Source organism: Ancylobacter amanitiformis (assembly GCF_030814815.1).
GTDB lineage: Bacteria > Pseudomonadota > Alphaproteobacteria > Rhizobiales > Xanthobacteraceae > Ancylobacter > Ancylobacter amanitiformis.
Genome location: NZ_JAUSVR010000023.1, coordinates 1 through 45,704 on the forward strand (window position 1 = coordinate 1; position 45,704 = coordinate 45,704).

The 45,704-nt window shown below is 63.0% G+C and carries 51 protein-coding genes and 2 pseudogenes; 20 read left to right on the plus strand and 33 right to left on the minus strand.

Translation table 11 applies throughout. The annotated features are described in order from the left end of the window. Positions 1–56 precede the first annotated feature (56 nt). Both QOZ99_RS20165 and QOZ99_RS20170 read right to left on the minus strand, forming a co-directional pair. Positions 57–752, minus strand: a complete 696-nt coding sequence (locus tag QOZ99_RS20165; protein ID WP_306891790.1) for a LysR family transcriptional regulator — start codon at positions 750–752, stop codon at positions 57–59. Further along, on the minus strand, positions 749–1,576 hold the full coding sequence (locus QOZ99_RS20170) for a hypothetical protein (protein WP_306891791.1): 828 nt from the start codon (positions 1,574–1,576) through the stop codon (positions 749–751). Before QOZ99_RS20170 ends, QOZ99_RS20165 begins: the two co-directional genes overlap by 4 nt. Before the next feature lie 209 nt (positions 1,577–1,785). Here QOZ99_RS20170 and QOZ99_RS20175 point away from each other — a divergent pair, with 209 nt between their 5' ends. The 9 genes from QOZ99_RS20175 (at position 1,786) to QOZ99_RS20215 (ending at position 9,132) form a co-directional block, all read left to right on the plus strand. Then, positions 1,786–2,469, plus strand: coding sequence for a GntR family transcriptional regulator (locus QOZ99_RS20175; protein ID WP_026221112.1), 684 nt, complete (start codon positions 1,786–1,788; stop codon positions 2,467–2,469). Between the two features lie 8 nt (positions 2,470–2,477). Next, on the plus strand, positions 2,478–3,599 hold the full coding sequence (locus tag QOZ99_RS20180; protein WP_306891792.1) for an ABC transporter ATP-binding protein: 1,122 nt from the start codon (positions 2,478–2,480) through the stop codon (positions 3,597–3,599). Between the two features lie 31 nt (positions 3,600–3,630). Next, on the plus strand, positions 3,631–4,704 hold the full coding sequence (locus QOZ99_RS20185; protein WP_306891793.1) for an ABC transporter substrate-binding protein: 1,074 nt from the start codon (positions 3,631–3,633) through the stop codon (positions 4,702–4,704). Beyond that, the gene (locus QOZ99_RS20190) at positions 4,701–5,873 is read left to right on the plus strand and encodes an ABC transporter permease (protein ID WP_306891794.1); all 1,173 of its coding nucleotides are present in this window, start codon (positions 4,701–4,703) and stop codon (positions 5,871–5,873) included. Before QOZ99_RS20185 ends, QOZ99_RS20190 begins: the two co-directional genes overlap by 4 nt. Then, on the plus strand, positions 5,870–6,688 hold the full coding sequence (locus QOZ99_RS20195; protein WP_306891795.1) for an ABC transporter permease: 819 nt from the start codon (positions 5,870–5,872) through the stop codon (positions 6,686–6,688). Before QOZ99_RS20190 ends, QOZ99_RS20195 begins: the two co-directional genes overlap by 4 nt. Next, entirely contained in the window at positions 6,685–6,909 is a 225-nt protein-coding gene (locus tag QOZ99_RS20200; RefSeq protein WP_306891796.1) for a hypothetical protein, read from the plus strand. The genes QOZ99_RS20195 and QOZ99_RS20200 overlap by 4 nt, the downstream gene beginning before the upstream one ends. Further along, a complete protein-coding gene (locus QOZ99_RS20205; RefSeq protein WP_306891797.1) occupies positions 6,906–8,348 on the plus strand; it encodes an amidase in 1,443 nt (480 codons plus the stop codon). Before QOZ99_RS20200 ends, QOZ99_RS20205 begins: the two co-directional genes overlap by 4 nt. Positions 8,349–8,461: 113 nt before the next feature. Beyond that, positions 8,462–8,758: a type II toxin-antitoxin system HigB family toxin gene (locus QOZ99_RS20210; protein ID WP_306891798.1), complete on the plus strand. Its 297-nt coding sequence runs from the start codon at positions 8,462–8,464 to the stop codon at positions 8,756–8,758. Continuing rightward, on the plus strand, positions 8,755–9,132 hold the full coding sequence (locus QOZ99_RS20215) for a helix-turn-helix domain-containing protein (RefSeq protein WP_306891799.1): 378 nt from the start codon (positions 8,755–8,757) through the stop codon (positions 9,130–9,132). The genes QOZ99_RS20210 and QOZ99_RS20215 overlap by 4 nt, the downstream gene beginning before the upstream one ends. A 153-nt stretch (positions 9,133–9,285) precedes the next feature. On the opposite strand, the gene QOZ99_RS20220 is transcribed toward QOZ99_RS20215, so the two are convergent. Together QOZ99_RS20220 and QOZ99_RS20225 are read right to left on the minus strand one after the other, a co-directional pair. Further along, the gene (locus QOZ99_RS20220; protein WP_306891800.1) at positions 9,286–9,993 is read right to left on the minus strand and encodes a GntR family transcriptional regulator; all 708 of its coding nucleotides are present in this window, start codon (positions 9,991–9,993) and stop codon (positions 9,286–9,288) included. A 22-nt stretch (positions 9,994–10,015) separates the two neighbouring features. Continuing rightward, positions 10,016–11,167, minus strand: a complete 1,152-nt coding sequence (locus QOZ99_RS20225; protein WP_306891801.1) for a M24 family metallopeptidase — start codon at positions 11,165–11,167, stop codon at positions 10,016–10,018. 129 nt (positions 11,168–11,296) lie between these two features. Here QOZ99_RS20225 and QOZ99_RS20230 point away from each other — a divergent pair, with 129 nt between their 5' ends. The 3 genes from QOZ99_RS20230 to QOZ99_RS20240 all read left to right on the plus strand — a co-directional run bounded on the left by QOZ99_RS20230 (position 11,297) and on the right by QOZ99_RS20240 (position 13,043). Beyond that, complete coding sequence (locus QOZ99_RS20230) at positions 11,297–12,034, plus strand: maleate cis-trans isomerase family protein (protein WP_306891802.1); 738 nt, start codon at positions 11,297–11,299, stop codon at positions 12,032–12,034. Further along, a complete protein-coding gene (locus QOZ99_RS20235; RefSeq protein ID WP_306891803.1) occupies positions 12,035–12,721 on the plus strand; it encodes a GntR family transcriptional regulator in 687 nt (228 codons plus the stop codon). Positions 12,722–12,824: 103 nt separating this feature from the next. Next, positions 12,825–13,043 carry a helix-turn-helix domain-containing protein gene (locus QOZ99_RS20240; protein ID WP_306891804.1) on the plus strand — a complete coding sequence of 73 codons (219 nt, stop codon included), beginning with the start codon at positions 12,825–12,827 and terminating at the stop codon, positions 13,041–13,043. 55 nt (positions 13,044–13,098) lie between these two features. Here QOZ99_RS20240 and QOZ99_RS20245 read toward each other — a convergent pair whose 3' ends face one another. The 12 genes from QOZ99_RS20245 to QOZ99_RS20300 all read right to left on the minus strand — a co-directional run bounded on the left by QOZ99_RS20245 (position 13,099) and on the right by QOZ99_RS20300 (position 23,943). Continuing rightward, a complete protein-coding gene (locus QOZ99_RS20245; RefSeq protein WP_306891805.1) occupies positions 13,099–13,425 on the minus strand; it encodes a DUF736 domain-containing protein in 327 nt (108 codons plus the stop codon). Between the two features lie 629 nt (positions 13,426–14,054). After that, a complete protein-coding gene (locus QOZ99_RS20250; protein WP_306891806.1) occupies positions 14,055–14,492 on the minus strand; it encodes a hypothetical protein in 438 nt (145 codons plus the stop codon). A gap of 123 nt (positions 14,493–14,615) precedes the next feature. Continuing rightward, complete coding sequence (locus QOZ99_RS20255) at positions 14,616–14,783, minus strand: hypothetical protein (protein WP_018387548.1); 168 nt, start codon at positions 14,781–14,783, stop codon at positions 14,616–14,618. A gap of 276 nt (positions 14,784–15,059) precedes the next feature. Next, positions 15,060–15,482: a type II toxin-antitoxin system VapC family toxin gene (locus QOZ99_RS20260; RefSeq protein WP_306891808.1), complete on the minus strand. Its 423-nt coding sequence runs from the start codon at positions 15,480–15,482 to the stop codon at positions 15,060–15,062. After that, complete coding sequence (locus QOZ99_RS20265) at positions 15,479–15,733, minus strand: FitA-like ribbon-helix-helix domain-containing protein (RefSeq protein WP_306891809.1); 255 nt, start codon at positions 15,731–15,733, stop codon at positions 15,479–15,481. Before QOZ99_RS20265 ends, QOZ99_RS20260 begins: the two co-directional genes overlap by 4 nt. A gap of 86 nt (positions 15,734–15,819) precedes the next feature. Next, positions 15,820–16,746 carry a DUF2493 domain-containing protein gene (locus tag QOZ99_RS20270; RefSeq protein WP_306891810.1) on the minus strand — a complete coding sequence of 309 codons (927 nt, stop codon included), beginning with the start codon at positions 16,744–16,746 and terminating at the stop codon, positions 15,820–15,822. A gap of 315 nt (positions 16,747–17,061) precedes the next feature. Further along, positions 17,062–18,096 carry a DUF7146 domain-containing protein gene (locus tag QOZ99_RS20275; protein WP_306891811.1) on the minus strand — a complete coding sequence of 345 codons (1,035 nt, stop codon included), beginning with the start codon at positions 18,094–18,096 and terminating at the stop codon, positions 17,062–17,064. A 69-nt stretch (positions 18,097–18,165) separates the two neighbouring features. Then, positions 18,166–20,229 (minus strand): ParB/RepB/Spo0J family partition protein, encoded by a 2,064-nt coding sequence (locus tag QOZ99_RS20280; RefSeq protein WP_306891812.1) that lies wholly within the window; start codon positions 20,227–20,229, stop codon positions 18,166–18,168. 166 nt (positions 20,230–20,395) lie between these two features. Beyond that, the gene (locus tag QOZ99_RS20285; protein WP_306891813.1) at positions 20,396–21,589 is read right to left on the minus strand and encodes a DUF932 domain-containing protein; all 1,194 of its coding nucleotides are present in this window, start codon (positions 21,587–21,589) and stop codon (positions 20,396–20,398) included. A gap of 144 nt (positions 21,590–21,733) precedes the next feature. Next, on the minus strand, positions 21,734–22,378 hold the full coding sequence (locus QOZ99_RS20290) for an NADPH-dependent F420 reductase (RefSeq protein ID WP_306891814.1): 645 nt from the start codon (positions 22,376–22,378) through the stop codon (positions 21,734–21,736). Between the two features lie 149 nt (positions 22,379–22,527). Next, positions 22,528–22,974, minus strand: coding sequence for an Rrf2 family transcriptional regulator (locus tag QOZ99_RS20295; protein ID WP_306891815.1), 447 nt, complete (start codon positions 22,972–22,974; stop codon positions 22,528–22,530). A gap of 39 nt (positions 22,975–23,013) precedes the next feature. Then, a complete protein-coding gene (locus QOZ99_RS20300) occupies positions 23,014–23,943 on the minus strand; it encodes a LysR family transcriptional regulator (protein ID WP_306891816.1) in 930 nt (309 codons plus the stop codon). A 203-nt stretch (positions 23,944–24,146) separates the two neighbouring features. Here QOZ99_RS20300 and QOZ99_RS20305 point away from each other — a divergent pair, with 203 nt between their 5' ends. Genes QOZ99_RS20305 through QOZ99_RS20315 form a run of 3 tightly spaced genes read left to right on the plus strand, consistent with a single transcriptional unit; the run spans position 24,147 to position 26,280 of the window. Beyond that, positions 24,147–24,758: an FMN-dependent NADH-azoreductase gene (locus QOZ99_RS20305; protein WP_306891817.1), complete on the plus strand. Its 612-nt coding sequence runs from the start codon at positions 24,147–24,149 to the stop codon at positions 24,756–24,758. A 48-nt stretch (positions 24,759–24,806) separates the two neighbouring features. Beyond that, a complete protein-coding gene (locus QOZ99_RS20310; RefSeq protein ID WP_306891818.1) occupies positions 24,807–25,202 on the plus strand; it encodes a DoxX family protein in 396 nt (131 codons plus the stop codon). 34 nt (positions 25,203–25,236) lie between these two features. After that, a complete protein-coding gene (locus QOZ99_RS20315; RefSeq protein ID WP_306891838.1) occupies positions 25,237–26,280 on the plus strand; it encodes an LLM class flavin-dependent oxidoreductase in 1,044 nt (347 codons plus the stop codon). Positions 26,281–26,392: 112 nt separating this feature from the next. Here the strand turns inward: QOZ99_RS20315 and QOZ99_RS20320 are convergent, their stop codons facing one another. The 3 genes from QOZ99_RS20320 to QOZ99_RS20330 form a co-directional block, all read right to left on the minus strand. Continuing rightward, positions 26,393–26,791 (minus strand): nuclear transport factor 2 family protein, encoded by a 399-nt coding sequence (locus tag QOZ99_RS20320; RefSeq protein WP_306891819.1) that lies wholly within the window; start codon positions 26,789–26,791, stop codon positions 26,393–26,395. 1 nt (position 26,792) lies between these two features. Continuing rightward, the gene (locus QOZ99_RS20325) at positions 26,793–27,695 is read right to left on the minus strand and encodes an MBL fold metallo-hydrolase (protein ID WP_306891820.1); all 903 of its coding nucleotides are present in this window, start codon (positions 27,693–27,695) and stop codon (positions 26,793–26,795) included. An 82-nt stretch (positions 27,696–27,777) separates the two neighbouring features. Beyond that, the gene (locus QOZ99_RS20330) at positions 27,778–28,422 is read right to left on the minus strand and encodes a DsbA family protein (RefSeq protein ID WP_306891821.1); all 645 of its coding nucleotides are present in this window, start codon (positions 28,420–28,422) and stop codon (positions 27,778–27,780) included. Between the two features lie 113 nt (positions 28,423–28,535). Between QOZ99_RS20330 and QOZ99_RS20335 the strand changes: the two genes are divergently transcribed. Then, positions 28,536–29,438 (plus strand): LysR family transcriptional regulator, encoded by a 903-nt coding sequence (locus QOZ99_RS20335; RefSeq protein WP_306891822.1) that lies wholly within the window; start codon positions 28,536–28,538, stop codon positions 29,436–29,438. 116 nt (positions 29,439–29,554) lie between these two features. Here QOZ99_RS20335 and QOZ99_RS20340 read toward each other — a convergent pair whose 3' ends face one another. Further along, positions 29,555–29,776: a hypothetical protein gene (locus QOZ99_RS20340; protein WP_306891823.1), complete on the minus strand. Its 222-nt coding sequence runs from the start codon at positions 29,774–29,776 to the stop codon at positions 29,555–29,557. Positions 29,777–30,728: 952 nt separating this feature from the next. On the opposite strand from QOZ99_RS20340, the gene QOZ99_RS20345 reads away from it, so the two are divergent. After that, on the plus strand, positions 30,729–31,391 hold the full coding sequence (locus QOZ99_RS20345; RefSeq protein ID WP_306891824.1) for a Crp/Fnr family transcriptional regulator: 663 nt from the start codon (positions 30,729–30,731) through the stop codon (positions 31,389–31,391). 356 nt (positions 31,392–31,747) lie between these two features. Here QOZ99_RS20345 and QOZ99_RS20350 read toward each other — a convergent pair whose 3' ends face one another. The 8 genes from QOZ99_RS20350 to QOZ99_RS20385 form a co-directional block, all read right to left on the minus strand. Further along, a complete protein-coding gene (locus QOZ99_RS20350; RefSeq protein ID WP_306891825.1) occupies positions 31,748–32,032 on the minus strand; it encodes a copper-binding protein in 285 nt (94 codons plus the stop codon). Between the two features lie 24 nt (positions 32,033–32,056). After that, a complete protein-coding gene (locus tag QOZ99_RS20355; protein WP_306891826.1) occupies positions 32,057–32,539 on the minus strand; it encodes a cupredoxin domain-containing protein in 483 nt (160 codons plus the stop codon). Between the two features lie 24 nt (positions 32,540–32,563). After that, the gene (locus QOZ99_RS20360) at positions 32,564–33,967 is read right to left on the minus strand and encodes a multicopper oxidase family protein (RefSeq protein ID WP_306891827.1); all 1,404 of its coding nucleotides are present in this window, start codon (positions 33,965–33,967) and stop codon (positions 32,564–32,566) included. A gap of 18 nt (positions 33,968–33,985) precedes the next feature. Further along, complete coding sequence (locus tag QOZ99_RS20365) at positions 33,986–35,443, minus strand: TolC family protein (protein WP_306891839.1); 1,458 nt, start codon at positions 35,441–35,443, stop codon at positions 33,986–33,988. After that, positions 35,443–35,661 carry a hypothetical protein gene (locus QOZ99_RS20370; RefSeq protein WP_306891828.1) on the minus strand — a complete coding sequence of 73 codons (219 nt, stop codon included), beginning with the start codon at positions 35,659–35,661 and terminating at the stop codon, positions 35,443–35,445. The genes QOZ99_RS20365 and QOZ99_RS20370 overlap by 1 nt, the downstream gene beginning before the upstream one ends. 178 nt (positions 35,662–35,839) lie before the next feature. Further along, positions 35,840–36,229, minus strand: a complete 390-nt coding sequence (locus QOZ99_RS20375) for a hypothetical protein (RefSeq protein WP_306891829.1) — start codon at positions 36,227–36,229, stop codon at positions 35,840–35,842. A gap of 433 nt (positions 36,230–36,662) precedes the next feature. Further along, positions 36,663–37,976: a site-specific integrase gene (locus QOZ99_RS20380; protein ID WP_306891830.1), complete on the minus strand. Its 1,314-nt coding sequence runs from the start codon at positions 37,974–37,976 to the stop codon at positions 36,663–36,665. Between the two features lie 543 nt (positions 37,977–38,519). Beyond that, the gene (locus QOZ99_RS20385; protein WP_306891831.1) at positions 38,520–38,708 is read right to left on the minus strand and encodes a transcriptional regulator; all 189 of its coding nucleotides are present in this window, start codon (positions 38,706–38,708) and stop codon (positions 38,520–38,522) included. Positions 38,709–39,223: 515 nt separating this feature from the next. On the opposite strand from QOZ99_RS20385, the gene QOZ99_RS20390 reads away from it, so the two are divergent. Continuing rightward, a complete protein-coding gene (locus tag QOZ99_RS20390) occupies positions 39,224–39,559 on the plus strand; it encodes a hypothetical protein (RefSeq protein WP_306891832.1) in 336 nt (111 codons plus the stop codon). A gap of 261 nt (positions 39,560–39,820) precedes the next feature. Here the strand turns inward: QOZ99_RS20390 and QOZ99_RS20395 are convergent. Further along, positions 39,821–40,825 (minus strand): annotated as a pseudogene (locus tag QOZ99_RS20395) (DDE-type integrase/transposase/recombinase); the annotation flags it as partial. A 437-nt stretch (positions 40,826–41,262) separates the two neighbouring features. Here QOZ99_RS20395 and QOZ99_RS20400 point away from each other — a divergent pair. Then, positions 41,263–41,766, plus strand: a pseudogene (locus tag QOZ99_RS20400) (DUF932 domain-containing protein); the annotation flags it as partial. Between the two features lie 132 nt (positions 41,767–41,898). Here the strand turns inward: QOZ99_RS20400 and QOZ99_RS20405 are convergent. From QOZ99_RS20405 to QOZ99_RS20420, 4 genes are all read right to left on the minus strand, one after another. Beyond that, positions 41,899–42,339 (minus strand): hypothetical protein, encoded by a 441-nt coding sequence (locus QOZ99_RS20405; RefSeq protein WP_306891833.1) that lies wholly within the window; start codon positions 42,337–42,339, stop codon positions 41,899–41,901. A 19-nt stretch (positions 42,340–42,358) separates the two neighbouring features. Further along, on the minus strand, positions 42,359–42,574 hold the full coding sequence (locus tag QOZ99_RS20410) for a hypothetical protein (RefSeq protein WP_306891834.1): 216 nt from the start codon (positions 42,572–42,574) through the stop codon (positions 42,359–42,361). A gap of 153 nt (positions 42,575–42,727) precedes the next feature. Next, a complete protein-coding gene (locus QOZ99_RS20415; RefSeq protein ID WP_306891835.1) occupies positions 42,728–43,861 on the minus strand; it encodes a helix-turn-helix transcriptional regulator in 1,134 nt (377 codons plus the stop codon). Between the two features lie 222 nt (positions 43,862–44,083). Further along, entirely contained in the window at positions 44,084–44,845 is a 762-nt protein-coding gene (locus QOZ99_RS20420) for an IS5 family transposase (RefSeq protein WP_306891836.1), read from the minus strand. A 342-nt stretch (positions 44,846–45,187) separates the two neighbouring features. Here QOZ99_RS20420 and QOZ99_RS20425 point away from each other — a divergent pair, with 342 nt between their 5' ends. Beyond that, complete coding sequence (locus QOZ99_RS20425; protein WP_306891837.1) at positions 45,188–45,490, plus strand: antibiotic biosynthesis monooxygenase family protein; 303 nt, start codon at positions 45,188–45,190, stop codon at positions 45,488–45,490. Positions 45,491–45,704 lie beyond the last annotated feature (214 nt).

Sequence of the window (45,704 nt, forward strand, 5' to 3'; positions counted from 1 at the left end):
CCGCTATGATCGTTGCGCCCACACCTTCTTCTCAGCCATCTGCATCGCCGCTACCGTCATCTTCTGGCTCGGTAATCAATGAGTCCTGAGCCTAGGAAAACGGGCAGGGCCGGGTCGCCCGCCATGAAAATGAAATGCCGACCGGCTAGTTCATCAAGGTCGATCGCGGGCGAACCGGCGAGAACATCCCGCTCTGCCATGACGATGAGCACAGGCTCGTCCCACAGATCGAGTCCGGCCTCGCCCTTCAGCGCTGATGCCCCGGCTTGAATCACGACATCAAGTTCATGCCGCCGCGCCGCCCGACATTGCGACTCCGGATCCGTGTCGACGAGTTCGACACGGACGTGCGGACAGACCTGTAGGAAGCGATGAAGCAGCTGCGTGAGGCGGGCGCCCGATGTGATCGAGGGTAGACCGATGCGAAGTACGCCATCCTGCGCGGTTCCGGCGCGCTCCACCGCCAGTGCGGCCTGCGAGGCCTGTGCCAGGATCTCCCGCGCGGGTCCCAGCAGACGAAGGCCGGCGAAAGTCGGCCGCACGCCGGCATGGGACCGGGAAAAAAGGGTGGCCCCCATGGCATCTTCAATGTCACGAATACGCCGGCTCAGCGTCGATTGCTGCACCCCCAGCCGGTCCGCTGCCCGTCGGAAGCTGCCCTCTTCCGCCGCGGCTAGAATGAACCGCCAATGTTTCAGCAGGAAGGGATCCAGGCGCTGCGCAATGGCGGCAATATCCCGCTGCGCCTTCATGCACCGTCCTCGCGAGGCGTCGACAGGTGGAAGGCGGCGTAGATATAGCCGGTCGTACGCTCCAGCCGATCATCCATGCCTTGCTCGGCCATCAAGGCGAGGATGGAGGCGCGTTCGTGCGCGGTGGAGAACCGGCGCTGGCGTTGCCGAAGGTGGGGGCACTCGGTGGTGACGAGACCGAACCCCGCCAGCATCGCGGCAATGTCCCCATAGCCGAAGGGATGCATCGCGAAGCTTGCCACCCAGGGGCGGGACGCGGCGGTCGCCTCATAGACCCGTTTGAATGTTCGCACGGTCGCATAGCCGACGCAGCCCGTGCTGATGATCAGATCCGTGTCACGGAGAGCTTCACGGTCCGCTGGAGAGAGTTCCTCGGTCTCCAGATTGGCTGTCACGGCTGCTCCAATCAGGCCGACGTCACGGGCGTAGCGCAACGCCTGCCGACTCGGATCCAGGCCTACGATCTCAAGGTCCTCCCGCAGCTTGTGGTGCGTGAAGAAGGCTTCGTGATCCTCAAGGCTTTGAGACGCCAGCGGTCCATCCGCCAGGGTATAGGCGGCGTAGAGATCGTCCAAGGTGAGCGGAGCGCTCAGCAGGGCCGCGTTGAGCCCGTAGGACGCACCGATGTCCACGATCTTGAGAGGTCGATCCGGCCGCTGGCGGCGGAGACGCGTGATGATGGTCTCGAACACCGGCTTGGCACGGTCGCAGATCATGTAGTCGAGAGCGAGATGGGCCAGATAATAGGCCTGCGGCCAGGGCTGGTCATAGGTAGGCGAGAAATCGTGCTTGGCCGCCCGCATGTTCGTTTCAGATCCGCTCATCGACATTATCCGCCTTCGCATTCCCGCGTGTGATAGCGAGGAATTTTCGCGGCGGGAGCTCCCGATAGCAAACTACATTCAGGAATGTACCAGATATTTCATCAGCTTATCTCATTTGGTGCAAACCGGTATACCGGTTGGCGAATCCGGAACGCTGTCGTTGACGATACATATTTTAAGATGTACCACTTGGACAATAGGAGGCCGCCATGACAGTGACTGTTGAGAGCCGACCCACGCCGAGGGAGCGGTTTTCCGCGATCCACCGCGCTTTGCGCGACCGCATCTGTCTTCTGATTTACCCGCCCGGGACGGCACTCAGCGAAGCCGAGCTCGCGCGCGAATTCGGTGTCAGCCGCACCCCCATGCGGCGGGTGATGCAGGCGCTGGAGAATGAAGGGCTGATCGAGACCACACCCAATGTCGGCTCGATGGTAACGTCGGTGGAACTCAAATCCCTGCGCGATGCCTATGCGCTGCGCATGAAGCTTGCCGAACTGCTCGGCGACCTCAACCCAGCGTCCATGCTCGACGCCATTACCGCGACGCTCCGCGAGCTTCTGGCCGAATGCCAACCACTGAGCGGTCAGGTCGATGTGCGCGCCTTGGCCCAGATTAGCCACCGGCTTCAGGACGAGATCCTGCATCTTTCCGGCAATGCCGAATACCGGCAGGTTTCCGAGGTTCTCTACTACAAGACGATCCGCGCCTATCTCGAGATCCTGCCCGAACTCAACTGGGCGGCTGAGGTCGCGGCACAAGCCGACGAGATCACCGAAATCCTGGCTTCGCTCGCCGCTGGCGATATCCGCGCGGTGGGCTTCATCCGGCGCAATCACATTGCCCGCACTCTCAACCGCATCACCAGCTTCATGCTGGGTGATCACGATTGAGGGTGCTCATGCTGATGAAGGTGACGAGCGCGCTGGAGCCATCAGGCAACGGGACCCAGGCGGAAGCTCTGGTGCTGCGCCGCGTAGACAAGACTTATGACGGTATCGCCAAGGTGGTGGACGCGCTTGATCTCGACGTTCACCCGGGCGAGTTTCTGACTATTCTCGGTCCCTCGGGCTCCGGCAAGACCAGCCTACTGATGATGCTCGCTGGCTTTGAGCCGCCGAGCGCCGGGACAATCGAGATCGGCGGGCGCGACGTGTCCAGGCTGCCGCCCTATAAGCGTAATATCGGCATGGTGTTCCAGCATTATGCGCTGTTCCCGCACCTGACCGTCGGCGAGAACCTGGCCTATCCACTCCAGGCGCGCGGCTGGCGCAAATCCGAGATCACCGAGCGTGTCGCCTGGGCGCTGCAGCTCATCCGCCTGGATGGCATGCGGGATCGGCGCCCGGCGCAGCTGTCCGGCGGGCAGCAGCAGCGCATCGCCGTGGCTCGGGCGCTGATCTACAAGCCGCAGCTCGTGCTGATGGACGAGCCGCTAGGCGCGCTCGACAAGCAGCTGCGCGAGCAGATGCAGGATGAGATCCTTCGACTACATCGCGAGCTGCGGCCGACCATCGTCTATGTCACCCACGACCAGAGCGAAGCTCTGTCACTCTCGGACCGCGTCGCGGTGTTCGAAGCGGGGCGGATTGCCCAGATCGGCACGCCCTCTGAGCTCTATGAGGCACCGCGCACCGCCTTCGTGGCCGGCTTCATCGGCGAGAACAATCGCATCACCGGCATGGTGATCGCCGCCAATACCGAGTTCTGCCATGTCCGCTGCGCCGATGGCGCCGTCCTTGAAGCGCGAAACATCGCCGACGCGCGCATCGGCGACCGCGTGAACCTTGCGGTCCGGCCCGAGCGTCTTCGACCGGCCCAGGCTGGGGAGGGATCATCGGTCGAGGTGGAGGTCGCCGACATCACCTATCTCGGGGAGGTTTCCCGCGTGCGCGGCCGGATGCGCGACGGCACCGAGATCATCTGGAAACTTCCCAATTGCGGCCAGAGCGCGTGCCCTGAGCGCGGCGCGACCATCGCTCTCGGCTTCTGCCGAGAGGACGCCCGGGCCTTCGCCGCCTGAGCGCACCCTTCCCATCTCAAGGAGGTTCACCATGGTTATCGCGTGCCCGAAAGTGTCGTCCGCAGCCGTTCTCTGCCTTCTGATTGCTTCTGGCCCTGCGAGCGCGGCGGACGCTCTGACCATCGCTTCCTTCGGCGGCCAATACACGGCAAGCCAGAGCAAGTCGCAGTACGATCCGTTCACCGCCAGAACCGGCGTGACGATCAAGTCGGTCGATTACAACGGGGGACTTGCCGAGCTCACCGCCCAGGTCCGTTCGGGCACGGTGAACTGGGACATCGTTGATGTCGAGTTGCAGGATCTTGATCGTGGCTGCGCCGACGGACTGTTCGAGAAGGTCGATCCGGCGCAACTGCCGGCAGGCTCCGATGGGGTTCCGGCCATCAAGGACTTCGTTGCTGGGTCCCTGCATGAGTGCGGTGTCGGTACGGTCATCTGGTCCAATGTGCTGGCCTTCAGCGATCCGGCCTTTCCCGATGCCAAGCCGAGTCGGGTCGAGGACTTCTTCGATCTGGAGAGGTTTCCGGGCCGCCGCGGACTGCCGAAGCGTCCTCACGCCATACTTGAATGGGCGTTGATGGCCGATGGCGTGACGCCCTCCGAGGTCTATCGTGTCCTCGCAACGCCAGAAGGTCTCGACCGTGCCTTTGCCAAGCTGGACACGATCAAGGATCACGCCGTCTTCTGGGAGACCGGGGCGCAGATGATCCAACTTCTCGCCGATGGCGAGGTGGCGCTATCCGCTGCCTATAATGGGCGCGTGCAGTCGGCGATCTCGGACGACGCCAAGCCGCTGAAGATCATCTGGGATCGGCAGATCTGGAACGCGGATTACTATGCCGTTGTCGCCGGCACCCAAGCCAAGAACACCGCATTTGATTTCGTGCGCTTTGCCACTGGAACCGTTCCGCTGGCCGAGCAGACCAAATACATCGCCTATGGTCCTGTGCGTGGATCCTCCCAGCCGCTGATCGCGCCGGTGATCGCCGCGACGCTTCCAACGGCACCGGCCAATTTCAGCAACGCCCTGGCCTTCGATGCCGCCTGGTGGACCACTCATGGCGATGCGATCAATGAACGTTATGCGGCGTGGCTGGTCCAATGAACGCGGCCTCGCCCTCCCGCGCCGGCTGGGCGCTCGTGCTTCCCCTGGTCGCCTTTATCGCCATCGCCTTCCTGGCGCCCATCGCGACCATGCTTCTGCGCAGCGTCCATGATCCGGAAATCACCGATCTCATGCCGCGTACGCGGCAGGCTCTCGCTCGATGGGACGGGATCGGCGTTCCGCAAATGGCCGCTGAAGCCGTCACCGCGGATTTGCAGGAGGCGAGCGCGACCAACCAGATCGGCCGGCTCGCCCAACGCCTCAACCGCGAACAGAACGGACTTCGCAGGCTGATCGACGTCACCGCGCGAGAGCTGGAACAGAATCCAGACACACAGCTTGCGCGGATCGATCCAGGCTGGAGCGATCCCGACCTCTGGCGGATTCTGGCGCGCGTAACCTCGCCCTGGACGGGGCGGCATCTGCTCAACGCGCTTGATGTGACCGTGACGGCCGATGGTGCGCTGGTTCGGCAGGAGGAGGTGCGGCGGCTTTATGTCGATCTCTTCCTACGGACCGCCTGGGTCGCCGCCTTGGTGACCCTCATCTGTGCGCTGCTCGGCTATCCCTATGCCTATGCCATGGCAGCGTCCGGCCCCTCCTTACGTACGCTGCTGCTGTTCCTGGTGCTGCTGCCGTTCTGGACCTCATTGCTGGTGCGCGCCACGGCCTGGATCGTGCTGCTGCAGCGGCGCGGTGTCATTAATGAAGGGCTCCTCGCGATGGGCCTCATTAGCGAGACCGGTCGTCTCGACCTGATCTACAACATGACAGGGACCATCATCGTCATGGTTCACGTGCTGCTGCCCTTCTTCGTACTTCCGCTCTATTCGGTGATGGCTGGATTGCCGACGTCCTATGTGCGCGCCTCTGCAAGCCTGGGAGCGCATCCACTGCGGACCTTCGCCCGCGTCTATCTTCCGCTGACCTATCCCGGCGTCGCCGCCGGCGGTCTGCTCGTCTTCATCCTGTCGCTTGGCTATTACGTCACCCCGGCCCTGGTGGGAGGACGAACCGGCCAGCTCATCAGCAATCAGATCGCTTTCCACATGCAGAGGAGCCTGAACTGGGGCTTGGCGGCCGCTCTTGGGACGTTGCTCCTGCTTGCGGTTCTGCTCCTCGCTTTGACGCTGCCGCGCCTCGCCGAACGCGGAGGGCTGCGCGCATGAACCGGCTCGCCCGTTTCGGGTTCTATCTTCTCTGCGGCCTGATCGCGGCCTTCCTTGTCCTGCCACTCCTCGTGATCGTGCCGCTATCCTTCAATCCGGAGCCGTATTTCTCCTTCACGCCGGCCATGCTCCAGCTTGATCCTGCTGGATGGTCGCTGCGCTGGTACCGGGAAATCGCGGAAAGCGCGCAGTGGCGGCTGGCGCTGCGCAACAGCTTGAGCATCGCGGCCGTCGTCACACCGCTGGCAACCCTTCTTGGCACGATGGCGGCGCTTGGATTGCGGAGGCTACCGACGCGGCCGCGCAAGATGGTGGCTGTCATCATCGCGTCGCCGCTGGTGGTGCCGGTCATCCTGTTCGCCACGGGGGTCTATTTCTTCCTGGCGCCGCTGGGGCTCACTCAGTCCTTCACCGGTATCATCCTGGCCCATACCGCGTTGGCGGCGCCCTATGTGGTGGTGACGGTCGGCAGCACGCTCACCACCTTTGACGAGCGCCTGCTGCGCGCGGCGTCCATTCTGGGCTCGCCGCCTTTATCCGCCTTTTTCAAGGTGACCTTGCCGCTGATCGCGCCCGGCATCGCCTCAGGTGCTCTGTTCGCCTTTGTCACGTCCTTCGATGAAGCGGTCATCGCCCTGTTCCTGGCTGGCTATGACCAGCGCACCATTCCGTTGCAGATGTGGTCGGGTGTGCGGGATCAGTTGAGTCCCGCCGTACTCGCAGCAGCGACGCTCATGGTGCTTCTCGTCACCATCATCATGCTCGCAGCGATGCTGATCGCTCGCTCGGCGCGATCGGCAGGAGCACGCAGATGAGCCGTCAGGACTGGCTCGACGCCGACTTCCTGGCCAACGTCGCTGGGCGGCTTGCCGGGCGTGACTGGCCCTCAGCGACGTTGGCGCCGCTGGTACATGGGGCGGGGCATGGCCTCGTCAGTAGCCTGGGCGATCTGCTGGCAGGCCTGCAGAGGCTCGCCGATGAGGATCTTGCCGACATCGGACCGGCAATCCCCCCTTTCCAGGAAACAGGCCAATGAGCGACCTCACGCGTCTGTCCTTGCGCAAGCTCCGGCGGCTGATGGTCTCCGGGGAGGTCCGGCCGGAAGAGGTGACCGCGGCGTTTCTGGCGCGAGCCGAAGCGCGCAATAGTCGCGATCTCAGTTATGTGTCGATCGGAGCGGAAGAGGCTCTGGCGTGCGCTAGCCGGGTGGAACGGGCTGGCGCATCGGGGCGCCTCGCCGGCATACCCTTCTCCTGCAAGGATGTGTTCGACACAGTGACGTTGCCGACCACGGCAGGCTCGCGCGCCATGGACGATTACCGGCCGATCAGAAACGCGCAGGCGCTTGAACGCCTCAAGGCGTCTGGCGCCATACTTTTGGGAAAGAACAATCTGCACGAGTTTTGCTACGGCATCACCGGCGCCAACCTTATCTTCGGCACGCCGGCTAACCCACATGATCCAGGCCGCCTGGCGGGCGGATCCTCCAGCGGCTCCGCCGTTGCGGTCGCCAACCGGACGGCAATGTTTGCCCTCGGCACCGATACGGGCGGCTCGGTGCGCGTTCCCGCTAGCCTGTGCGGCCTTGTCGGCTTCAAGCCGACCCATGGACAGATCAGCCTGAAGGGTGTGGTGCCATTCTGCTGGTCGCTGGATCATGCCGGGATTCTTGCCCGAAGCTGCGGGGACGCGACCGAGGTTTTCCTGGCCGTTCGCGAGGCGGATGAGGCCATCTTGGCAACGAACGCCGATCATGCCGAGCGAGGTAACTCGCTGCATGGGCTGCGCATTGGAGTGCCCAGGGGAGCCTATCTTGAGAATGTAGCGTCCGACATTGCCTTGCGCGTACAGCAGCTGATCGCGGAATGCCGCCGGCTCGGGGCCCACATTATCGACGTGGTAATGCCGGACGCCACCCATGTGCGCACAGCCTCGCTGGCCGTTCAACTTGTCGAGGCCTTTGCCTGGCACCGGACAAATCTCCAGCGCCGGTTCGATCTCTATGGCGAGGATGTCCGTGAGGGGCTCCTTCAGGGCCAGTTCATCCTGGCCGAGCATTATGTGCAGGCGCTCCGGCTGATCGCCGCGAAGCAGGCCGAGGTCAGCGAGCGGCTCAAGGATATCGATGTGCTGATGACGCCGACGACGCCGATCGTCGCGCCAGCGCTGGATCAGAAGCAGGTGACGCTAGCGGGCGTTGCGGTGCCTGTCGGCAATGCGCTGTCGCACTTCACCTGCCTGTTCAACCTGACCGGTCATCCCGCGCTGACCGTTCCCATCAGTCGGGACGGTGACGGCCTGCCGATCGGGGTGCAACTGATCGGTGCGCATCATCGGGACATGAAGCTGCTGGCGATCGGCGCCGCGCTGGAACGGGTGGGTCTGGCCGGCTGGATCGAGCCGAATGACGAGATGGATGATGGCACCGTCATGCGGTCTCCGCTGGCGGAGCAGCGGGAGCTCTATGCGCATTAGGGATACGGGCGCTACGGATACTATCCAACTCCGAGTGGTGCCGCCTGTGGAGATGACGTTCCCAATCTGGGAAAATGCCTTGTTCCCGATTCGGGAATTCGCTATAAGCTCCTATGCAGATCATCGCTCGCCGGACTCTCAAGCTCTTCTGGGAGCGCTATCCGCAAGCTGAGACGCCACTCGTGCTCTGGTATGCCCGCGTGGCGAAGGCCGCGTGGGCCGGCCCTCAGGACGTGAAAGCGACCTTCGGGACTACCGTGGATTTCGTAGGGGACAACCGCCTGATCTTTGATGTCGGTGGCAACAAGTTCCGACTCATCGTCCACGTCGCCTATCCATTCCGTCGGGTGTTGATCAAGTTCGTGGGCACTCACGCTGAATATGACGCCATAGATCCGGAGACCGTTTGATGGACATTCGACCGATCAAGACCGACGCGGACTATGAGTGGGCGCTGGCCGAGGTGACACGCTATTTCGAGCAGCAGCCTGAGCCTGATTCAATCGAAGGAGACCGCTTCGACGTGCTCTCGGAACTTATCGCGGCCTATGAGGAGCGGCACTTTCCGCTGCCGGATGCCGATCCCGTCGAGGCGCTGCGCGCCTTCCTTGAAGCGACCGGGCGAACGCAGCAGGATCTTGCCGCACTGCTCGGCTCCGCACCGCGCGCATCGGAAGTCCTGCGCCGCAAGCGAGCCCTGACCGTCGATATGATCGGCAAGTTGAGCAAGGAGTGGGGTCTGCCGGCGGATGTCCTGGTGCGGCCTTACAGGCTGGCGGCGTAAGACGTCCCCAAGTAAGATTTACTGCGGGGGATAGTGCGGGTACCATCAAGCTCATTTCTGAAGGCGGACCGATTGGTTGGGAGAATTGAGATCCACAGTGTCCGCCTTTCCGGACATTACGCGAGCGAGGTGATTTTTTCTCGATCACACGTGTTATTCCTGCATCAAGGATGTCGCGAGTGCGCGCATGACCAGATCCGGCAGCGCCACCTCAAGAACCCGGAAATGATTATTCAGAGCGCCCTCGGCCGCCTCCATTCTTCCGTCGACCAGCGCGGAGGCAAGGGCGGTGAGTGAGGCATGCAGAGACCGCGGCAGATCGGATGATCGATAGGCGCAGCGGCGAACATGATGGGTCCGCTCGCACAGATCGATCACGTTGCGCTCGATCACATCGCTGCCCGTACATCGGCTCATGGCGATGAACAAGGCTTCGGTTCGGCGTGCCAGCGCAACGGCCGTCCTTGGATCGCACGGCGTCAAGGGGGGAGGTCCCAGGTCGGGCAAAGGGCGCAATGATGCCTTACATGCTCCCACTTCGAGGCTGTGTCGGAGGAGAAGCTGCAGGAGGTCATGGATTTCCTGCATCTCGCGCAGGCGCAGTTCGCGAGCGAAGAAACCTCGCGCGGGAACAGCGGCAATATGGCCTTCGGCATGCAGTCGGATCAGCGCCTCGCGCACGGGCGTATTGCTGACCTTCAGCTGATCCGACAGTTCGACGACGGCCAGATGCTGCCCAGGACGGAACCTGTAGAGCAGCGCCCGTGTCTTCAGTGCGCGGTAGACCTGATGCCGCCGGTCCCCGCCGAGACATCCTGATGGCCGCGATCCCGCGTGAAAGCGGTCCCCGTCACGTTTCATCCTCGCGTCTACGGCCCCTTCCTCAAAGAACCTTCAGGTCGCGAGGATAAGGCGTGAGATAGTCGAAACCGTCCTCGGTCACGACGATGGAGTCGCCGATGCGTCCGCCGCCTTTGCCGGGCACGGTAATGCCGCCATCCACGGCAAAGGTCATGCCGGCCCGTAGCTCACGCGTTTCACCGCGCTTGAGTTCCGGCGCCTCCAGCAGCGACATGCCGACCGAGCGGCCGGTTCGATAGCCCGGCGAGAAGCCAGCCGCCGCATAGGCCTCTTCCGCTGCCGCATTGACAGCCTCGCAGCGTATGCCGGGACGAATTGTGGCGAGCGCAGCGCGCTGGGCACCCACGGAGGCCTCCTGGATGCGTGCCTGTTCGTCAGTCATGGCCCCCACAAAGAACTGGCGGTCAAAGCCGAGCTTGTAGTTGCGGAAACTCACCATGCCGCAGAAGCACAGATAGACCGGATCGCCCGGCTCCAGCCGGCGCACGGCGGCGCGGCGATGGACCATGCAGGTGTCTGTGCCTGACTGCAGGATCTGTAGATTGTGAATCAGCGGCGAGACGTAGCGGTCCTGCGGATCGCGCAGCAGAGATGCGGCACGGCGCGTGCCGGACTGCATGGCGGCGAGCGCGATCTCAAATTCGGGCACACCGGGACCGATCGCGTCCGCGGCTGCATCCATCATGGCGATGGCAACCTCGCCGGCCTGGCGCATGATGGCAATCTCGTCTGGCGACTTGATCATGCGCTGCTCGGCGATCAGCGGAGCAATATCCGTCAGGATGCGCGCGGGAAGTTGCTCCCTGATCTCGGCGGCGATCACATTCGGCAGCCGGGTCGCTTCGATTCCGATCGGCGTGGCCGTTGCGGGGCTGCCCAACAGGCCAATGAGCAGGTCCCGCCATTCCCGGCCGCCGTCGGTCCAGGGTCGGATGTCCCCGACCCAGCTCATGGCGGCGCACATGTCCGATTCCATCAGCGGAGTGAGGATCACCGGAGCCTGACCGGGACGCATGATCATCAGTGTCGGCCGCCCGAATTCCATGCCGAGATAATTCCAGTAGCCGCCGTAATAGGCGATCGAGTCCGGATCACTGAGCAGGGCCAGGCCGAGGCCGGCGCTCTCGAGAGACCGGGCGAGAAGATGCGTGCGCATCTCAAAGGGGCTTGTCATCTGCTAACCTGTATGCAGCTATGGTGTGCCTCACGATAAAGAGGTGTGAATTGCATTGTCAATACAGGATTATTGACTATTCTGACCAGGAGTTCTTCCTTAGCTGCATACATCAAAGGGGGCAGAGGCGTGCGTGAGATCGAGAGCGATGCTGGTCGCCATCACCGGGCAAAGATCGGATTTGTGCTGTTGGCGATGGAACAGACCATCGAGGACGACATGTTCACGCTCCGGCCAAAGGGCGTGGGCATTCACTTCACGCGCGCACCCATGGCGAACCGGGTCAGCGTCGATACACTGGCGGCCATGGCCTCGGGCATTGGCGATGCCGCCAGCCTGCTCCTGCCGGAGGAGCCGCTTGATGTCGTCTGTTATGCCTGCACCTCGGGCAGCGTCGTCATCGGAGAGGATCAGGTGTTTGCTGAACTGAACCGGGGCAAGCCCAACGCCCGGGCCACTTCGTTAATCACCTCGGTTATGCGTGCACTGCAGGCACTAAAGGTGAGTCGCATTGCCATTGCCACGCCCTATCTTGCCGAAGTCGATGCCATCGAGCGCAGCTACATGGGGGCGCGCGGCTTCGAGATCGTTCACATGCAGGGATTGGGCATCGAGAAGGATGCCGATATGGTGAGGGTGACCCCGGAAGCCATTTTGGATTTTGCCCTCAGCGTCGATCGCACTGAGGCCGAGGCGCTCTTCATCAGCTGTGGTGCCCTACGGTCTCTCGACATCATCGAGGAACTCGAGCGCCGGATCGGCAAACCCGTTGTGACCAGCAATCAGGCGATGATGTGGGACTGCCTGCGTCTTGCCGGGATCGCGGACCGGCGGGATGATTATGGCATTCTGCTTCGGGAGCATTGAGTGAGCGAAAGCGCGACGAGCGAAAACTCAAGGACGCGGGCACCGCGCGGTCAGGTCACGGACATCTACCGGGCCTTGCGCGACCGGATCTGTCTGCTGCGCTATCCCCCGGGGATGCTGCTCGGCGAACACGAGCTTGCTGAGGAGTTCACAGTCAGTCGCACGCCGGTGCGCCAGGCGCTGCAGCGGCTGGAATATGATGGGCTCACCGAGACCCGCAACGGCGTCGGAACCATGGTCACCGGTGTCGATCCCAACGCCTTCCGCGATATTTACGCGTTTCGGTTGCGCCTGAGCGAAATGATGGGAGAGTTTCCCGCGGAAGGTGAGGTGCCACGCGCGCTCTCCACGATCCTGGAGCTTCAGGACCGACTGGGGACCCTGAAAGTCCATCAGGACATGGAGGCGTTCTGGCAGCTTAATCATGAGCTCCATCACGCCACCAACCGGCTCATCGCTAATCACGCTTTACGCGAGACCCACGAGCGCTATTACTTCCAGGCCTCAAGGATCTGGTACAGCGTGATCGAAGCCTTCTTCGAGGAACAACTCGCCGATCTCGCCGGCGAACTCAACGAGATCGCGGGCGCATTACGAGCCGGCGATATCCGGGCGGTCGGCTATATCCAGCGCAACCACATCGTCTTTGGCCTTCATCGTGTCGCGATCGCACACACCACCGTTTGACGCTGCAGACTCGGGTTGGACGGATCGGGTCCAATGCGGGCCAGACGTGTTTACATATTATAGTTGATAAACTCGGGATGTCGGAATTGCGATCGGTTTGCGCATGGATATGCGCAAGCTGGTCGGACGAAATTTCGCCCGCCTGCGTCAGGCCAAGGACCTGACGCAGGAACAGGTTGCCGAGCGCTCGGGTCTGAGCCAGCAATATCTAAGCGGTCTCGAGCGAGGCCGGCGTAATCCGACGATCATCACGCTCTATGAGCTGGCGCGTGCTCTCGATGTGAGCCATGTCGAGTTGGTTCTGCCGCTTGACGATAAGTGACGTCCGCCCGGCTGACCCCGGCCGGTGAGGCCGGGGCCCTGATCCGGGCGAGGTCTTAGTCGCTCCGGCGTCCGTTCGGACGCGACCAAATCAGCGAAAATCCTTCGCCGTCCTCATCGTCGAACAGGTTGGCGTAGATCGGCGCGGTAAAGCTCGGATCGTCGAGCTTGAGGCCCAGATAGTCGCGGCCCTCGGTGGAGCGCTTGGACCAGGCGGCCCCGATCTCGGCGCGGCCGACCAGGACCCGGTGGCTGGGAGCGTTCTCGCCGGTGGCGCGGGTGTCGGGGATGATGCGCACACCCCGGGCCTGCACGCCGAGGGTCACGATGTCGCCGGTGAACTCGTTGGTGCCGGTCTTCTTGAAGGTGCCGATGGTGGCCATGTTCCGTCTCCGTCCTGTCTTCTGAGCCCGCACCATTGCGGCCTCGATGGCGATCGAAAGGCCGAAGGCGAGCGACGCTACATCGCCTCGGGGTCCCCGTCGCGCTGGCGCGATGGGGTGAGGATTGCGACCGCAGCACAGCGGAGGACGGCACAGGCGCGACTTTGTTGCTTCGCGAGGAATGACGGCGATCCGGGGTCCCCGCGCAGCGCGGGGTGGGCGTCGGCAGGGGAAGAAAGTCGGGACCAGCCGTTGTGGCATAGGCGCTCGAGGCGCAGCCGTCCTTCGGCCAGATCAGGCCATTGAAGAGGCCGTTTGGAGCGGGCACGGGCGGATGGATGACGGAGAGGTGGCTGCCCTCGCGCCGGATATCGAGACCCGACCAGTCAGCATCGGCGGACGATACCCTGAGCTTGGCCAAGCTGCGCATTCCCCGTCCCTCCAACGTCGCGAATGCTCTGCCCCAAGAGGTCTTTCGGCTGCGACGCGGCCGCCGTCCTCCACGCGCACCAATCTTGCCGCATCAGAGGGCGAAGCCGGCGCGCCGGATCTCCGCTCCCTCCCGGCCTAGCCGGTTGACGCGGACGCTATGCCATTCGCTGTCTGGTGCGCCGAACGGCATCGCGGTGTCAGGGAGGGGAGCTGTGCCCGTCAGAAGGGCCGAACGCCTTCCTTCCGGTGATGCGCACGAAGGCGACAATGCCAACCACGCCGGCTCCGAGGATCGAAAACACCATCTGCCACGTCTGGAAGGGAATGGTGTGCTTCACGATGCCATGGGTGGCGTGGAAGCCTGCCGCTGCAGCCGGGACGACGAACATGGCAGCGATGAGCAGACGCGCCCATATCGGGCGGACGATCGTGAACAGGAACTGGCCGAGGGCGCAAGTCAGGCCAGCGGCGGCAAGGCCGACAACAACGCCGAGCCATCCGGCGCCGGTGTCATAGGCCCATGTGCCCGCCGTGATGCCCGCAAACAGCGGCAACGCGAATACCGCCAGCGTGAAGAGCAGCCAGCAGAAGAATGCGATTGTCGCCATGCTGAGGAAAATGCCGATGAAGATCATAGCGGCGGCTCCATAAAATCAGACCGATGCGCCTCCACCACCACGATGCACCGGCGGGATTGGCGTTGGCGTCGGAGCAAGAGCGCACGCCGTCTCCGCCATTCATGGCCGCCTGTTCGCCTCTCAAGAGGCGAACGGGTCGATTTCGCGGACGATCGCGGCTTCGTCGCCGTCATATTCGGCAGCCGGGGTGACGGAGAGCGTGCCGTCGCCGGCGCGGAAGATCACGACGGTGGCCATCAGGGTGGTGGCGAGGCTGAAGGCGAAGGCGTGAGCGATCTGGGCGGACATCGACCTGGCTCCTGCGCGAGCGGAGGTCCATCCCCCGCTGACAGGCGCCCCAAAGGGCCGGCCGTTGGCCGCAATCACCGCGTGAGGCGCAGCCGGAGCGGCGGCACGCGCAGCGTAGTCCGACCCTTCATGGGTTGATGGCGTCAGGCCATCGGCTGGACCCAAGGATCAGCGTCGTGAAGCGGGGATGGTCGTCCGGTCAGGAGACCGTGATGGCGGGTTACTGCGCAGGCCGCCGGGTTGCGAGGTGCAACACGTGCTGCCTGTGGCAAGCCGTCAGCGTGGCGTGTTCCACGGATTGATGACCGCCACACCGGCGGCATGGAAGGCGCTGGTATCGCGCGTGGCCACAGTGAAGCCCCGGGCGGCTGCGATCGCAGCGATATAGCCGTCGGGCGTTGGAAAGCCCTTGCCAGCCGCCCGCGCCTTGACCGCGAGGTCGGCATAGCGTCGTGCGGCAGCGATATCGAAAGGCAAGACTCGGTCGGCGAACAGCTCCATCACCCCATCCAGTGCCTCGGTGAGCCTGTCCTTGCGCTTGCCCGCGGGCAGCGCACCGATGCCGAACAACAGTTCGGCGATGGTGACGCTGGAGAGATAGAGCGTCTCGGCCGCCTGCTCGTCGAGCCACGCCCGCACGGCGTCGACGGGGACGGGCTTCATCGCCTCCGAGATGACGTTGGTATCGAGAAGGATCATTCGAAACTCATCGGCTCGGCAGGCATCCTGTCGCGCGCCGGGCTGAGGGCGTCGATATCCTCATTGGTCAGGCCGAGGCGGCGGCTGCGTTCCGCGAGCGCCGTTCCGAGCCGGAGGCGCGCGTCAGGGCGAACGGCGGTCTCAAGGATCTCGCGCATCTCGGCTTCGGTGCTGCGGCCATGCTGGGCCGCGCGCACCTTGAGGGCACGGTGCGTTGCCTCGGAGAGGTTGCGGATCGTCACTGCGGGCATGATGGCGCCTCCCAGTACATCTGATAGCGTTGATAGCAAAATAGAGGATTTGCCATCACATTCAAGATGCAGGGTTGCGGCGACGCTTAGGCGCCGCCGGATCCGAACCGATAGACCGGGATGCCCATCTTGCGGGCCTTGTCGGCCAGATTGTCCTGAATGCCGGTGCCGGGAAAGATCACGACCCCGATCGGCACCACGTTCAGCATCTGGTCATTGCGCTTGAAGGGCGCGGCCTTGGCGTGCTTCGTCCAGTCGGGCTTGAAGCCCACCTGCGGCACCTTGCGGCTGTCGGCCCAAAGGGACGCGATCTTTTCGGCGCCCTTGGGCGAGCCGCCATGCAGCAGCACCATGTTCGGGTGCTTGGCGTGGATCTGATCGAGCTTGGCCCAGATCTGCCTGTGATCGGCGGTGTCACCACCCGAGAAGGCGATCTTTGGCCCGGCGGGCACGAGCACCTCGTTATCCGCGCGCCTCCTGGCGGCGAGGAAATCCCGGCTATCGATCAGCGCCGCGGTGAGATGGCGATGGTTGACCCGTGAGCCGGCCCGTGGCGTCCATGGCGAGCCGGTGGCGATACGGTAGCGGTCGGCGGCGGCCTCACGGAAGGATTCCATGCCGTCGCGCCGGCCGATCAGGTTCATGCCGATGTCGATCAGACGCTCCAGCTCGAGAGACTTCACCTCCGAGCCGTCCTGTTCGCGCTGAAGCTGCTTCTGGGCCTGCTCATTGTCGTCGAGCTTCTGTTCGATCCGGTCCACGGCGCGGTGGAACATGTTGACGGTCGACCAGAGGAGATCAGGGAGGTCGGCATCGAGGCTGGTGTCGGTGATCGTGGCGACCAGGGCATCGAAGATGTCGGCGATGGCGCCTTCGATGAGGCGGTCTTCCGGTGGCGGGCGCTGGTCGCGCTCATCCTCGGAAGGACGATGGCCGTGGAGCTGCAACTCCTGGATCAGCTGCTCGGTCGGGGATGAGACGTGGTGCGGCTCGTGGTCGTCATGCGCGCTCATGGGATGCTCCGTCGGTTTGGACCGCGACCTTCGCGGCCTTCATGGCGACGAAGCCGTCGGGCGGGACGGACCTGCACCCGGAGCGAAGCGAGAGGGCCGCAGCGCCAGCGGAGGATGGCGATAAGCCGGCGATTTTGCCTCGCGATGGAAAGCGGCCCGAAAGCCGCGCCGGAAAATCGTCGGCGGCAGCCATTGCCGATCCGGCCCGGCTGGCGGCCGATCGCCCTCTCGAAGGCACAAGGCGCGGTCCTCTTGCCGTGACTGACGCATCCTTGCGGGTGTGGCAGCCACGGATCGCGGTTCGGCCCGCTCCGGCTATGGGGCCAGGTTCATGAAGCGCGCCACGTCCTCTGGGGCGAGTTGCACCCGAACACCCGTCCGGAGGGCATCGCAACCGAGCCGCTGGAGATCCTCGTTGAAGTCCCCGAGTGCTGGCGACAGGCAAATAGCGTCGATCCCCTCGCCGTTCGCCCGTTCGATCAACGTGTCCCGCGCGGCGTCACCGGCAGGATCGTTGTCGCGAACGATATAGAGCCGCCTCAAGGCAGGTGGGAACAGGTTGGCGGCCAGATGCGATGCCGAAAGCGCCGGTGCTATCGCCATGTTGGGCAGAACCTGCCGGAGCGACAGCATGGTCTCGATACCTTCGCCTGCCGCCATCACTCTACCGGGCACACCGATCCGGACGGCAGATCCAAGCAGATCACCCATCGCCTTGCGCGGCGTGTCGACCGGAGCCTTGTCCGAACCGTCGGGGGCGAGCCAGGTGCGGTGTACGCCGGTGATCCTGCCTGTGAGATCGGTGACGGCGGCGATCATGGCGGGCCAGGTCTCGGTCGGGCCGTCGTCAGGCTTGTAGTAGCAGCGCGGATGGAAGCGCAGGTTTCCGGCTCCGTGCAAAAGCGTAATGCCGCGTCGGCGCAAATACGTCTCTGCAAGGGTCCCGGCGAGGGGCTGCGACATGGCGAACAACCGGCGAGCCGCTTCGACCGACCCTGATGGAGCCGGTGTGACACAGCGACGTGGTGCTGAGGGCTCCGGATCGGGATGCGGCAGGCTGAGAAACGTCCGCGCTTCCTTGGCAACATCTGCGAAGTCGAGGAGCCCCAGCGATCCCCGGATGACGTGGAGAAGATCGCCATGTTCGCCGGTGGCGGCATCGGACCATTTGCCCGCCGGGCCCTTCGCGGATGCCTGGAGCCGGACAAAGAGCGAGCGGCCGGGCGTGTTTCTGATATCGCCGACCAGCCAGTAGCGGCCCTCTCGGCGCCCATTGGAGAGATAGTGACGGCAGGCCGCCTCCGCCCGATCGGCGAGCCGGCGCGACAGATCGTGAGCAATCCCGGACATGGCGAGCTTTTCAAAAATAAAGGCCCGCCGACAGAGCCGGCGGGCCGAGGTTCAGGATCGTGTTGAGGGTTACTCCGCCGCCACGGCAGGGGGGATGTCCGTGGTGTCTTCAGTATCCTCAAGACTCTCGTCTTCGCCCATGGCCGTTGTGCCGTCCTGCGCCGCCGTTCCTTCGCCGGCCTCCGGTTCGGCTCCGCGCAGCGGTTCCGGCAGCCAGCCGGTGTCGGCCAGCAGCGTTTCGGCCTCGCGGGCCATGTCGCCCTTCTTCAGGTGCGCGATGCGCTCTGCCGCACGCGACCCCTTCGCCTCGCTCACCGCCTGCAGAATGCGGGCCTTGGTGACACGGCCGAGAAAATTGTCCACGGTCGGCCTCCACCCGGCGGCCGCCATGTCGAGGTCAACGGCCCGGGCGAGCTGGTCGGCATGGTTGAGCGCGCGCGGGCGCCGGTTCCAGGCCTCATGAACGGCGTTCACCGACAGGCTCACCACATGGGCGAACAGGCCGGAGTGGCTGTCGCTGTCCCAGTCCCGCAGAGCCTCCCAGAGATCGGCCGAGTCCTTCGGCAGGACCTTGGCCCAGCCCTCATGCCGGGCGTGGATCGCCGCGGCCGAGGCGCTGTCGTTCAGCCCCGGCGCCTGCGCGCTGAAAGCCACGCTCTTCAGTTCGAGTTCGAGGCAGCTATCCGAGCCGTAGCGGTAGAAGCTCTTCAGCGTCAGGGCATGCAGGGCCGCGAGGAAGGCGACCTCCGGCCGCTCGCCCAGCGCCTGGCGCAGGCCGAGTGTGCGGTGCGAGGTCAGCTCGGTCATCAGCCGGTCCGAGAGCGCCGACAGCCCTTCGTCCTCCTCGGGCTCGGGCATCGGCGCATCTGCCATGACGGCCTCGCCGGTACGCATGGCCGCCGCCGCGACAAGATGAGGCCCAGCGTTTTCGACGGTGGCTTCGGGCTCCACCGGCAGTTCGTCCTCGGGCCGCACATAGCCGCGCTCAATACGCGGCGTGCCATCATGGGTGATGCTGACGAAGGCGCCGGCGCGCGCCACATCCAGCGGATCGAAGGTGATCGGACGCGCCTCAAAGGCCTCGATCGCCGTCTCGATCTCGCCGAGCCGCGCATCGACCTCTTCCGGCAGTTCGTCCGCCTCGGCATAGGTCTCGGACAGGCGATCATATTCCGCCTTCAGTGCGTCGCGGCTGGCTTCCTCCTCCGTAGTGAGTGGAATGGCCTCACCGCGCAGCTGGCGCAAGCCGTAGGTGTGGCCATAGGCGAAGTCAGGGGCCATCTCGACCCACTTCCAGCCCTCAGTGGTGACAGCGTCGGCCTCGGCCTTGAGCTTCTCGGCCACCAGCCGGTCGACCAGCGCGACATCCTGCAGCCAGCCGCCATCATCGCCCTGGAACAGGTCGCGCAGGATGGTGCCGCCGGCCTCGATATAGGCCTCGAGGCCGATGAACTGGGCCCGCTTGTCGCACGCGCGAACCGCCCCTTCGGTCAGCATGCGGCGGATGGCATAGGGCTGCTTGTCATAGGAGGTCTTCAGCCGCTCGAAGACCTGTTCCTGGCGCGCATGGTCGCCGGAGACAGTGAAGGCCATGAGCTGGTCGAGCGTCATGCCGTCTTCGGCATAGACCTCCAGCAGCACCGGTGAGATCGAGGCGAGCTTGAGGCGCTGCTTGACGACACCGACGGAGACGAAGAAGGCGGCCGCGATCTCTTCTTCTGACTGGCCCTTCTCGCGCAGGGCGAGGAAGGCGCGGAACTGGTCGAGCGGATGCAGCGGCGCGCGCTGGATGTTCTCGGCGAGTGAATCCTCCTCGGCGATGCCGCCTTCCCGGATGACGCAGGGCACCGGCGCGGTCCTGGCGAGCCGCTTCTGCTTCACCAGCAATTCCAGCGCCCGATAGCGTCGCCCGCCGGCCGGGATCTCGAACATGCCCGTCTCGACGCCGGCGCCATCGACGACAGGCCGAACGCTGAGGCCCTGCAGCAGGCCGCGGCGGGCGATGTCCTCGGCCAATTCCTCGATCGAGACCCCGGCCTTGATGCGCCGGACGTTCGACTGGCTGAGCAGGAGCTTGTTGAAGGGGATGTCACGCGAGGGCGAGAGCGTGATCTTCTGAACATTGGTCGCCATGGAAGGCACCTCCGCGACGGGCGGCCGGGAGCCTCTCTCTCAGCCTCCAACCCGTCACGAAGCGCAGCGCCGCCCTCTCACTCTGGAAGGCAGCGCCGCAGAACCGTGGATGCGGAAGAGCGGAAAGCCGGAGGCACGGATGTCCGCATCTCCGGCTTTCCGGAAATCAGGCCGCCCGATCGAGCAGCTTCTTGGCCCGGCCCTCGAGGTCGAGCCGGGCATCCTGGTGGGGTTTGTCGCGTGCGACGGCAGTGATGCCCTGCACGAAGTCGAAGATGCTCTCCGGCTTGTGCCCTTCCTCGGCCAGCACAGTATCTATGATCTTGGCTGTCTCCACCTTGGAGAAGCCCCGGTTGCGCAGGAAATCGCTGCGGTCCTCGTCGGTGCGCGCCACGATCTTCTCCCGTGCCGCCTTGATGCCGTTGACGAAGGGCATCGGCGAAGAATTGGCGAAGCGGGTGAGTGCCGGGGCCGCCTCATGCGCAAAGCGCGAGGCCGCGTATTTGGAGTGGCGGATGGTGATTTCCCGGAAGTCCTCGACGCCCCAGAGATTGCGGTTCTGGCACACGGCACGCAGATAGAAGCTGGCGATGCCGAGCGTCTTGGCGCCCACCTCCGAATTCCAGCAGTAGAAGCCCCGGAAATAGAGGTCCGGCGAGCCGTCGGGCAAACGCCCGGCCTCGATCGGGTTCAGATCGTCGACCAGGAAGAGGAAGACGTCCCGGTCGGAGGCGTAGAGCGTCGTCGTATCCTTGGTGATGTCGACACGCGGATTATAGACGCCTGTGGACCAGTCGAGCACGCCCGGCACCTTCCAGCGCGTGTCGCCGGTGCCGTTGCCGGCAATGCGCTGCACCGCCTCGACCAGCTCATGATCGTAGATCCGGCCATAGTCCGGGCCGGTCACCGCGCGCAGTTCGACGCGGCCATTGGCGGTCTCAAACGTCTTGATCTGCTCGGCGCGGTGGGAGGTCAGCCCATATTGCAGATTGATGCCAGCTAGCGCAGCGGGAAGCTGGCGCAGATAGGCGGCCGGCGCCCCGACCTGGGCCGCGAGCTGGCCGAAGGACCAATGGTTCGGTTCGACGGGCGCATCCGCCCCGGGGAGCACCAACGCCAGCCGCTCGGCATTGGAGCGGCTCGCCTCCACATGGATGCGGGGCGTCTCAACGAGGCGCGACCGGCTGTGATCGGCCCGGCCCCGCACCATCGCGGCCAGCTCGCCGAGTGACAGGAACCGTTGGTCATCCGGCCGGGAGAACCACTCCGACGACACGCGGCCGACCCGTTCGCCGCGCGTGACATCCACCTTGTAGCCGCCACTGACGTCGCGACCGGCATCCAGAACCTGCATGTTCATGGGGATCAACCTCCATCACGGGCGCCGGAAGCCTCTCTCCCAGCCCTCAACCCGTCACGGAAATCCGGTCCGCACTCTCACTCTCCGGACGAAGTCATCCGCCGTCCAGAAGATGAGGACGGCGGACGATCCTTCCGAAGATAGTTAGATCTTGATGAACTGGTGGGCCGACAGCGAGCCGAAGGGCAGCTGCGCCAGCGGTCCACCGATGTCGAGCGGGCCGAGATCAACGGGGAAAAATCCGATGGCCTCGATGATCGCGCGAACCTCGGTCTTTGCGGCCGCGTCATCGCCTGAATAAAACAGCACGCGCTTGCCACCCGACGCCTCGGGCTCATTCAAGACGTTGACGTCGAGGTGATTGAACGCCTTGACCACCCTCGCGCCCGGAACGTACTGGCGGAATATCTCGCTCGAGTGCTTTCCACCGAGATCGACCGCCTTGATGCCATAGGCCGCGAGGGGATTGCTGGGGTCTGTCGCATCGGGTGAATTCGGATCGATGAATTCCACCGGGTTGGTGCCGTCGATGACGATCCGTCCGTTCCAGGCCGGCAACGCGCCGAACACCTTGCTGGCATCGACCCAACGGACCGCCGCCAGGACAATGTCGGCGCTGGCCGCCTCTTCCACGGTGCGTGCCTTGATGGAGGGCCCGAGTTCCTGCACCAGGGCGGCTAGAGACTGGGGTCCGCGGCTGTTCGAGATCGTGGCCGAGATTCCCTTGCTGGCAAGGGCCCGAGCGAAGTTAGAGCCGAGGGCGCCTGCGCCGATGATACCAATACTCATGATGGTTTCCTGATGAGTGGGGGACTTGGGCGGATGGGAACCGTCAGTGCCCCCGGAAGGCTGGACGGTCTCTCACTGTTGCTTTCAGGCCTCAGCGGAACTTAAATGATTATGTGTCATCGCTTCTATGACAGTTAAAGGCAAAACGATTACCAGACGAGCGGAATAGAGAACTTACCGAGCCGGGCGACCTCGGAAGCAATGTCGGCTATTGTGGTCTTTCCGAGTTCATCTTCGAGCGCCGTGCGAGCCCGCAACAAAGTTGGGCGTATGGCCTCAAGTATGTTGCCACCCACAGCGCAGTTTTCGCAGGGGGGTGTCCTGTGCACTGAAAACAGCTCGGTGTCTTCGACGGCCTCATAGACATCGAGCAGCCGTATCTTCTCGGACGGCTTCGCCAACAAGGCGCCGCCGCCGGCGCCGAGCTGCGAACGCGTCAGTCCCGCTTCGCTCAGGCGGGACAGCAGCCCCCGGATGACCACCGCTCCGGTATTTGCCGAATAGGCGAGATCCTCGGAACGCAGCGGCTTGCCGTCGCTGACGGCGAGTGCCGTCAGGACATGGACGGCGACGGCAAACCGCGTACTGGTGGGCATCACGAACCTCCCTTATCTGTCGATATGACTACGACACACTTATGGTCCTGTCAACGAGCCACCCGACTGGCTTTCGTTCGGGCACTGTTTCAGGCGCTCGATCATCCACCGGCCAGCGGGGCCGGGCGGCGCCGCGTTCCGGTAGACGGCGGACATGGGCAGCTTCAATCCGCCAGGCGGCACATCTTGGATCGAGAGTTCCACCAGCCGTCCCTCGGTGATGTCCTTGGTCACGGCATGAAGCGGCATCCCGCCCCAGCCCAAGCCACTGAGAAGAAAGGCGTGCTTGGCAAAGAGGTCGGCCAGCCGCCAGGTTGATGGCGACATGACACCGAACTCCCGGCCTGCGGAGAGGTCGGATCGGTCCGTCAGCACGAGCTGGACGTGCCGCGCCAGCTCGTCGCGCGGAATGAGGCCGGCATGGGTCGCCAGCGGATGGTCGACGCTCGCGACCATGACGAAGTCGATGCTGGTGACGCGCTCGGCCACCAGCCCGGCGGGAAGCGTCGGCAAGGAGACGACAAGGCCAAAGCTGGCGCGCCCATCGATCACGGGTTGCACGACGCCGCCGAGCGCCTCGACATAAAGCCGCAACGGCGTGGCCGGAAACTGGTCGCGGAACTCGCGAGCAACCTCGGCGATCACGTTGATGGGAAAGAAGACATCGATGACCGCGGCGAGTTCCGCCTCCAGCCCGCCGGAAATCCCCTTGGCGCGGGCCTTCATGCCGTCCACACCCGCGACGACGCCCCGTGCATCGGCCAGCAGGATCGTGCCTTCGCGCGTCAGACGGGGATAGCGTCCGCTGCGGTCGAACAGCGCGACGGCGAGCTGGACTTCAAGGTTGGCGATGGATTCGCTTACCGCCGACTGCGTGCGCCGCAGGCGCCGGGCGGCGGCAGAGAAGCTGCCTTCATCGGCCGCGGCAAGGAAGGTCCGCAACTGGTCGAGTGATACGCTGTCGAGCATGCCAGCGTCCTGTATGGCCTGGCTGGAGGATAGCCCGGTCGCCGTGCTTATGCCATCGGTATAGCCGATGGATTGGATCGGATTATACCGGCTTCTCCGCCAGATCGGCGCGTGGCACCCATCCTCCCATGCTCGACGCAATCAAGAAATTCCTTTCCCGCATTGCTTTAGCCCCCGTCACCGGGCGGCCGGAGGATCAGTCCATGACCACCATCCTGCATATCGACTCCAGCATTCTCGGCGGCTATTCGGCCACCCGCTCCCTGACGGCCGATATCGTGGCCCGGCAGCTCGCGCTTCACCCCGGCGCAGGGATCATCCGGCGGGATCTCGTCGTCGACGCCGCCATGCATCTGTCGGGCGCGCACATGGCGGTGTTTCAAGGTGGCGAGGTTTCCGATCCTCTCCTCGGCCAGGATCTCGCCGCCGGCGGCGCCTATATCGATGACCTGTTCGCCGCCGACATCATCGTCATCGGCGCGCCGATGTATAATTTCTCCATCCCGACGCAGTTGAAGGGCTGGATCGACCGGGTCGCCGTGGCGGGACGTACGTTCAGATATGGCGCGAATGGTCCTGAGGGGCTGGTGACCGGCAAGAAGGTGTTCCTGGCTTCTGCGCGCGGCGGTGTCTACAGCGGCAAAAGCCCGATGGCGGCTCTCGATCATCAGGAATCGTACCTCCTCACCGCGCTGGGCTTCATCGGCCTGACCGACGTGACGATCATCCGGGCCGAAGGCCTGGCCCTTGGCGAGGAAGCCAAGGCGGCGGCGCTGGCCGGCGCCAAGGCGCAGATCGCCGCGCTGGCGGCCTGATCCGGCGAGCGTCTTACATTCCTTTTTCAGGCACCAAGGCCGACGATCATGTCCCAGACCAACCTGCTCGCGGCCGTCGGCCGCCTGCTGATCGCGCTCATCTTCATCGCCAGCGGGCTCGGCAAGATCGCCGCGCCCGGCGCGACGCAAGGCTACATCCAGTCGGCGGGCCTGCCGCTGCCGATGATCTCCTACCTCCTGGCCGTCATCGTCGAGGTCGGCGGAGGGATCGCGATCCTGGTCGGGTATCACGTACGGATCGCCAGCCTTGTCGTCGCCGTGTTTACGCTCGCGACGGCCGTGCTCTTCCACGCCAACCTCGCCGATCAGAACCAGATGATCCATTTCCTGAAGAACGTCGCCATCACGGGCGGTCTTTTGCAGGTGGCGGCGTTCGGTGCGGGATCCTTCAGCCTCGACGGCTGGCGTCTGCGCGCGCGCTGAACACGGCGCGTCAGCACAATCAGGTAAAGTGACGATGGAAATCGGTATCGACAGTTTTGCGGCGACCATTCCAAACCCCGCGACCGGCCAGACTCTGCCTGCGGCGGATCGGATGGAGGCCTTGCTGGCGGAGGTGGAAACCGCCGACCGCGCCGGCCTCGACGTGTTCGGCATCGGCGAACATCACCGCAAGGAGTTTCTCGATTCCGCGCCGGCCGTCATCCTGGCGGCCGCGGCAGCCCGCACCAGGAGCATCCGCCTCACCAGCGCGGTCACCGTGCTGAGCGCGGCAGATCCTGTGCGAGTCTTCCAGGACTTCGCCACCATCGATCTCATCGCCAAGGGCCGTGCGGAGATCGTCGTGGGCCGTGGATCCTTCGGCGAGGCCTATCCGCTGTTCGGGTTCGCCAGGGAAGACTACGATGCCCTGTTCGCCGAAAAGCTCGATCTTCTCCTGAAGCTGCGCGAGGCCACCACCATCTCCTGGCGCGGCCGGTTTCGGCCGGCGCTCACCGGTCAGGGCGTCTTTCCCCGGCCGTATCAGGACAGGATCCCGATCTGGCTCGGTGTCGGTGGCACGCCGCAGTCCTTTGCCCGCGCGGGTACGCTTGGTCTTCCGCTGATGGTGGCGATCATCGGGGGGAGCTTCAGTCGCTTCCGCCCGCTTGTGGACCTCTATCGCGAAGCGGGCCGGCAGGCAGGGCACCCGCCGGAGATGCTGAAGGTCGGCATCCATGCCATGGGGTTCGTCGGCGACACGGATCGCGGAGCCGCAGACGCCTTCTTTCCCGGCTGGGCCCACATGTTCACCGAGATCGGACGTGAACGCGGGTGGCCGACGGCGACACGCGCCCAGTTCGATGCGATGTGCGGGCCGCAGGGCGCGTTCCTCATTGGAAATCCGCAGACGGTGCGCGACAAGATCCTCGCCGCCAGCGAAACGCTCGGTGGCATTTCGCGCCTGACCTTCCAGATGAGTTCGGCCATGCTGGAGACCGAGGCCATGCAGCGCTCGATCACGTTGCTCGGCACCGAGGTCTCTCCTGCGGTGAAGGCCGCGCTGGAACAGAGGCCTTGACCCTGTTCCAGATCACGGGTGAGGGGATGACCTGTCTGGCCCATGCGGCAGACGAGATTCCCCGAACGACCGTGGTGCTGATCCCTCGATCGAGGCTCGAGGGATCAGATGGTCATGTGCTCGGCGTCAGTGCCTGGCGGACCATGGCGCTGTCGACATATTGCGTCATGGTGGCGATCTTGCCGTCCCTCACCTCATAGAGATGGGCGAAGGCGGCACGCATGGATTTGCCGGTGGCCTTGTAGGTGCCGGAATAGACGCCGAAGGCGGCGACGCGGTCGCCGTCTTCCAGGAAAGTATGGACCTGTGCGCGATAGCCGGTCCATTCGCTGCCGAGGCGCGCGAACACGCCGGCGATGATCGCATCCGGCCCGACATAGGTTCCCGCATACGGGAACCCTTCCGCTTCCGTCCATGAAGCATCGGGCGCGAGTGCGGCCAGCAGGTTCCGGCCGTTCTCTTCCGACGAGCCCTCATAGGTGGCCCGGATCAGCTCGAGATTGGCGCCCATCTCAGCCCCACTTCATCTCGCCGGTGGCGACCTTGGAGCCGATATCGAGCGCAACGCCCATGCCGAGGCCGGGGAAGCGGGCGATCATCGCGGCCTTGAGCGCGGCCGAATCCTTGGCCTTGGCGAGTTCCTCCTCGAAGGCGAGAAGGTAGGCCTTGGTGTATTCGACGCCCGAGAGATCGGTGGCGGCGCTCGGCACCATGTGGCCGGGCACGACGACCGCCGGCTTGCGCGCGGCGATCTTGTCGAGAGTGGCGATCCAGGTGGCGCGCTGTTCCTTGGTCGGGGTGTCGGCGGTCCAGACATAGACGCCCGAGAAGATCAGCACCCCGCCGAACACGGCGTTCAGCGACGGCACGAACAGATAGCGCCGGTTGGCCAGACCTTCGGCCGGCACGATCTCGACGGCCTCGCCGTCGACGGTGAGCGCCGGGCCGTCGAATACCTCGGGGATGACGATGTCGGCCAGCGTCTGCGGGCCGTTCTCCTTGAGCTGCGGGCCCCACACGGCGAGCTTCTTTTCCACGCTCGCCTTGATGGCGGCGACCGTCTCGGATGCGGCGATCACCTTCGCCTCGGGGAAGGCCTCCTTGATGGGCTTGAGGCTGAAGTAATAGTCGGGATCGGACTGGCTGATATAGATCGTGGTGAGCTTTTTGCCGCTTGCCTTGATGGCTTCAGCCACCGCGCGGCCGTCGGGGAAGGTGAACCCGCCATCGATCAGCAGAGCCTCGGAGGCGCCGGTGATGAGCACCGGGGCGCGATAGAAGCCCTTTTCCCCGGCGGGGAAATGCTTCCAGGACAGGCCGCCGGCGGCGTGGCCGAGACCTGTACCAAGACCTGCGGGAGCGAAGACGGCGCCGGCGGCGAGGGTGGTTTTCATGAGGCTTCTCCGGGTGAACATCTTTGTCTCCTGGTGATGATCGGCAAGTGTGAAATTCGGGCGTGGCAGCTGGGGCCCGTCTGTCACGCTTGATCGATAAAGCTCAGGCAGCCTTCAGTCCGGCGATCAGCATATCCATGCTGCCAAAGAGAGCGCTGGCCTGCACGATACGGCGATTGTCGTCGGTGCCGACGACCAGGGCCGGAACGCCACTGGCACTGAACCGGCGCATCTCCTGACGCGCGGCATCGAGCCGCGTCTGATAAGCAGCGATCACCCTGGGATCCAGATTTGCCAGTTGATCGGCCGCGTCGTTCAGTTCCAAGCCGCGCAGGATGCGCACGAGCACTGCGAGATCCGTGATGTCGCGGCCCTCGACATAACGAGCATTCTGGATCGCCTTGAGAGCTTGGAATTCCCGGTGCGGGGCATTGAGGGCCACGGCGGTCAGCGCCAGAGTCGGCAGGCAGGAGTCGAACAGGCGCGTGCGGTCGCCGAGCACCTTGCGCAGGTAGTCCTCGCTGAAGGGCTGACCGGTCATGCGGGAAATGCGCTGGTCGTTGGTCCAGGCGTAAGCGGCGAACCCGTCATCCATCGGTCGGGCGCCGGTGCCGGCGAACAGGCCGGTCGGCGCGAGCCGGATGTCGAGGTCCGGCCGGGCGACCAGCTTTTCGAGCGTCGCGGAAGCACCGTAGCACCAGCCGCAGAGCGGGTCGAAGAGATAGGTGATGTGCGTGATGTCGGTCATGGCCGTCTCCCTGAGCCACATATGACACTCACTAAATGGTCGAAGAAGGCCAACAAAATTGACGGACTGTATGCTATAGGGTGACAATCAATTCACCCGGCGACACCCCAGCCATGAACCTCAACCGACTGGCCTATTTCGCCGCCGTCGTCGACACCGGGTCCTTCACCCGGGCGGCGGAGCGGCTCGGCATCACCAAGGCGGTGGTTAGCCAGCAGGTGGCGCAGCTCGAACGGGACCTGCGAACCAGCCTCCTGGTGCGCACCACAAGGCGCGTTCACCCGACCGAGGCGGGCAGCATGCTTCACGCGCGTTGCGTGATCATCCTGCGTGAAGCCGAGGACGCCTTCGACGAACTCGCGCAGGCAGCTGCCGAGCCGACCGGCACCCTGAGGATAACAGCACCCAACGACTACGGCACTGCGGTGGTGGCGCCGGTCGCGGCGGCCTTCACATCCCGCTATCCCGCCTGCAGGGTGGAGCAGACGCTGAGCGACCAGACGATGGACCTTGGCTCCGGCCGCGTGGACATGGCGATCCGTGTCGGCTGGTTGGTCGATTCCAGCCTGCAGGCACGCAAGATCGGCTCCTTCCGGCAATTCCTGGTCAGCGCACCGGCCTTCGCGGATCGGATCGCGACCGCTCGCGACCCGGAAGGCCTTGCGGCCTTGCCGTTCATCGCCAATCTGGCGCTGCGCGAACCGCTATCGTGGTCGTTCTCGCGCGATGACCATGACAGGCGGGTGGTGCGCATGCATGGCAGCATCGCCATCGACACGACGCCGGGGGTGCTGGCGGCGGTGCGGGCCGGCGGCGGCCTTTCGGTGCTACCGGATTTTCTGGTGGCGGACGATCTGGCGTCGGGGCGGCTGGTTCATGCCCTGCCGGAATGGCGGCTGGCCTCCGGCGGCATCTACACGGTCTACCCAGCAGCGCGCTTCCGACCGCCAAAGGTCACGGCGTTCGTCGATATGCTCGTGGAGGCGGATCGCAAGAGGGGGCAGGCAGCGTTCTAGGTTAATGACGCGAATACGTGCCGAGCCGCGCCAGTAAATGGCGCGGCTCGTGGAACTATGCAGGGCTTGTCAGAATATCGGATCGGAAGGGTTCATTTCCCTCCAGACACCCTAATTTAATTCGCCTGCTTGCCGTTTGTATGCGTGCCGTCGGCCTGTGTGGAGGACGTCGTATAGGCGGGCCTCTCTCCGCTCGGCCAACTCTCCTTCTGGGTATCTCGAAATTCGTGGACCAAACGCGAACCTGGCGTAAGCGTCGACGGATAAAGATCCGCCAGAGCAGGAGCCGCAGACAGCAGCGCGAGCGCGCCACCGAAAAGAACGTTCTTCAAGGTCATGTCCGTTTCCTCTTTCAACGCATCATCGCGTTGCCCAGAAAATGGGGCAAGTGGCACAGACACGATGTGAAAAATGTCACATATTTTTTCACAAAAAGGTGTGACCATTCAGTAATAGCTCATTAAACATTCTTAAATCTCAGAGATTAACTTAGTTAATTTCGCGGTATACGTATGGCTTCCCGTGTCAATGCACCCGAGGTGGTGACTTCGGTTCATCTGGCATATGGGTGATGTTACGGTAGAAGTGACCTGGACAAATGCGGCGGATCGGCCGATGCGCGACGTCTGCTCTCATATGCCACTCGCCTGCAGACACACGGTTGCCGCGATTCTCGGATTACCTGCCTCAGGCGAAACTGATCCCCTTTGTCCCTTGGCGGTTTTGAATATGCCATTCTTGGTGCGGCGATACCTTGTGCTATTGCTGACCGCCGTTTTCGTGATGTCGGTCGGTATGTTCCATGGCCCCGTCGGGACAAACGCCAGCGCCGACATTTTCACAAACATCGCGCAGCAACAGCCTTCCGATCTCACCTTGTCGTGCCCCTCTGACGCAGAGGCATGCGGTGAGACGGCACATTACGGAGCGGTGCTTTCGGATTGTTCCTTAATGAGCTGTGTTGTGCTGAGGCCCATGCGGGAGCCGCCCGCTGCGGAGCGGACGGCCCGGCGGCTCACATTCTCTCTAGCGCAAAGTTCAATACGCGGTTCCCGATTTGGCAGGCTGGATCGGCCGCCTCGGTTGACCTGATGTCGGAGCCGAGGCCGTCAGTGTAGCGGATGACTCCGCAGACTTGACGCATGCTTCGGTCCCGCAGGCGCTTCTCATCAAAGGCGCCGACAGCCCCACAAATCCTCCTAGTCAAATTCTCTGGGCGAACGCGTCCGCGCCTTCCGGCCTTTGCCGGAATGGAGCAAACGCTATCAGCGCGCGCCGCGAGGTACGGTCATGAAAACTCTCTTTCCTGCTGCCCCGAAAACGTCGGGGCACATTAGCCTCCTTGAATTTATTGAAGGTGCCCATCTCCATCTCGGCGCGCATAAGCGCACCGTCATGAAGTCCCAACGTATCGACGTCTTCCACGACGAAAATCCATCAGTATATGTCGTTGTAGCAGGAAGATTGCAGGTGTTAATAGCAACGCCGCAAGGTATCGACGTCTTTGTGACGGATGTTGAGTGCGGTGAAATGATCGGAGAAGCCGCCGCCCTTTCGGATGGAAGCGTACCAATCATCATTGAAGCATGCGAAATTTCGGATGTGTACGTCATGGATCGGGTGATGTTCTTTCGAGCAATCGAGGAACACGGAGATTTTTCAATGGCAGTCATGCGCGCCATGTGTCAACGGCTGTGCCGTGTGAACCGGCGCCTCGCCGATACCGTTACATTGCCTATGCATATCCGTTTGAAAGCTGAGTTGATGCGACTGGCTAAACCCTCTACCGACGGTAAACTAATCATAGACCGCTTGCCAACTCATGAGGAATTGGCCTTGCGCATATCCTCTCAACGTGAGGCCGTTACTAAAGAACTTGCAAAATTAAATAGGTGCGGATTTATCTCAAAAAGTGGTCGACGCCTCATAGTTCGAATTAATGATGTTTCCTAAGGTCAATTAATCGCAATTATAGCCGCGTTCCTTAAAAGGGCGCGGCTATAATTTTAGATCGAGAATGCTCTGCATATGTAGTCGTATCGTCGGCGGGCACGGATCGCGAACCGCATAGGCCAGCGTCGAGGACGTCGAACTGCCACGCTGACCTGAGTAGGCGGGTTCAATGACCGCGGCTGTGGGAGCCTATCGGCAACATCCCGCCGACCGAGGCCGAGGTGCCTCTGACGCCAGGCTGGACGAAATGTGGACGATTTGTCCGCCCGCCCGCGTATGTCTCGGGTAAATATATTATCTGGCTAATCGTCGAGGCTCGGGGGGCGCGTTGCAGCGCCCCCCGATTTGATGCAACTTTACTTCGTCTTTTCGATCTTGGTGACGGTCAGGCGTCCACTGATCCGATCAGCCTCGAATGTTACCTTGTCACCGACCTTGACTGCTTTCAGCATGGTCGGATCGACTACGGCGAACACCATGGTCATGCCGTCCATATCGAGGTTCTTGATAGGTCCGTGCTTGAGCGAGATCTTGCCTTGTGTCTCGTCGATCTTGGTGACCTTGCCTTCGACGGGAACGGTCTGCGCCAGGGCAACGCTCGAGAATGCAGAGAGTACTGCCGCTATCATAAGCTTACGCATTTTGATGATCCGATATTTGATGAATTACTTGACGATGATCGTGCCGTGCATGCCGGATTCCCGGTGTCCGGGAATAAGGCAAGAGAAATCAAATTCTCCTGCCTTGCTGAATTTCCAGACGATATCTCCGGTCTTCTTCGGAGCGAGACGCTTGGCGTTGGGATCGTCATGCTCCATGTCAGGATTCTTGGCCATCTCGACCGCGTGTTTGAGATTCTCCTGGAGCGTGCCGAGAACAATCTCGTGGTCCAGCTCACCATTATTGCGGACGACGAACTTCACCTGCTCGCCCTTGCGGATTTCCAGCCGGCTGGGAACAAATTCCATCTTTCCATCAGCGTCGCGCATGGTGATCTGAATCACACGTGCCGATTTCTTTGGATCGCCAGGTTCGCCATATGCGCTCTCTTCGTGGCCTGCACCTGTCTCGTGGCCGGGATTAGCAAAGGCCGGGCTGAGCAAAGCCGCGCCGATCAACAGTGAGTAAATGAATCGATTTCGCTGCATGTCTTGTCTCCGTTACTGCAGAATTCAGTGGTTGTCGTGGCCGCCAATTGGGCGGTTCCCGGGTTTCACGACGCGAACCTCCGCCGTCTTCTTGGTGTCGAAGCGAGGCTCGGGCGCGCGTTCGGCCTTCTTCGGTTCGCCTTTCCATTCGAAGGCGACCGTTCCTTCCGGGTGCTTGAACCAACCCGGATCCTTGTAATCGCCAGATGCGAGCCCCTCGCGCACCTTGACGACTGAGAACATCCCCCCCATCTCCACCGCGCCGAATTGAGCGAAACCCGTCATCATCGGCAGTGTGTTGTCGGGCAGCGGCATTTCCATCTCGCCCATGTCCGCCATCCCCGCCGTGCCCATCGGCATGTATTCAGGGACGATCTGTCGGACCTTCTTGGAGAATTCCTTCTTGTCGACGCCGATGAAGTTGCCGACATCGTGGCCCATCGCGTTCATGGTGTGATGCGACTTGTGGCAGTGGATCGCCCAATCACCGGGTGCGTCGGCAACGAAATCGAAGGCGCGCATCTGCCCGACCGCGCAGTCGACGGTAACCTCGGGCCAGGCCGCCGCCTCCGGCACCCATCCGCCATCCGTGCATGACACCTTGAAATCGTAGCCATGCATGTGAATGGGGTGGTTCGTCATGGTGAGATTGCCGAACCGGATGCGGACCTTGTCGCCCTTGCCCGCCACGATGTGGTCGATCCCGGGGAAGACGCGGCTATTCCAGGTCCACATGTTGAAGTTGGTCATCTCGGCGACCTTCGGCACATAGGTGCCGGGGTCGATGTCGTAGGCCGCCATCAGGAACACGAAGTCCCGATCGACGCGCCGGAAGGCGGGATCCTTGGGATGCACGACGAAGAAGCCCATCATGCCCATGGCCATCTGGACCATCTCGTCGGCATGCGGGTGGTACATGAAGGTTCCGCTCTTCTGGAGCTGGAACTCGTAGACGAAGGTCTGGCCCGGCTTGATGTGCGGTTGGGTTAGCCCACCAACCCCATCCATGCCGCAGGGCAGCAACTGCCCGTGCCAGTGGATGGTGGTGTGTTCGGGCAGCCTGTTGGTGACGAAGATGCGGACTTTGTCACCCTCGACCGCCTCGATGCTCGGCCCCGGTGACTGGCCATTGTAGCCCCAGAGATGGCCGACCATGCCGGGCGAGAATTCGCGCACGACAGGTTCGGCGACGAGATGGAACTCCTTCCAGTCGCCATTCATGCGCCACGGCAGCGTCCAACCGTTGAGCGTGACGACGGGTTGGTAGTCCGGGCCGGTGGTCGGGACGAGCGGCGGTTGCATGACCGCGTCGTTCATGGTGGCCGCTTCGGGGATTGCGGCCGCCTGGGCGCGTCCTGACACCGCGCTTGCGCTGATCAGGGCCATGCCACCGGAGGCGCCGAGGAAGTTTCGACGTGAAATCGTCATGATGGTCTCCTTGTTTGGTCAGTCCGCGCTGCCTTCAGCGTCGGCAGTCGCGGCAGGGCCGTCACCGGACGAACTGCCACCGCCGATGATCGCCGTCTCAAAGTCGACGGCGGCGATGAAGAAGTCGCGTTTTGTAGAAATCGCCGCGATGTTTGTTTCAATACTTTCTCGTGCCGTCGTCAGCAGCTCGAATACGTCGATCAGCATGCCGTTGTATTCGAGCAGCGCCTGCTCGTTTATTGTTCGGCGCAGCGGCAGAATGCTGTTCTGATATTGACGAGCAATGTCGTAGCTGCCGCGATAGGTGAGATAGGCCGCGCGCGCTTCCGAGCGCACGTTGACGGCCTTCTCCATCAGGCGGTTGACCGCCTGCATGTACATCTCGCGCGCGCGCCGGACCTTGACTTCGCCACCGTCGAAAATCGGGATTTCAATCTCGAGTTCGAATCCGCGTGGCGACGAACTTTCCCGTACGCCGTCTTCGGTCGACCGCTCATAATTGCCGCGCCAGCCACCGTCGAGCATCGACACAAACCGTGTCGCGTCGCTCAGCCCGAGAGTCTTCGCCATCGCATCGAGTTCCAGGCGGGCGGCGATGAGATCTACGCGCTTTCGAATGGCATCGGCCTCAACCTGCTGTGACGTCTGGATGCGAGGCATGGCCGGAAGTTGCTGCGGCAGTTTGTACTCGAGGTCGGCGCCCCACAGGCCCAGCATGCGGGTCAGTGCCTCCCGGTCCGTCCCGACCTTCAGTCGGGTCTGGGCGAGCTCATTGGACACCTCGGCATAGAAGGCACTGGCTCTCGCCTGATCGAGTTTCTTCGCGGCGCCGGTTTCGCCCAGCTTGCGCGTGAGATCGGCGGCCGCGTCCGCCGAAACCCGTGCCTGCTCAAGAAACACCGCCGTTTGTCGCGAGGCCACCGCGCGGTAGTACGCACGTCGGGCCTCCGCTGCGGTTCGGAACGTCGCTTCGATCGCTTTTTGTCGTGCGGCGGCGAACTGCTTTCCGGCGATGTCGCTCCGAGCTGGAAGTGTAAGCAGCGCGAGGATGTTGGCAACCACGCGACGTTCGATCTCCAATGAAGGACCGGCGGAGAGTCGCTCGACCCCTATCACCGGGTTTGGTGGCAAGCTGGCCCCGACGAAGGCAGCCTCGGAAATGCCGAGGGCGTTGTATTCGGCTTGAAGGCCGCGATTGTTGATGAGTGCGAGTTGGACAGCGGCGTCCGCTGTCAAAGGCTTGGCCAGCAGCGCCTTGACGCGGCTTTGAACGTTCACGGCGTCAGCTGTCGACGCGATCTTGACGGTATCCTTGCCGATAGCCTCGGTGACGGCGCTCGATACCGGCGTCATTCCGCCGTTGGGTGTGAAGGTAACGCAGCCACCGAGCGTGGCGGTCAATGCGGCGATCGTCACAAGCCGCTTCAGAGGTGGCGCGGACGATCGTTCCACCCGGATGTCGATTGCGGTGACCATCATTCGCTCCCCGTGCGGGGAGCGACGCGCTTGTTGCGCTCGATCCAGGATTGCGGTTCGACGGGACGGTAATCAATCGTTCCCGCGGTGACAGGACCGTAGAGCGACGGCTTCACGCTTGAACTGAAATCGGACGGGTTGGGGCCAACATCGATCGTCGGGGCGACGGAACATGCGGACAGAGTGACGGCGATGGCCGTCAGCAGGACAGGTTTCATGGAGTTCCTCGGAATCGGCCAAATCGGCGCCAGCGGCTTGGCCGCGGGGCATCGAACAGCGATCTTCAGCGGCTGCGGAGACGCAGCGGCGAAAGCCGTCGGCAGAAACCCGAGAACGGAAGGCGTAGACGGATCTGGTCCGTCAGTCGTCGGAAGCTATCAGGGGGTCGGCCGACGTTCAGACGTCGGCGAGCCTCGGCGGGCGCTCCAGGCGCGCAGCGGCCGATTCCTTTACACCCGTCTCCAGCGACGGATGATCGATGGTCCGCACAAAAGCGATAACAGCGATAACGCAGGCGCTGGCTGGAATTGCCGTGTGGCAGGCCATAGCGCAGCAGGAACTCGATTTATCGCCCTGCCGGTGATGCGAGGCGCAGTCCGAACCGTCTGCTTCAAGGCAGGCAGAACTTTTGCTTAGTTCGGTACTGCCGTGCCCATGGGGGCCGGCCGTCTGGCTGGATTCGATTGGTGCGTTATGCACCTTTCCCAGGTTCGACGCGTTCAAGCTACTCGCAATTCCCCACGCCGTGCCTGTCGCCGAAAAGGCGAGCACGGTCAGAAAAATCACGAATGAGCGGAGCGCCTGCATCATAACTGTCAGATAAAGGCCGATGGCGTGGCGAATGGCAAGTGCCTATCTGGCATCACAAGGAAAAGTGTCAGATCGATGCTCGGCAACCACGCCGACTTTTCACTTCGAGGGTGGGGCGCGAACGTTTGTCGGTGAGTGCTGAAGGCAGAAGAAGGCGACGCATGGCAGGTCCTATCGCACGCTATGCGTTCTGCTGGAGACCTGTCAGAGTCAGGTTGAGAGCCCTCACGGATTGATGATGCGCGTACCAGGTACCGCCGGGGGATGTGGGTGATTGCTTCGGAGACGTCGAGGCGGCGTTCATAGTCGCGCGTGCACCACGTCCATAGGTCATCCATATGCCGTACCTTTCGTAGTGTGCGCTCTGAAGGTGCACCATCCGACACCTCGAGCCGTATCGGGGACATAGCTATGGGCCTCGATCGGCGCCGACGGGCTCGGCCTGATGCCCCGAACGTGACGGGCGGCCGGCGCGTCCGGATTGGTCCAGGATACTAGCAATCTCTCCGGCAACCTTGTCGGCCGCGAGCCTGAGCGCCTCGTCGATATGGATATAGCGCTGGGTTACGCCGCGGGCCGCATGACCCAGAAGCGCGGCAATGGTCAGTTCGGAAAAGCCCAGATCCGCCGCGACGCTGGCAAATGTGTGCCTCAATGTGTGCGGAGTCACGTCGTCCAGCTTCGCGCTGCTACACAGCCGATCGAGGACGCGAACGACGCCGATAAAGTGGCCCTCGCCCCAATCCGCCGGGAAGAAGTACGGTGATGCTGTGCTCGGCTGCTCCAGCAATAGATCCATGGCAGCGCGGCCTATGACCCGCGTCTGGGAACCGCTTTTGGTATCTGGAAAACGGACCGAACCTTCCTCCGTGTTGAGCCAAAGCCGCTTCACCCCAAGGCCCTCCATTCGCCGAAATCCGGTGAGCAGGAGAAAGCGGATGGCAGCCAGTCCGGTCGGATGTTCTCCGGCCTCTGCAGCGAAATGCATGGCCCTCCCAAGGCGGGCTATTTCGCTACGGCTGAGGCGGCGTTCCCGCGCTTTTCCCGCCAGCCGGCGAACGCCACGCGCGGGATTGGAGTCGATCTTTCCAAGGCGGACGGCGTGTTCAAAGATGGCATGCAGCGTCGACATGGTGCGCGCGGCCACCCCTTCCCCGCCCGTGGTCGCTCCACCTCGACTGCCCGCGCGAGGTTTGGATGTCTTGCCGACGGCAATATCTGCCTGCGCCCCTTCGATATCCCCGAGCTTCAGCGTGGCAATCAGTCGTCGGCCCAGCAATGGCTTGATGTGAACCTCGATCCGGCTCTTATCCATGGCCAGGGTCGATGCCTTGATGGGGCGACGGCTGCGGCCGAGTATGCGGCCGGCCTCGGCCTCGGCCAGATACCAGTCGCATACCTCGGCAACCGTGATGCCCTTCACCTTGCTGTCCGGGCTATCCAGCGGGTCGAGCCCCTTGGAGACGGCCACCAGCTTTTCATGGGCGATCCGGCGCGCCTCCTCGACCGTCATCAGCCCGTAGCGTCCAATCACGGTGCGACGAGGCCGTCCTTCGGGTGAGCGATACTGGATCACGAAGCTCTTCAGCCCCGAGGGCATGACCTGGACGCCAAACCCTCGAAGCTCTCGATCCCAGGCAAAACTCTCCCGAACCTTGACCCCAACCTTCGAAGGTTTCGGAACTTCCAGCGCGTCGATAAAACGCTTCGTCAGCTTTTCCATAGTTAGTTCAAAGCCCTATCGAAAATCTGCTTAGATTTTACGAGGCTAGCCGGATTCTAATCAAATTCCAAGCTCTCAGAAGCGCAAAATAGCGTATGAAGCGTGGCCTTTAGCGCGCGACTTTCTAGAAATAGTCATTGTTTTATAGCATCTTATCGCACTTTAGCAAACTCGCGGATATTGCAGCGAACGGCTCTCGGGCACCTTGCCAAGGTTGGTGTCGTGGGTTCGAATCCCATCGCCCGCTCCAAATTTCCTAAAGAAGATCAGATAGTTAGCAAGCGCCCTTCGGGGCGTTTTCTGCTTACTGGCGGTAGCTTGGCCTGCCTGGTCAGCGCTCGGCAAGCTCGTCAGGCAAAGCCTTGGCGGGCTCCAGCGTAGCTGATGGCCCATTCGACGCCGAGCCGAGAACCTGGCCGGCGCGCGCGATGGGCTGGGTCCGATGAGAATCACGTGCGGCAAGGGGCCTAGTCGGCCGCCTTATGGCCGGCGAGAATGTCCGCCAAGGACCTGAGCCCCGAAGACGCGTGCTACAGATCGCGGTCAATCAGATGCTGCAGGTTTGTGGAAGCGCACCCCAGCGCCGCCGCCGTTCGCGGGGATGAATTCGATGCCGGCGGCTTCCAACGCCCGGCGCAGGGCATCAATCGTGACAGCATTCGCGATGATCGGACCGGACAGCGGCTCTAATCGCTTGATGGTCGCGAGAGACACTTTCGAGGCCTGAGCCAACGCCTTCTGATCCCATTTCAGCAGGGCTCGCGCAGCACGGATTTGGTCACTTGTAAGCATCGTGGATTAGGCCAACGGCATCATATGATTCTAAAAGAGTTGACGCTTGGTGTTCTTGGCATAGCCTCTGGCGAGACTGCCTTCGCTCGGAAGGCAGCCAAGACGGCTGTGCAGCGTAGTAGGACACCCCACACAGCCTAACCACAACCCAAGCTATGTGGAGCTCGGATCATGGTTGATTCTGAGATCAGCACGAGTCTGTCCCGACCATCCCGGAGGGACATTATGTCCGCCGCCCCGCTGACGATCGGCGGTACTTCCTTCAACAGTCCGGCTGCGGCCGAGCCGCGCGACGACAGAGCGACTGACGCGGCTATCCTTGCGTGGAAAGCGTGGCGCGCGGCGCATCGGCGCACGCTTGTCCTGTGCCGGAAACAGCAGCGTCTGGAATCCGAACTCGCCCGGACGGTCGGGTTTCCGCATGTGCTTCTGACTGGGGCTGAGCGCTCTCTCCGGTGCGGATCAGCTCGCTGCGGCAGTTCGATGAGCTCGCCGACGATCTGCCGTCACTCTGCGCTCGACGCGTCGAAGTTACTTCCACTCTTCGTGCGCATCAGCAGCGTTGGGACGACGCGGACCGCGCCATTGGCTACTCCGTCACTCGGCAGGAAGAGGCGGAGGCTCCCGACCATGAGGAGCGACTGATTGCGGGGCTCTTTGCAACGGACACCGCCTCTCTGTTCGGTCTCTCTGCGAAACTCGACGTGCTGATCGCCGTCGGCGCCGACGGTGCGGAGGGGCGGCATTTCCCGTGGCCCGAACTGCGGCGAATCCGCAGGGATGTTGCATGACTGGCGCAGTTGTAGCCGCGAAGGGAAGCCACCTTCAGTTCTTGAGGCAGCCACCGCGATGCCGGCGCAGGAAGTGGAGGCGGCCGCTCGAACGCCGTTGCGGGGCGATGGCGCGTTCGCTTCGATGAAGACGTGCTCGGTGGTTGAATCCACGCCCCGACGTGACGGGCGACCAGGCGCGCATACCTGCGTGATCATCACGGACAAGTTTCCATCCACGCCCCCGCGTGGGGGGCGACGAGGTACGTGTTGTCATGGGCGTCGCCGGTCATAGTTGTAGGCCGCGACGAAGTCGGCGAGATGTGTCTCGAACTGGCGATGATCGTCATAGTGGAAGCGCTTGACCGTCATAGTGGAAGCGCTTGACCGTCGCGTCCTTGATGGTGCGGTTCATGCGCTCGACTTGGCCGTTCGTCGGGGAAATGGTCCACCGGACCATTTCCTGATCCTCCTCACTCCAGGGGTGCTTCACCTTGGTCAGTCGGTGCTCGATGCCGTTCTCGCGGCAGCGCATGTCGAACATGTGGGTGATGTAGCGGGCTGTCGGCCCGTCGGCATAGCGCGGCGGGAAGGTGAACTGGATGCCGTTGTCCGTCAGAACGGTGTGGATCCGGTACGGCACCGCCTCGATCAGCGCCATGAGGAAGGCCGACGCCGAGGTCCGGCCCGTTTTCCTGACGACCTGCACGAAGGCGAATTTGCTCGTGCGATCAATGGCGACATAAAGGTACAGCTTTCCCTCGGCGGTCTGCACCTCGGCGATGTCCCCTCTCGTGGTTTGATGTCAAACCACTGTCGGGCAAGGGATGTGGAAGAAGCCCGCTATCGGTGATGCTGCGCATCGCCTGTCGGGCAGGGGATCGGATAGGACTTGAACCGCCTCTTCGGCTCCTTGTCGCCCTCCACCTCCGGCAGCCGGCTGATACCATGGCGCTGCAGGCAGCGATGCAGGCAACGATGCAGGGATGACCGTGTCAGGTGCGGGATCGTCGCCTGCAAGGCATAGAGGTAGTCATCGAGCGGCAGCAGGGTATGCCGCCGGAAGGCGACGATGATGGCCTCTTCCTCGACCGACAGAACCGTCGATGTCGGCTCCCTCGGACCCGTCGGCAGATCGGCAACCGAGGTCCGCCTCTTCCACTTCGCGACGGTCTTTTGATTGACCCCGTAACGCTTGGCCAGAGCCCTCAGGCTCTCTTGACTATCCTGTATCGCTCGACGGACCGCCTCTGTCGTCGTGGCGCTCCCGTGGTGAACCTGGCCCATAGCGCATCCCTCCACTCCCGCAAAAAGACTGCACCATCAAAGCCCGGGATCAAACACCTAAAGGCCGCGGTGGATAGCCTGCGCAAACGCAAAGATCAGCCTTTCGTCCGGGAAAACACCCTGATCGCGCAGAGCATGCAGCTTTGCCTCAAAATCTGCATAGCTTGGCGTCGCGCCGGGTTCGCTGGCCAGCGTCTGAAACTCACGGCAGACCGCCTGGATACGCTCAATCTTGGCCGAATTCTCATCGTGACTGGGCGATCCCGGTCCATTCCGAGCTGCCTTGTCGGCGTGCGCTAAAACCCAGCGTGCCACTGCCGCTAGGGCATCTGCTGCGCTAGCAATGAGGTTGTAGCTGGTGCTCCGGCCGCCAGCGAGATCCCGGACCAGAATGCCCTTGCCGGACAGGTCCTCGATGTCTCGAGCGGCAGTGTCCTGTGCCCGACGGCGCGCCGGACCTCTATTTCCGGGGCTTCTACTGCTGGAACTCGGAGGTGGGGGCCAAGACGCTCGGCATCGCGAGTTTCTATCTGCGTGCCGTGTGCCAGAACCGCAATCTCTGGGGCGTCGAGGACTTCCAGGAGATCACCATCCGCCACTCCAAATACGCGGCCTCCCGCTTCGCGCACGAGGCAGCGCCGGCACTGACCCGCTTCGCCAATTCTTCCCCGATGCCCTTCGTCAACGGCATCAAAGCGGCGCGGGAGAAGATCGTCGCGCGCACCGACGAGGACCGCAGCGACGTCCTGCGCAACCGGGGCTTCTCCAAGGTGGAGACGGCCAGGATCATCGACACGGTGCTGGCCGAGGAAGGGCGCAAACCCGAGAGCATCTTCGACTTCGTGCAGGGCATCACCGCGGTCGCACGCGACAAGCCCCACCAGGATGCAAGGCTCGACCTCGAGGGGCGGGCCAAGATGCTGCTCGATCGGGCGGCCTGATTTCCGGAAAGCCGGAGATGCGGAGATTGACGGCCGGCGCCTTGCGAAAGGGCCGCAGCCGCTGCGGCAGTAAATCGTGGAGAATATTGCAGGACCAGAGAAGCACGGAAACAGCCGCAGTTGACCCGCCGCCTATCGTGCAGCCGTGCCAAGGCTGACAGATCCCAGCATTCCGAAACCGGCCCGCGGAAGGCCTACAAGGGACCGCTCTGTGAGCGCTTCCTCCGTGAGCGGGGCATCTGGCAACACATAGCAGTCGCAAACGCGGAGCCGGTCGGCATCGCGCATTATTTCGAGTTCCCCGGGGGAGCGGCCATAAGCCTGCGGGAAGGACAGCGTCACCTGCCCGCCGGAGGCAAGGGTGGACACCATACGGAAAGGCTGGATCATCCGCCGCGAGGAAAACTCCGCGACGACCCGATAGCCGTCTCGCTCGGGCGTGTAATAGACGATTCCGACAAAGTCCCCCACGCGCAGCGCCAGCGCCTCTGCCGGGCGCAGTTCGGCACCGATCGCGGCGGCGACGGGCAGGAAAAGAAGCAGCGTGCTGGAAGCAGCAACCAGCCGGCTCATGGCACCCCCCATGCTCGGGTCATGATCCGAGCTCCCGGTCGGGCGAATTCCGCAACGCCTCGCGCTCCGTGCGTCCGCAGCGCCAGCGGCGTAGCTGCAGCGCGGGATGGGCGACCGCCCACTCCATCGCCGCGCTCATGCACTCCATAGGCAGCCGCGCCTCGGTCGGCGTACGTTCCTCCCGGCAAATCTCCAGATTGGCGAGGAGGCAGACATAGAGAACAAGCTGATACATGGTTCTTCAGCCGCAATAGATCCGGGATGTGAGGGCGTCGCCACTCGGAGCGACGCTTCGGGCATCCATGATTCATCTGTGGCTTGCCGCCGACATCTCCCGTTTGGGAGGGGTTCGCGGCGGAATACGTGACGAGCAGCCCCCGACGCCGTTTCAGCGTGCAAGGCGCGAGAGCAGCGCGATAAGTTCGCCCTGCCGGTGGGTATCGGTCTTGTGGAACACGATGCGAAGCTGCACGCGGGCCGTCTCGTAGGTGATGCCCAGTTCGTCGGCGGCGGTGCGCAGTTCCGTCCCCGCGCCGATTTTCGCCGCCAGGCGTGCCTCTGAGGCGGTCAGGCCGAAGGTCGTGCGCAGCCGCTCTTCGCGCGGGGCGCGGAAGCGGTTGAGGTCAGTAAACAGCAACAGCAGATGCGCACGATCGAACAGGTCGAGATAGGTACCCGACAGCGGCAGGATCTCGGCGAGGATCGGCCGCCCCTCGCGACGCGCGACGAGCGAGGATGGATACATATGGCCGACCGATGTCCGATCCTCCCGCAATGCATTGCGGATCATCGCCTGCAATCCCTGATGGCTGGCGGGATCGGTCGCCGCGAACACGCCGCGCACCAGGGCAAGGTCCGGCCCCAGCAGGTCCTCGGCGGCGACGTTGAGCGAGAGCACCTTGCCGCGCCAGTCGATCAGCGCCGCCGGGGTGCGGAGCGAGCCGAGCCCCATCACCACAGCGCATCCCTTCTCGATCTCCAGTTTCTCGGAGAGGTTGATGAGACGACGGAACTGCGGGGCGAAGCGGCTGATGTAGCGGGCCTCCTCCGGGTTGAAATGCGCCTGCTCGGTGGCGCGCAGCATGGGGATGCACCAGCTCTGGTCGAGCATCGGCACGTTGATCATGGCGTAGCCGGGAAAGCCGAAGCGCAGATAGAGGTCGTTATAGTGCCGTGATGTGCGCCGCTCGTCGTCAGTGGCCAGTTCGTGCTCCAACACGACGGACTGTCCGGAGACCATCAGCGGAAGCCCCCGCTCGGCCCGGTAGTGGTTCAGATACCACCTGTTCTTCTCGTATTCGTCGATAAGTTCCTGGTATTCATGCGAGATCGGCACCTTAGTGAAGCTTTTATTCGGATCTCGCGGATCCGCAGCCGCCAAATTCCTCTGATAGGGATAGAACATCATGGCGGCGGCATCGAACGCCCGTGCGAGATCCTGCAGCGCGTCCGCCCAAAGGTTCGGAGCAATGACGGCGTCATAGCAGCGATCGAGTGCCGACCGGATGCGGTCTTCGCGCATCACCCATCTCCCGTGGGAAAGGCCTATGCCCAAAGATTAGATCGGATTTCACGTCATGTTCCAGAGATTTATATGCGCGAAAGCTGGAAAATATTCTGCGCAATCTTCGTCGCCGAATACGCGCTTGCCTGTCGGATGGGTCGGCGGCATGTACCTCGCAGCCACCTCTAATAGTGGATCGGATCGCCCTCCCGTTGTCGATCATTCGGCTCATGACGTGGTCTAGCTGGCCGACTCATAACTTCGCGGCCAGATGCGGATTGACGCGAGTTGGATTGAGGCTAGGTAGTTGGCCGCGAGTTTGTCGTATCGGGTCGCGACACGCCGACATTGCTTGATCTTGTTGAAGAACCTTTCGATCAAGTTTCGTGCGCGATACAGGTACGGGCTGAAGCAGATCGGGTCTTTGCGATTTCGTTTCGGCGGGATGTTCGCCCATGCTCCTTGCTGGCGGGTAAGCTCCCTGATCCAATCCGCGTCATATCCACGATCCGCGAGTAACATCGTTTGTGGGAGCATCGCGCTGAGGAGAACCGAACAAAGCCGATTGTCGTGAGCCTCACCTGGCGTGAGGGCGAGATGGACTGGTAGCCCGTTGGTGTCTACGACCGCGTGAATCTTGCATGTCAGGCCGCCTCGCGACCGCCCCATATCCTGCTGATTGTTGTCCGCGATACGGGCTCCGTGCTGGTGCACGCGCACAATGGAGGTATCGATCATCTGCACCGCCGCGTCATGACCGGCGGCCAGCGCGTCCATGATCTGGTCCCAGACGCCAGCCCGCCGCCACCGAACGAAGCGATTGTAACAAGTGGTGCGGGGGCCGTACGTATCTGGCAGGTCGCGCCATGGCGCACCTGAACGGAGGACCCAAAAGATCCCGTTGAGCACGCGCCGGTCGTTCACACGCGGAATGCCGCGCGGCTTGTTCGGCAGGAACGGCTTGATTGCCGCCCATTCATAATCGGTGAGTTCGTAGCGCATGATTCGAGGCTCCGGTTTGGGCGCTTGAATCACGTCCAAATCGATGCCTTCAACCGGCAAACCCGATCATCCCGCACTTCCGAGATTAACTGCTAACCGGACAAGCCGTCGACATGCCAAAATCGACGCGATTGACCCGGAACGGACATCAATGGCCTTGACTTGGTGCGGCCTTCATTGGGTTTGATAGGCTTTCTCTCTGGGGCGCGTCATTTGCATCCAGCAACGACCTCTGGCGGTCGATCCGGCGCGAGGCTGAAACGGACGGCGGTCCTATCAGAGCTCTTACCATTCATAGTAGGCAAGGCATCAGGCAGCAATAGAGAGAGAGGACCGAACCGCATGATCAGTCTGATAAATGTCTTCACGGTAGATCCGGCCAACCAGCACCGGCTTCTCGATTTGCTTGCGCGCGCGACCGATGAATTCGTCAGCCGGGCACCCGGCTTTGTCTCCTCGACCCTTCATCGCAGCCTCGACGGCACGAAGGTGACGATGTATGCGCAGTGGCGCAGTGCGGAGGACTATGAGTCCATGCGCCGGGATCCTGGACCGCTACCCTTTCTCGAAGAGGCGCTCACGATCGCGAAGTTTGAGCCCGGCATGTATGAGATCGTGCGCACATTCACGCCCACTGACAGGTAGGCCTCACCGCGCGCGAATCCGGACTTCCGCTGTTGGCACTTTTCGGAAGTGCCGTAATGTCCGACGGGAATGCGCACCAAAGCGGACGTCCACCGACTACTCTGGATTTATGAGTTCACGCCCTAGGCTCAGGACCTATTAATCTGCCTTGAGTTGTGATTCACAGTCTCCCTTGAGGAGGCTGGCATGGGTGATTTGTTCCTGCTGAGCGAGC

Excerpts from the sequence above, each read along its gene's own strand:
- QOZ99_RS20205 (WP_306891797.1), top strand. The coding sequence starts at position 6,906 with ATGAGCGACCTCACGCGTCTGTCCTTGCGCAAGCTCCGGCGGCTGATG.
- QOZ99_RS20315 (WP_306891838.1), top strand. The coding sequence starts at position 25,237 with ATGGAAATCGGTATCGACAGTTTTGCGGCGACCATTCCAAACCCCGCG.
- QOZ99_RS20195 (WP_306891795.1), top strand. The coding sequence starts at position 5,870 with ATGAACCGGCTCGCCCGTTTCGGGTTCTATCTTCTCTGCGGCCTGATC.
- QOZ99_RS20240 (WP_306891804.1), top strand. The coding sequence starts at position 12,825 with ATGGATATGCGCAAGCTGGTCGGACGAAATTTCGCCCGCCTGCGTCAG.
- QOZ99_RS20185 (WP_306891793.1), top strand. The coding sequence starts at position 3,631 with ATGGTTATCGCGTGCCCGAAAGTGTCGTCCGCAGCCGTTCTCTGCCTT.
- QOZ99_RS20405 (WP_306891833.1), bottom strand. The coding sequence starts at position 42,339 with ATGAGCCGGCTGGTTGCTGCTTCCAGCACGCTGCTTCTTTTCCTGCCC.
- QOZ99_RS20340 (WP_306891823.1), bottom strand. The coding sequence starts at position 29,776 with ATGACCTTGAAGAACGTTCTTTTCGGTGGCGCGCTCGCGCTGCTGTCT.
- QOZ99_RS20250 (WP_306891806.1), bottom strand. The coding sequence starts at position 14,492 with ATGATCTTCATCGGCATTTTCCTCAGCATGGCGACAATCGCATTCTTC.
- QOZ99_RS20165 (WP_306891790.1), bottom strand. The coding sequence starts at position 752 with ATGAAGGCGCAGCGGGATATTGCCGCCATTGCGCAGCGCCTGGATCCC.
- QOZ99_RS20260 (WP_306891808.1), bottom strand. The coding sequence starts at position 15,482 with ATGATCCTTCTCGATACCAACGTCATCTCGGAGGCGATGAAGCCCGTC.
- QOZ99_RS20305 (WP_306891817.1), top strand. The coding sequence starts at position 24,147 with ATGACCACCATCCTGCATATCGACTCCAGCATTCTCGGCGGCTATTCG.
- QOZ99_RS20360 (WP_306891827.1), bottom strand. The coding sequence starts at position 33,967 with ATGACGATTTCACGTCGAAACTTCCTCGGCGCCTCCGGTGGCATGGCC.
- QOZ99_RS20175 (WP_026221112.1), top strand. The coding sequence starts at position 1,786 with ATGACAGTGACTGTTGAGAGCCGACCCACGCCGAGGGAGCGGTTTTCC.
- QOZ99_RS20355 (WP_306891826.1), bottom strand. The coding sequence starts at position 32,539 with ATGCAGCGAAATCGATTCATTTACTCACTGTTGATCGGCGCGGCTTTG.
- QOZ99_RS20325 (WP_306891820.1), bottom strand. The coding sequence starts at position 27,695 with ATGTTCACCCGGAGAAGCCTCATGAAAACCACCCTCGCCGCCGGCGCC.
- QOZ99_RS20270 (WP_306891810.1), bottom strand. The coding sequence starts at position 16,746 with ATGAGCGCGCATGACGACCACGAGCCGCACCACGTCTCATCCCCGACC.
- QOZ99_RS20370 (WP_306891828.1), bottom strand. The coding sequence starts at position 35,661 with ATGAAACCTGTCCTGCTGACGGCCATCGCCGTCACTCTGTCCGCATGT.
- QOZ99_RS20380 (WP_306891830.1), bottom strand. The coding sequence starts at position 37,976 with ATGGAAAAGCTGACGAAGCGTTTTATCGACGCGCTGGAAGTTCCGAAA.
- QOZ99_RS20365 (WP_306891839.1), bottom strand. The coding sequence starts at position 35,443 with ATGGTCACCGCAATCGACATCCGGGTGGAACGATCGTCCGCGCCACCT.
- QOZ99_RS20275 (WP_306891811.1), bottom strand. The coding sequence starts at position 18,096 with ATGTCCGGGATTGCTCACGATCTGTCGCGCCGGCTCGCCGATCGGGCG.
- QOZ99_RS20415 (WP_306891835.1), bottom strand. The coding sequence starts at position 43,861 with ATGCGCGAAGACCGCATCCGGTCGGCACTCGATCGCTGCTATGACGCC.
- QOZ99_RS20290 (WP_306891814.1), bottom strand. The coding sequence starts at position 22,378 with ATGAGTATTGGTATCATCGGCGCAGGCGCCCTCGGCTCTAACTTCGCT.
- QOZ99_RS20245 (WP_306891805.1), bottom strand. The coding sequence starts at position 13,425 with ATGGCCACCATCGGCACCTTCAAGAAGACCGGCACCAACGAGTTCACC.
- QOZ99_RS20170 (WP_306891791.1), bottom strand. The coding sequence starts at position 1,576 with ATGAGCGGATCTGAAACGAACATGCGGGCGGCCAAGCACGATTTCTCG.
- QOZ99_RS20220 (WP_306891800.1), bottom strand. The coding sequence starts at position 9,993 with ATGAAACGTGACGGGGACCGCTTTCACGCGGGATCGCGGCCATCAGGA.
- QOZ99_RS20265 (WP_306891809.1), bottom strand. The coding sequence starts at position 15,733 with ATGCCCGCAGTGACGATCCGCAACCTCTCCGAGGCAACGCACCGTGCC.
- QOZ99_RS20320 (WP_306891819.1), bottom strand. The coding sequence starts at position 26,791 with ATGGGCGCCAATCTCGAGCTGATCCGGGCCACCTATGAGGGCTCGTCG.
- QOZ99_RS20295 (WP_306891815.1), bottom strand. The coding sequence starts at position 22,974 with ATGCCCACCAGTACGCGGTTTGCCGTCGCCGTCCATGTCCTGACGGCA.
- QOZ99_RS20350 (WP_306891825.1), bottom strand. The coding sequence starts at position 32,032 with ATGCGTAAGCTTATGATAGCGGCAGTACTCTCTGCATTCTCGAGCGTT.
- QOZ99_RS20280 (WP_306891812.1), bottom strand. The coding sequence starts at position 20,229 with ATGGCGACCAATGTTCAGAAGATCACGCTCTCGCCCTCGCGTGACATC.
- QOZ99_RS20180 (WP_306891792.1), top strand. The coding sequence starts at position 2,478 with ATGCTGATGAAGGTGACGAGCGCGCTGGAGCCATCAGGCAACGGGACC.
- QOZ99_RS20210 (WP_306891798.1), top strand. The coding sequence starts at position 8,462 with ATGCAGATCATCGCTCGCCGGACTCTCAAGCTCTTCTGGGAGCGCTAT.
- QOZ99_RS20300 (WP_306891816.1), bottom strand. The coding sequence starts at position 23,943 with ATGCTCGACAGCGTATCACTCGACCAGTTGCGGACCTTCCTTGCCGCG.
- QOZ99_RS20310 (WP_306891818.1), top strand. The coding sequence starts at position 24,807 with ATGTCCCAGACCAACCTGCTCGCGGCCGTCGGCCGCCTGCTGATCGCG.
- QOZ99_RS20285 (WP_306891813.1), bottom strand. The coding sequence starts at position 21,589 with ATGAACATGCAGGTTCTGGATGCCGGTCGCGACGTCAGTGGCGGCTAC.
- QOZ99_RS20255 (WP_018387548.1), bottom strand. The coding sequence starts at position 14,783 with ATGTCCGCCCAGATCGCTCACGCCTTCGCCTTCAGCCTCGCCACCACC.
- QOZ99_RS20425 (WP_306891837.1), top strand. The coding sequence starts at position 45,188 with ATGATCAGTCTGATAAATGTCTTCACGGTAGATCCGGCCAACCAGCAC.
- QOZ99_RS20190 (WP_306891794.1), top strand. The coding sequence starts at position 4,701 with ATGAACGCGGCCTCGCCCTCCCGCGCCGGCTGGGCGCTCGTGCTTCCC.
- QOZ99_RS20225 (WP_306891801.1), bottom strand. The coding sequence starts at position 11,167 with ATGACAAGCCCCTTTGAGATGCGCACGCATCTTCTCGCCCGGTCTCTC.
- QOZ99_RS20345 (WP_306891824.1), top strand. The coding sequence starts at position 30,729 with ATGAAAACTCTCTTTCCTGCTGCCCCGAAAACGTCGGGGCACATTAGC.
- QOZ99_RS20335 (WP_306891822.1), top strand. The coding sequence starts at position 28,536 with ATGAACCTCAACCGACTGGCCTATTTCGCCGCCGTCGTCGACACCGGG.
- QOZ99_RS20410 (WP_306891834.1), bottom strand. The coding sequence starts at position 42,574 with ATGTATCAGCTTGTTCTCTATGTCTGCCTCCTCGCCAATCTGGAGATT.
- QOZ99_RS20330 (WP_306891821.1), bottom strand. The coding sequence starts at position 28,422 with ATGACCGACATCACGCACATCACCTATCTCTTCGACCCGCTCTGCGGC.
- QOZ99_RS20200 (WP_306891796.1), top strand. The coding sequence starts at position 6,685 with ATGAGCCGTCAGGACTGGCTCGACGCCGACTTCCTGGCCAACGTCGCT.
- QOZ99_RS20420 (WP_306891836.1), bottom strand. The coding sequence starts at position 44,845 with ATGCGCTACGAACTCACCGATTATGAATGGGCGGCAATCAAGCCGTTC.